Genomic DNA, 57671 nt, shown 5'->3' with positions numbered 1-57671 from the left:
GCTTACCTACCGGGTCAATCAGGACGCCACGCTCACCCTGATGGCAAACGAGCTGCACCAAGGCAATACGCAAGATCCGCTCGGGCTCACGCGTGCTCAGGTGAGCGCTGATCCGCGCCAGGCGGATACAAGTGCCACCACCTTCAATACTCGCAAGCGCATCGACAATACACAGGGCGGCCTCGTCTATACGCATAAATTTTCATCCGCGAACACGGTCAAGCTGATAGGTTATACGGGAACGCGGCGGATTGAGCAGTTTCTCGCTGTGCCGCGCGGCGCGCAGATTCCGGCCACGAGCTCGGGGGGCGTTGTCGATCTGGATCGCGAATTTGGCGGCCTCGGTTTGAGATGGATGCATCGCAGCAGCGGGGAGCGTCCTCTGACTGTCACTGCGAGCATCGATTACGAGATTTCTAAAGAAAGGCGCAAGGGATTCGAGAATTTCTCGGGAATGGCGTTGGGTGTGCGCGGAAACATGCGTCGCAACGAGGACGATACGGTCTCTAGCTTCAGCCAATATGTACAAGCCGAGTGGCAGTTTGCGTCAGCGTGGATACTTTCTGCCGGCGTGCGCCATACGGAAGTGAAATTCAGGTCGGAGGATTTTTTTATCCGTCCCGATAACGCCAATGACAGCGGCAATCTGACTTTCCGCAATGTTATTCCGATACTGGGACTGCTGTATAAGGCGACGCCCACGCTCAATCTCTACGTCAGCGGGGGGGAAGGTTTTGAGACCCCGACTTTTGCCGAACTTGCCTACAGGCCGGATGGTGCAACAGGTCTCAATTTCGCGCTTCGGCCGAGCAAGAGCCGGAATGTCGAAGCAGGGGTTAAATGGCTGGCCACGAGCAATACACGTATCAATCTGGCATTTTTTGAAACGCTGGTTAGCGGTGAGATACTGCCTGCGACGAATTCCGGAGGACGAACCACTTTTCAGAATGCAGCCGACACGAGGCGCCGCGGTGTGGAATTTTCAGCCGACTCCCGTTTTAGCACTGATCTCTCCGTGTATTTATCTTATACGTATCTCGATGCTGAATTCGAGGATTCGTATACCTACCTCCGAACCGGAGGGCTTTCCACAACCGTAGCCAACGGTAATTTTCTGCCTGGCGTACCTCGCAATACCGCTTATACGGAATTGGCATGGCGGCGCGGCTTGCCCGGTTTCTCGGCAGTGGTGGAAGCGATCTATCGTGACAAGGTTTTCGCAAACGATACCAATACCGAAGCCGCTAAACGATATGCCATTGCAAATATCCGCTTCTCTTATTCGCATCGGATCGGTGGCTGGAAGCTCAGCGAGTTCTTGCGGTTGGACAATATTACCGATACGCGATATGTGGGCTCGGTAATCGTAAACGAAGGGAACAGCCGCTTTTACGAACCTGCACCAGGGCGGAACGTAATAGTGGGCATGAGCGCAAGATACACGTTTTAACCAGCAGTCATTATGTCTTGTGCGCTACCGTACCGAAACGCGAGGCGGTACCCCTATAATAAAAAGTTGGAGAGATTATGGGGAGATAATATGGACGGGCTGCGTTTAAATTTCCGCATTATTTTATGTGCTGGCTTACTATCCGGCGCAATATCACTAGCCTCTGCAGCAGGCTCCTTCGCTCAGGTGGCGCAAGCAAGCTCGCCGCCTGATAGGACACCCGCCGGTGGGGAAAAAACAGCCAAAACACGAGCACTGGAGTTGGGCGCAAAACTTCTGCAGCGCAATTCTCCATTAAAGCCATTTGACATCTATCTTGTCGGCTTTCATCCGATGAAGGATTCTCCGGAAGACCAGATGGAGGCACATCATTACTGTCATCAGGTGAATGAGGATTTTGTACAATGCATATTATTCGATGACAATACCGAGGACGCGAACCTGAATGGTATCGAATACATTATTTCCGAAAAGCTTTTCGCTACCTTGCCTGAAGCCGAAAGAAAATACTGGCATCCTCACAATGGTGAAATTCTTACCGGACAGCTTGTTGCGCCAGGTATTCCGAAAGCTGCGGAAAAAGAGTTGATGAAGGGGAAGATGAACAGCTACGGCAAAACCTGGCACGTCTGGAATACCGGTTATGAAGGAAACCCGGGCGATAAGATGCCGTTGGGTAAGCCGATGCTGGGCTGGTCTTTCAATCGCGATGGCGAGGCGATACCGGAGCTGGTCGAAAAGCGAGATAAGAAACTGAAACTGAACACTGCGGAGACGCGCAGACAACGCAAGGACTTGGAACAGTTTGCCAAGCCCCAATCAGGCGTCGATGATCTCAAGGGGAAGTTCGCCCGGCCCACGAAAGATATCCCGGGTGTCATCGATCGGAAGAGCGCTGGCAAGGTTGACTAAAAAGCGGCTCCCAGCTTTACTATTTCCGCTACGTGATTTTTTCCAACCTGATTCCAGAGATGCTAATGCAAGCCAACTACTCCCGATCATCATATCTTTCAGGGCACGGGTTTCACTCGAGCCCTGCTCCGCACCGCCAGCATAATTGAAAATTGTGCGGGTTTTCCTCGGTGCATGCCCGGCAGAACACGACGCGTGTTTCAATCGGGGTTTTTTCGAAATCCCGGACAATTACCTGTCCTCTTGCAAGATCATTGTCGTGAACGACCCAGACCTCTGGATATGCATGGGTAAAAGGGATATCTCCCAGGCCGCCCTGCGCGTGTTCATTAAATAGTCTTGCGTCTATGTTGGCGTGCCCGAGGAGATCAAGCTTGATTTGCGCTTCCATGAGGTTGGCGGCAGTACAGAGTTTTTTCATATTCGAAATTTCCTGCACGGTTATTCGCCAAGCTTATCAAGAAATACCCTGCAATAATTCTCTTCAGGGTACATCGCGGATAGATTGACGCGCATGAGCGATCTGCTGATCAGCATAACATAGAAAAAATATCGCAGTTCATGGCGACAGAAACCGCCAGCGAGCAGGGAGAACGGCGAAAGCGGCAGTAAAGGATCGGCTCTCCATCCGGAAAACGCTTCAGCGGAACCAGGGGCTACTGGGCTGTAGATCAGCGCTAATACCCACTAATCAGTTGGGGTAGTAGCCAATACTCGTCCATGATATAACGGCTGCTGAGCTGTCAGCTCGGATAGGTTGTAATCGGGGTTTAACCTAAATCCGGTAGTTGGACGGGGTGAAGTGTACGGTTTTTGGGGTACAGGGCAAGGCGCAACGACGCGGAATGGTCGTTCCATTCCAAGAAGTTGCAACGCAGCCATGTGCCGCAAAAACTGTGCAATTCACCTCGTAGCGCCCTGACCCGGAAAGGTGAGCGTCAAATAATATGAAATATTGTTATTAATCATAATGTTGATCTATCAAATGAGCGATAACTACCGGATTTAGGTTTAAGTGTAATAACGAAATTATTTTATCGCCGTTGCGGGCTCAATGAGATGGGCAAATTGCGGCGGTCGTGACGTATCGGGAAGCTCGAACTTCCAAGATGAAATAGGTGTGATGGGGCATCGCCCGGAAGCTCTGGCTCGTGTGATCGATTTTCCTGCTCTTCTTCTTGCTGCCGATGTTCATGGACAAAAGCCGGAGGAATGAAACCATACCAAGGAGATCTGAATGATTGCATCGCGAGGAATGCGTATTTTTGGCATGATGGTAGCCTTGATGGGCTTATGCTGCGCTTCAGCAACCACTTGGGCTGACAACGACCTTCTTGTCGCTGCTAGAAGGGGTGATCTTTCCCAGGTCAAAACACTGCTTGGAACCAAAGCCGATGTAGATGCCAGGAGGGGAGATGGCGCCACGGCCTTGATGGCGGCATCGACTACAGGTCATCTGGCAGTAGTGCAGGCATTGCTTGCCGCGAAGGCCGATGTGAACGCCAGGATGACCAACGGCGCCACCGCACTGATGGCGGCTGCGGCAGTGGGCAACCGGCAGGTAGTGCGGGCGCTTCTCGATGCGCGAGCCGATGTGGACGCTAAGGCAAGCGATGGTTTGACGGCGCTGCTGATCGCGTCGGAGGGCGGTTTCCCCCGGATCGTACAAGCGCTGCTTGATGCCAAGGCCGATGTCAACGTCAGCACCGGCAATGGCGTGACCCCGCTAATGGCGGCGTCGCAAGAAGGATACCGGATAGTCGTGCAAGCGTTGCTCACGGCCGGGGCCGATGTAAATGCCAGGACAAGTGATGGCCTCACAGCGCTGCTGATCGCGTCGGAGAATGGTCACCAGCGGGTGGTCCAGGAACTGCTGGCCGCCGGAGCCAACGTCAACGCAGGCATGGACAATGGCACAACGCCCTTGATCATGGCATCACAGAATGGGCACCAGATGGTGGTGCAGACATTGCTCGCCGCGAAAGCTGAAGCAAACGCCAGGACGCAAGATGGCCTCACGGCTTTACTGATGGCATCGGAAATGAACCAGCCGGACGTGGTACAGATGCTGCTCGCCGCCAATGCCGATGTGAACGCCAGGACGAGCAATGATGTCGCCGCATTGATCGCGGCGGCGCAGGAAGGTCACCTGATGGTGGTGCATGAGCTGCTTGCCGCCAAGGCCGATGTGAATGCTCATGCAGACAACGGCGTGACCGCTTTGATACTGGCATCGGAGAGGGGCCATCATAAGGTGACACAAGCACTGCTCGCGGCTAAACCTGATATCAACGCCACGACAACTGACGGGGTTACCGCGCTGATGGCGGCGGCGAAGGAAGGCCATCAGTTGGTAGTGCACGAGTTGCTGGAAGCCGGGGCGGATGCGAACATCAAATCGAACGGCGGTATTACTGCCTTGATGGCGGCTGCGAAGGATGGCCGGTTGGAAGTGGTATATGTGCTGCTTGGCGCCGGCGCGGATGTAAACGCAAAATCAAAAGATGGCTTCACCGCGCTGATGATGGCGTCCCAGGATGGCCGCCAGGAGGTTACACGCGCGCTGCTCGACGCGGGCACCAGCTTGCATGCCAAGTCAAAGGATGGTGCCACGGCGCTAAAGATAGCAATGCAAAATGGTCACCAGGAAATAGTGCAGCTCCTCGAAAAGGCTGGCGCCAAAAAATGAAACCGGCGGATTCTTTAGCATAATCGGCTTGGTCACGGCTCGCTGAAACAGAGGGATTGCTTCTCAGAGGAATGACTTCTGACTTCTGTATGGCAATATCACAGCCTGAGGCGATTCGCTCCATTTGCGGGAGGTCGCGCTCGCCATCCCATTAATGGATCGTCTCAAAGCGCTGCCACGCGAGACCGGCAATTTGATATGCTCATCTCTCCCAATCCCAGCTCCAATCCCGGATAACGGCACCATCGTCAAGTGCATTGACTTCAACGCGTATAGGCCCTTTATCAGCGAGCGGAACCGTATGCGTAGATCATCACGTCAGTGTGCTTTATTTAAACCTGAATCCGGCAGTTGGACGGGATGGAGTGAGCTCTCCAAAAAGGTGAAGCTCACGGGGTACGAAAAATCCTTTTCGGTATGGCGCTGAACCGGAAAATGAGCGGTCAACTTTCGGATTCAGGTTAATTTATGGCGGAGTTTCAGGGTAAGCCAGTGGTACCGAGGCTTCAACTCCTATTGAGGAGATGACGTGCAAAACATCAGAACAATTCTTGTGGCAACCGATCTATCCGAGTTTTCCGACCGTGCCGGGACACGCGCCGCAATGCTATGCGCCAGCCTGAACTGGAACTCGGTCGAGCTGTTGAATGTCAAGGAAGGCGGTTTACCCGATGCGCTGGGGCTTGTCCTCAAGAAAACGCCCGCAGTGACCGAGGCCGCTTTGGTCGAGCGCGCCACGCGCGAGTTGCGGCATATCTGCAGTCTGTTGCAGGACAATCATGGCGTTCGCTGCGACGCTACCGTTAAATTCGGGCGCCCCGAGGCGGAAATCGTTGCCAGGGCAGATAAATTGGCTGTCGGGTTAACGGTTATAGGCGCACACGGCGGCAATTTCTTTACTGACCTTTTTCTCGGCAACACCGCCGATAAATTGGCCCGCATAAGTAAAACTCCCTTGTTACTGGTAAAGAACCAGACTACAGAGCCTTATCTCCGGGTATTGGTTCCAGTAGACTTTTCTGAAAATTCGAGGCGCGCGGCGCAAATGGCGCTGGAAATTGCGCCGGATGCGCATATAACTTTCCTGCATGTGTTTGATGTCGTGCTGGAAGAGCAAATGCATTACCTGAACGCTGCTCATGACACTATCCACGACTACCATGTCAAAGCCGCGGAAGAGGCGCGCCTCGATTTAAACAAGTTTATAGCGGGCCTTCAAGCGGGTCGCGAGGCTGATCATCGGTCCGGCCGCCACTCTTTTTTCCGGACAGTCGCTTTCGGTCATCCGGGGCACGTCATTTACGACCACGCCAAGTCTATAAAGGCGGATTTGATCGTGATGGGAAAGCATGGGCGGTCCCGCTTCGAGGAGTTGCTGCTGGGAAGCGTCTCACGCCATGTCATCGAGCAATGTTTTTGCGATGTGCTGATTGTGACGGGGCCGGTTCAACTGGCGTAGCGGAAAAGAAACTTGGCCAGGTCTTCCCGGCATTCCCCGAACTCAGCAACGCGCAGCGTTGCCCTTTTCCGTCTACAATAAAAATGAGCTGGAAAAATGGAGCAAGCATCTCAATTTCCGCGATATTGCAGTTGAGAGAACATTCGTTATTTACGTAGCTACAGGAAATAACATATGGTTCGTGCTCTTGATATAACCGGGCTCTCCCGGTTGGCGTTAACCATGATCTTCCTGGCGATGTCTGTGTCCGGATGCGCTAGTTTCAAGGAAATAAAAGCATTTGCGTCGCTTTCGTCGAGTGCCGCCACCCATGATGCGCTCACAAGGGACTACATCGGGGCGCTCGACAGGCGCAAGCAATATCAGCCGCAGAAATTCCATAGCGAGCTGGAAGCGCAGAAGATGCGCCGGGAAGCGCAGCGAGCCAGTCTCGATATGCTCCAGCAAACCGTGACGGATTACATGCAAGGCCTTGGCGGTTTGGCCGCCGGCGAAATCCGAACCTATGACAAGTCGCTTGACGATCTCAGCGACCGCCTCAATAAAGTGACGCTGCTCAGCGATGACGAGAAGGACGCCGTTGGCGCGCTATCGACCCTTCTTGCGCGCACGGTCACGGCCGCATACCGGGAGCACGAAATCAGGAAATTGATTCGCGATGGCAATCAACCGCTTCAGGATGTGATCAAGGCGACCCGCAAGATTGTCGTGAAGGGCATGGCCGCGGATTTGCAGGTCGAATCCGCTCTGGTAGGGAGGTATTACGATAATTTCATATTCGCGCCGAATAATCCCCAGGAACCCATTGCAATGGCACTGGCAGATGAGGCCAGGGTAGAAGCCCTCGGCCGTGTGGATAATCGGCTCCGCGCCGCCCGAAGTTATGACGTTATATTGGAGAAAATCGCACAAGGCCACCAGTATCTATTTGACCATCGGGATAGCCTTGGCGATGAAGCGCTGGAACGGCAATTCAAGCCGTACGTCGACGCGCTTCGGGCAGCGTATGCTGATTTACTTGATGTCTCACGATGAAAAGAGAACAAGGCCATGGACAAGCTTTCAGCGGATGAGGCTTTCGAGCTAGGCAACCAGTTTCGCGATGCTGCGATTATGCTTGGAGACTGGCGTTTCAAAAACCGGGCCAGCCTGAGCAAAGCCCAGTGGGATGAACTCGATGAACAGGAGATTACGCTTCTAAACGCCGCCTCAGGCATCTACGCCAGTGCGATAAGCCTCGTCCTGAAGGATAGCCGGGCTCCGGTTGCACGCCTGCAGTCCAGCGTAGAGAGCGCCAAGTCCGCGATTCAGCATATTGCAAGCTTCAAGCAGGTGCTCGACCTTGCCTCGGCGCTGATCCTGCTGGCCGGCGCAATTTCATCCGGCAACGCGGCGTCGATTCCCGCCGGGATAGTGGCGTTGGAAGATGCCGTCGAAGCTATTATCGGACCCCGTGATCCGGTTTGATGATAGCGCTGAATAGCGAACTGACGTCTTCAGCGCAACGAGGTCCTGGCTTCTTGTAGCTGGTATTGGCCTATATAGGTCGATCTGAATTTGAGCTCCGCGATGGATTAAACTGACCAATCACTCATGAAGAAAAGGCTTGTCCTGGTGGCTGTGCTTGTCATCATCGTCGCGGTAACGGCAGTTTGGTATTTCACCCGGCAGCAGAATGATGACGATACGCTGGTGCTCTTCGGCAATGTCGATATTCGCCAAGTCTCGCTAGCTTTCAACGGTAGCGAACGGGTCGCCGATATGCGCGTACAGGAAGGCGACCGGGTGGAGACCGGACAAGTCCTGGCTACGCTCGACACCCGCACCCTGAGGCTGCAAATCGCTCAGGCCGAAGCACAGATCAACGTACAGGATCAGGTCTTGTTACGGCTGAGGAACGGAACACGCCCCGAAGAGGTGGCTCAAGCCAAGGCTGAGGTCACTGCTGCTCGCGCCGACGCGGATCTCGCCGCACAGCTCCTCAAGCGTTTGCAAAATATCGAGCACGCTGCCGACCAGGCGGTCAGCCAGCAGGATCTGGACAGTGCCCGTTCACGCCAGCGTGTGGCCCAGGCACAGCTGGAAAACAACCAGAAGGCGCTGCAATTGGCTGTGATCGGTCCACGGAAGGAAGACATCGCCCAGGCCGAGGCACAATTGAACGTTTCCCAGGCTGAGCTAGCCTTGCTCAAGCATCAGCTCAGCCTATATGAATTGAAGTCGCCCATCAATGCCGTCGTGCGCTCGCGCTTGCTGGAACCGGGCGATATGGCTGCACCGCAACGTCCGGTATATGCGCTGGCGATTACCGACCCGAAATGGGTGCGTGCCTATGTATCGGAAGCGGATCTGGGCCGCATCAAACCCGGTATGAGTGCACGCGTGGTCACTGACAGCCATCCCGATCAATCGATTCCGGGCCGCGTCGGCTATATCTCCTCGGTCGCGGAGTTTACCCCCAAGATTGTGCAGACCGAAGAATTGCGCACCAGCCTGGTCTATGAAGTGCGTGTCTTTGTCGAAGATGTCGATGATCGCCTGCGTCTGGGCATGCCGGCCACAGTGCTCATCTCCTTGCAAGACGAGAAAAATCTCGCTGGAACGGGGCATCGATGAGCGACCCGCCAGTAGCGCTGATTGCAAATCGCATCCATAAACGCTTTCTGGTCAAGGAAACGGGGAAATCGACTCAAGCGGTCGCTGACGTTTCGCTTGCAGTGCAGATGGGTTCGCTTACGGCCCTGGTTGGTCCAGATGGTGCGGGCAAGACCACCTTGCTGCGGATGATAGCCGGACTGATGACGGCCGACGAAGGTCGGCTCGAGGTGCTGGGCATCGATGTGGCTGCCGACCCGCAGGCGGTTCAGGACCGCATCAGCTATATGCCGCAGCGCTTCGGCCTGTATGAAGACCTCAGCGTGCAGGAAAACCTCGACCTCTACGCTGATCTGCATGGCGTGCCGCAAGCAATTCGCCGGAAACGCTACGCAAGGCTCCTGGAAATGACCGATCTGGCGCGCTTCACCGCGCGTCCGGCGGGCAAGCTCTCTGGGGGCATGAAACAGAAACTGGGCCTGGCCTGCACCCTCGTGCGCTCACCCGAACTGTTGTTGCTCGATGAACCGACAGTGGGTGTCGATCCATTGTCGCGCCGGGAGCTCTGGGAAATTGTTCAGCAAATGATTGACGATGAGCAGTTGACGGTACTGGTTACCACTGCTTATCTGGATGAAGCCGAGCATTGCGCCCGTGTTTTCGTTCTTCAGGAAGGCAAGCTGCTGGCTGAAGGCACACCCGAAGAAATTCGCCAACATGCGCGCAACCTGTGTTTCGTCGTTACACCGCCGCAAGGCCAACCATCGCGTATTCTCCAGGCGCGCTTGCTGGATGACGCCGATTGCATCATCGATGCGGTTCCTTACGGCGGCGCTGTGCGCTTCATCCGCCGAGCCGAGGCGGACCGGCAGCGCCTGGACAGCTTGCTTGGCGGTATTCCGGCCACGGCGGTCGAAGCACGCGTGGAAGACGGTTTTATGGTGCTGCTGCGCGAACGCCACGATGTGGCCCCGCTGGATACGGCGGCCCTGAAGGCCGCCAGCGGGACGGAAAATGGCGTTATCGGTGAAGAAAACGCTAAAAGCGGCGAAGATGACGCTAAAGGCGAGCCGGATGAAGTCGTCATCGAGGTGCGTGACCTGGTGCGCAAGTTCGGTGATTTTACCGCGGTGGACCATGTTTCATTCTCGGTTCGGCGCGGCGAAATCTTCGGCCTGCTGGGTCCCAACGGCGCAGGCAAGACTACGACCTTTCGAATGCTTTGCGGCCTTCTGCCGGCTACGAGCGGTTTTCTTCAGGTTGCCGGCTTCAATCTTCTACGTGCTCGCGCGGTAGCACGTCGCAGGATAGGGTATATGTCGCAGAAATTCGCGCTTTACGGCGATCTTTCGGTAATGGAAAACCTGGCGTTTTTCGGTAGCGCATATGGCTTGTACGGCAAGCGCTTGCGCGAGCGCATCGATACCGTTATGCAGCAGTTCGACCTCGAGGGCAGGGAGAAGTCGCCGAGCGGGCAATTGCCCGGGGGATTCAAGCAACGCCTGGCGATGGCGGTCGGCCTGCTGCACGAGCCTGATATCCTGTTCCTTGACGAGCCTACCAGTGGCACCGATCCGCTCAAGCGCCGGGAATTCTGGCGGCGTATCACTGCGCTGTCGGAGGTGGGTACGACGATTATCATTACGACTCATTTCATGGAAGAGGCCGAGTACTGCGACCGTATTGTCATCCAGGATGCCGGCAGGCTGCTGGCACTCGGCACCCCGGAGGAGGTACGGAGGCAAGCGGGTGGAGAGGGCGCCCGATTGGATATGGAAGAGGCCTTCATCCGCATCGTCGAGCAGGAGCGGCAGAAAAACAGTGAAAGCCCCGCCAGGGAAGCCAACCCATGAGCAAAGCCGGAACAGAGGCAGGCAGCAAGGAACCTACCGCGTATAAATCGGGCAAAGCGGATAATGGGCATGAGAGACATAAAGGTATCAGGGGATTCCGGTCGCGCCTGATCTCCCTGACCCGCAAGGAAATTCGCCAGCTACTGCGTGACCGGAGCAACCTTGTCATTGGTATCGGCCTGCCTTTGGTATTGATCCTGATTTTCGGCTATGGGCTTTCACTTGATGTCAGGAATGCCACGGTGGCGGTGGTGCTGGAAGATCCTTCGCCCATGGCGGCTGATGTCATCGCAGGCCTGGAGCTCTCCGCATATATCTCGCCGGTAGTGGTTACCTCCATGCATGATGCGCAGCGCCTGATGCTGGCGCGCGAGGTGGATGCCATCGTGCAGGTGCAGAGCGATTTTTCGCGCCGCCTGACGGCTGGGAACGCGCAAGTGCAGTTACTGTTGCACGGTTCCGACGCCAGTCGTGCACTTATCATACGCAGCTATGTCAGCGGCGCCTTGGGCCAGTGGGCGCAACGTCAGAGCGATCAAGGAATGGTCGCAGGGGCAGGCGTGGACAGCACCGCCTCGGGTTCGGTTACGCTGATTCAGCGGATGTGGTTCAACGCCGCCAATACCAGCACCTGGTATCTCGTACCCGGGTTGATCGTACTGATCATGACGCTGGTCGGCGCCTTCCTCACTGCGATGGTAATGGCCCGGGAATGGGAGCGCGGCACACTGGAAGCATTGTTTGTCTCCCCGGTGCGGCCCAACGAGATACTGCTGGCGAAGATTATTCCGTACTTTATGGTCGGGATGCTTGGCCTGGGCATGTGCCTGCTCGCCGCGCGCTTCCTGTTCGAGGTGCCCATGTACGGTTCACTGCTGATAGTGCTTGGCAGTTCGATGCTTTACCTGCTGGTGGCATTGGGTTTGGGCCTGCTGATTTCTTCGGTGACCCGGAACCAGTTCCTGGCCAGCCAGCTTGCACTGATCACCAGCTTTATGCCGGCACTGATGCTATCCGGGTTTTTTTTCGATTTGCGTAATGTGCCGACTGCCATCCACCTTATCGGCAACGCGCTGCCGGCTACCTATTTCATGGAACTGATCAGGACGTTGTTCCTGGCGGGCGACATATGGCCGCTGATTTTCAAGAACTGCGCGATCCTGGCGGGCTATGCCGTGGTGCTGCTAGGGCTGGCACGGGTCGTCACCCGTAAGAAGCTGGATTGAAAATGCTGGATTTCCTGCATCGTATCGTTAGCCTGTGCCGGAAAGAATTACTGGCTATTTTCAAGGATCCCGCCAATCGCGTCATTCTCGTCGTTCCCTCATTGATAGAAAGTTTTCTTTTCGGTTATGCGGCCACCTATGATCTGACCAATGTGCCTTACGCCTTGCTGGATCAAAGCCATGGCTCCGCATCAACCGAATTGATCGCTCACCTGGACGGTACCGGGGTATTCCATCGCGTCGCAATGCTACGGACACAGAGCGATATCGCGGGGGTAATCGACAGCGGAGATGCGCTGATCGTGATCCAGATCGGGCCACGGTTCGAGCAACAACTGAATGCAGGCGAATCCGCGCCGGTGCAATTGATTCTGGACGCACGTAATTCGAATACGGCCGGCTCCGCCGCGATCTATGTTGGCGCAGTCATCGATTCGTTTAACGCGACGCTGCGCGGCGGGACCGGACCGCCGCTCACCGTCGAGTCACGTGCCTGGTACAACCCGAATCTGGAGACCCGCTGGAATCTGCTACCCGGCTTGATTGCCGCGCTGAGCATGATACAGACGCTAATGCTGTCTGCGTTGTCCGTTGCTCGGGAGCGCGAGAATGGCACTTTTGACCAATTGCTGGTGACTCCGTTTTCGCCAACGGAAGTCATGATCGGTAAGGCTATTCCAATCATCATGATTGGCTTGACGCAATCCACCATCGTACTGTTGGTGGCGCTGTTCTGGTTCAATATACCGATGGCAGGCTCACTGGTGACGCTCTACGCCGGGCTGGGCCTGTTCACCATTGCCAGCGTCGGCATGGGACTATCGATCTCGGCGGTTTCGGCAAACATGCAGCAAGCCATGCTTTACACTTTCATGCTGATCATGCCGCTGATACTGCTTTCCGGACTGACCACGCCGGTGCGTAACATGCCGCAATTCCTGCAAACCGCCACTTTGATCAACCCGTTGCGCTTCGCGATCGATCTGGCGCAGCGCGTCTACCTGGAGGGTGTCGGGTTGCTCACAGTCGTCCATGACTTGATTCCCCTGCTGGTCATATCTGCTATCACACTACCGCTGTCTGCCTGGTTGTTCCGTAACCGTCTTTTGTGAGGACTGTAAGAAACTGCGGCGGAAGGCTGTGCCTGTTCTGCTTCCGTAAATGAAAAATATACCTGCGGATACGCCCGGCTTTTTTTCGGCTGCCTCAAAATAACGGGAAGCTTATTCCTCGATCAAAGTCATGGACGCCGCAATCTCATTCTTGCCTTTTCTATTTTCTAAACTATAAAGAACATAGAAACCGGTCGGTGCACAGTACTGTCTGGCTCGCCTCCAACGTTCCTGGGAACTGATATGGAAAAAATTCTGGAAGTTACTGAAATCGCACTTGCCATTCTGGAAAGTTTCCCGCCCAAATTAAGTATCACGGCATCGGGTACTGTGCCCACCGGTGGCTGGTCCAATCCCAAGCTGGATCCTTACATCCATATCCAGGCGCCACCGGACGGTATTTACGATTTCAATTTTGTTGCAGATCCTCCCGAGGGAGTTGCGACGCAGGTAATTTCTCCCGTCGAAGCCGTTTATATCAGGGAAAATTTAACACCGGATGTAAAAGGGGTCCGGATACACGCTTCGCAAAATTCAAAAACGGCGATGCTGGATAATTCCGGTCAATCTGATCGGCATCCCAATCGCTTTACCCTGAGCGGTTGCGACGGCCATACGCACATCGTATTTTTCCCCCAGGCGCTCACTCCATTGGGAGCAAGCGAGCCTCCCGCGGGTGCGCAACTCCAATACGATGGTCCGGAAGGTCAGTTGATATTCCATGGAGAAGATATCACCCAGGAGCAAACTATTCTCGGGTCGCTTATCTCAGTCACTCTCAGACCTGATGCCGATGCGGGTGGTATCGATTTCGCGCTTGTCCTGCCCCCGGTTAATCTGGGAGGCGAAGCACGGCAGGATTTCAAAACGCTGGGGATCAAAGCACGCAGCAGAGGCCGGGTGATAAACCCGGCCGGCGCGGAATTATCTTACGATGTATTGAACCTTAAAGGCATTGCGGAAGATATTCCCATTCTTTGAGCGGGTCGCTCGGAACTTGTGAGAGAAGGGGCATACCTGAAGCCTTACTTCTCTTTCTTGCTGAATTTATGGAGGAATATCATGGAAGAAAAGAAAGGTCCAAGCGATGGAAGCTCGAGGGTAGGGAAGGAATCCAAGCCTGCCCGGAGCGAGTCGAAAAACTCGATCAGCAACCCGGACGTTTCCGTTCTAAAGAACTATTCGCCGACGGAAGGTGCGCAATCCCACCCGGATTGGGTGAAGACAAAGTTTCCGGGCTATATTGCATCTCACGACAAGCATGAAGCGACGAGCATCCGCGAGCTCACGCATAACGGGCATGCGGTCAGGATCATCACCACCTATCGGGTCGAGGTCGATGGAGCGCCTGCGGGAATGCATCTTTCCGTTGACGAAGATGGACAGGTTTATACGCACGCCACGCCATTCGTTACGTATGCTTCCGCAGTCGATCTGATGAAAGAAGTCATGGATGCCTACCCGGATGCTTTTTCTGATTCCGATGCTAATTCCGATGCCCATACCCATGCCGGTCATGATCATGATAATAACCAGGGTGGAGGTCAATCGTGATACGCCGAAATTTTCTCACCGACGCTGATGCGGCTCAGAAGTATATCGACGGGGTAAGAATGCTCAAGGATCCGGCACAGTTTCCGTGGCCGGGCCAGGATGGCCTATCGATATACGACTCATTCGTCTTCTGGCATCATCAGTCTATGATGCTGATGACTCCGCCCAGCCAGAACGACAGAAACGCCGCACATTCCGGCCCGGCGTTTCTGCCTTGGCACCGCTATTTCCTTGTCACGTTCGAAGGTTTTTTGCGTCGGGCGACAGGGGATACCGAGTTCAGGATTCCCTACTGGGACTGGACTGCCGACGCGGAATTATCCGACCCCTCCACATCGCCAATATGGAGCAATGCAAACCTGGGCCAATTTGCCCGCTCGGATTGGCGGGTTCGTCTGGAGATGGATCTGAGGACAGGAGATTTGCGGCGAACGGATCGGTCGTTGCAGCGTGCTCTCGGCGGTGGAAGACTTCTTACGCGAACCGGGGTGCGAGCAGTCGTTCGCGATCAGGCAGCTTATGATACATCGCCATTTAATTCTTCTTCCTCAGGCGGCTTGCGCAACCTTCTGGAAGGCTGGGTAGGAGAGGAGCGCATTCACAACAGCGTTCACGTCTGGACGGGCGGCGACATGTCGTTGTCATCGTCTCCGAATGATCCGGTATTTTTTCTGCACCACTGCAACGTGGATCGAATCTGGGCGGCTTGGCAGGAAAGACACCGGGGATCACCCTATCTGCCCGATATGAGCGCGCCGGAAACGCTCCAGTTTCACCGCATTGACGATGCACTTTACAGCATCTATGAAGATACCGTCACGCCGGGGAACATGGTTGATTACAAGCAGTATTACGAGTACGACACGATTTCCGATATTGCGGACCTGGAAGTTTGATTGGAGATTCTTTCCCCGCTATGTTCGATAGCATACTGAACGATATGGAATAGGGAATAAATAGGGAATATCTAGATAAATGCTATGCTCCCTACCGAACTAGTCAAGCTCACCGCGTTGATGGCACGCACCAGTGGCAACGTGGACATGAAAATCGGGCTCATCGATGGACCCATCTTCACCGACCATGCCGATCTGGCAAAAGATCGCTTGCGCGAGATTCCCGGGCAGAACGGTGCTGCCTGCACGCAGGCCAATAGCACAGCTTGCCTGCATGGCACCTTTATAGCGGGCATCCTGTCCGCAAAGCGGGGCTCTGCTGCCCCCGCGATCTGTCCCGACTGTACTGTTCTCATACGCCCGATTTTCAGCGAGAAAACTCTTGGGCGCGAACACATGCCCAGCGCAACGCCCCAGGAACTGGCAGCAGCAATTCTTGAGTGCATCAACGCGGGTGCGCGCGTCATAAACCTGAGCCTCGCCCTGGCACAGCCCTCCGTCAAAGGGGAACAGGTGCTGGAAGAGGCACTCAACCAGGCGCTCAGGCGTGGTGTACTCATCATTGCGGCGGCGGGCAACCAGGGCACGCTGGGCAGTTCCGCCATTACGCGTCATCCATGGGTCATCCCGGTGGTGGCCTGCGATTTGCGTGGTCGGCCGATAAACGAATCGAACCTGGGCGGTTCGATCGGCATGCGCGGCCTGAGCGCGCCTGGCGACAGTATTACCAGCCTTGGCGCCGGGGGACAAACGCTCACACTGGGGGGCACGAGCGTCGCTGTGCCGTTTGTAACCGGCACCATTGCCCTGCTGTGGTCGGAATTTTCCACCGCAACCGCGGCGCAAATCAAGCTTGCCGCCACCAGAGCCTCCGCACCGCGACGAGCTGCGGTCGTTCCGCCTCTGCTGGACGCCGCGGCGGCCTACCAAAGCCTGTTGACTGCAAATTGAAGGAGATAAACAGCATGACAAAAGTACCCGGCAAAAATGCGCCAGGCAGCAACCCAGGCGAAAGAGACGGCGCTTCCGATAAAGACCAAGCCCTGCCGCATCGGGTACGCCTGCCCGGATTTATCACTGATGAGGAGATTGGGCTTGGCGATGCGGTGAAGCGCGCGACTACTTATTTAGGAATAAAGCCCTGTGGCGGCTGTGAAAGCCGGGCAACTGCACTTAACCGCTGGCTGGTCTTCAGCCATCGCCGGTCGAGGTAGCGCAATTTCTTGAATGCAGATTTCTTGACATCATTTCTTGACATCCTTAGCAGCCTCACCCATACATAAATAAAGAACGGCGGTATAAATAGCAGGCTGAAGCAGTGAAACAGCCGATAGGCTGACCGGTTAAAGGGAGCGAGGAGGCGGTTTCCCAGCTTCTCCCGAGCCTGTACAAATGCCGGATATTGGAGCAGGGAATCTCTCGCAGATAGCGGGCGGAACCTGATCGGTAGCCTTAACTACCTGAAAGGAGAAATATCATGAGCATGGCGGGATTTACCGCGGAAACTTCGCTCTACCAGACAAGCAATTGTTACCAGTCCGCGGTTGGTGGGGTTTTTCTAAGTGATGGGAACACAGCTGTGATGCCTCAAGGATGTGGATGGATAAAAAAAATTACATGTGGAGGCGCGATAGCGGGATGTGTTGTTTTATGTACTAGTGCCTGCCTCGCTGGCCCCGTGGCTTGTGGTGCTTGCTGGGTCGGCTGCCTGGGAATAAGCCTATACGGTTTCTGCAGGGATTGTATTCCTGATATTGGCGGGGGCGGGGGTGGCGGTGGGGGTGGTGGTGGCTGTTGTCCACGGGGCAAGACGTGCTGCGGTAGTTGTGCAAGCGGGAGATGCGATGATGCATGCATAAGCCCCGGCCAGTCCTGCCCCTGAAAAAATAGGAACAGGCACGGTGCTATCTTTCTTTCAATGAGCTGCGAATGCGTTCGACCACACTCAACCGTTGACTGGTTTCATCCAGACGCCGAAGTAAGAGAATCTTTTGACTTGGATTTTCCGGATTTTTGAACATCATTAATACCCCTACTATTTAAGGAGTAACAATATGAGTGAACAAACTGAAACCAGGGAACAGCAAAAGGAACAACCAATGGATCAGCCGGTTAAGGTGAACGATGTACGGGACACCGCATTTTATCCTGAGACTCGCTCAACCATGGCAATCTTACCCCAGGGTGGGAGCGAGAGCTGTGGTTGTGGAGGAACTGGAGGCATGAGTTCAAATGGTACCGGAGTGGTCTCTTATGTCTATGCAATCGGCCGGGTCGAGGCCCGCTTCCCGAACCTTTCCGCGGAAAAGGAATTTTTCCAGGCGACCGGACGTACAGACACTGCCGGAAAGACGGATCAGCAAGCCTTCCATGCTGTTCTGTCCCGGCGCGAGAACCGGTACCTGGTGCGCCAACTGTGCTGGGTGCTGACAATACAGGGCCTGGAAACCTACCTGCTGCAGCCGCGGGACCCAGCGGATATCGATATGCTGGTGGATGCTATCCGTCCGGCGCCCGCGCCCAATGACATCGATGTCGTCATCGGTTTGCGCGGTCCCATTGCGCCACCGGAAATGTGTAACGGCTTGATGGTGCCGATAATCGTATTCGACCAGATCTATTCTTTCGGCCGTGATGCACTTATAAAAGCCATTCCCAAGCCGGAGAAAATGACTGATAAGCAATTTGGTCCGGCCGCCGAGGAATTGTTCGACCGGATCATGCAAATGACGGACAACGCCGGTGCAACCGACGAGCACCGGGTGCTGAACTACCTGGCGATGCGTTATCCGGCTATTTATACCAAAGCGGCAGAAAAATTTGGCGATGAGTATTCGCTGACAGGGATCGAAGTGATCCAATCATCATTAAGCAGCACCCGAAAGATTTTAAAAGTCGTGTTCTCTTACACCAATCGCAATACCGATTTCACCGAGAAGTTCTTCGTGCGCGTGGATGCCACCGAGGAATTTCCATTTCTCGTCACCAAGATGTCGCCGTACTACGATCGGTAACCGATATCAAACTGCCCATCAACTGAAAGGAGATAATCATGAACATGCCAGGGTTTACTGCGGAATCGTCAATCTACAAAAAGGCCGGGAATTATTTTGAGAATAAGCAGGATTTTTTTGCTGGTGGCTCCCCAGCGATAATCCCGCAAATAATACGAACGATAGATCTCAATCGGGGATGCACACTATTTTGTGATTGCAATCCTGCGTCAGGCGTTTGTAGCTGTGACGCCACCTTATGCCCCATTCCACCATGGGGGATGGTTCGTGCAACATTTTGAGGATGTTGCCGAGCCTTCACGGCTGGCTCGGCAGTACTTCACTACCCTTCTCACTAGTCCGGAGGCGACAAATGAGCATAATGAACATCCCAGGGTTTACAGCTGAGGCTTCGTTACACAAGGCAATCAACTCCTACCACGTGATCGGCATGCTCCACCAAGCCGATGGCGTTATAAATCCTGCACAGATCGATTCCGATCCGTCTTGTTTTCCCGAATGCTTCCGCGAATGCATTCAGGAAGGTATTCCACCATTTCAGTGCGGCCCTGCATGCCGCCGACAATGTACTCCGCCAGCGCCGACTTGTGGTCCTTGTGTCGGTTTCCGGCAGTGTTCCGATGGGAGCCAGAGGTCTTGCTCCACGCCTTGATTAAAGGAGCTTGATCATCAAGACTTCGAGACTCGTCAACTTGTCAGCGGGAGATGAAATGAACATGCCACAATTTAACGCCGAAGTCTCGCTTGACCCAACCAGGGGGATTTATCGGGGAAATGCTATCTCCACGAGCTCAGTTTCAGCTCAAGTTTTCCCTAGCCAGAACCTGGGCTTTGGATTCAATCTGTTTCCACAGATGAGATGCTGCGGTTTTGTGCCGTCCCTCGGAAGGTTCGTATGCACGTCCCGCCAAACTCACCCTCTGGAAAATTGTGAATGCAGAAGGAGCTTCCTGGGCTATTCCGTCATCATTTGCCGTGATGCAGTTAATGCCTTGGCATGATCTAATGATCTTGCCGTATACCCTCGACGATCAATCGCTTTAACGGAAATTATCAGGCATCAATAAGGAGAGCTTCATGCCGAAATGTGATGGGTGCGGGAATGACTACGACAAATCTTTTCAAATTATCGCTTCCAGCAAAACCTATACTTTTGATAGCTTCGAGTGTGCAATACAGATGCTCGCTCCCACCTGCGCGCATTGCGGTGTGCGAATCATAGGTCATGGTCTGGAAAAGAACGGGGTAATATTCTGCTGTAACCATTGTGCGGGGAGAGAGGGTGTGACGGAACTGCGTGACCGCTTATAACGCATCCGCGCATTGCGTTTGCTGTACGGTTGCATCGATCCAGTGTCCTTTCGGTACCCGCTGCCCCTGTCGGCGCCTGTTCATGAGTTCGCGCGGAGAGTATGAATCAGATCGGTGAATGACAGTGGCCGCTTTGGCAAGCCACTGTCTAGCAGCCTGCGGACTTAAAGGAAATCGGCTGCAAAAGCGTCTGGGCGGTTCATATTTCGCCGCTTTTTCGGCCAATAGAATAACTATTGGCCTTCAAAATCCGCAAAATCTGCCCTCACCCAGTCACTTTTTCGCTGCGATTCTTCAAGTCCGACAGGCTGCTAGCGTTACGCTTTATCCCTTATCGTGATGCTCATGTCCGTCATGCCCGCCATGCCCACCGTGCTTGTGCTTCGAGTGCATCTGTTTCATCTGTTCCCGTTGCGTATCAGTCAAAATCTGCTGAATATCACTGCGTATTTTGCTGCGCTCAATGACCAGGTTTGCCACTAGGTCACCCCGCTCTCGCGCTAATGCTTGTACCCGGCCATCATCGCTGCCGCCATCTCGTCCAAGTTCTCTTAACGCCTTGCGATTTGTCCGCATCTTTTCTTTTATCGCTGTCATTTGCGGCTTCGACTTTTCCAAAACGGCTTTAACTGATGAACGCTGTTCCGTCGTAAGTTGGAGGCAATCCGCCATCCTGTCCAGGAAACGCCCTTCGCCTTTCGTGCCGTGTCCCATCATCCCTGCATGTGCGCCGTGATGACATCCCCGCGCGCCATCTTTAGAATCCGCATCGGGTTGCGGCGTTGCCAAAGCGATACTGCTTATTAATAAACCACCTATCAGCGAAATTTTCATGATTGTTTTCATTTGCCAAGTCCTCTTGATTGCGTTGTTAACGAATGTCGCCATGAACCTTCACGGCTTGAACAAAGAATAAGGCCAGGCAATGTCAAGTAGGGTTAAGGAAGCGTAAATTTGTGTAAAGAAGCCAGAGGCCGCTATATTTGTTCGCCCTGATTTGGCAATATTCAAAACAGAATGAATTATTTGCATTTGCAGCAGCTTGACTTGGGAAAACGGATGGCGAGCATACTACTGGCGGATGACGATATCGAACTAAGCAGCATGCTGGTCGATTACCTTTCGGAAGAAGGATTCAGCGTCGACGTGGCTTATGATGGCGACATGGCCTTGAGCAAGGCGCTGGCTAACGAGCATGATCTATTGATACTGGATGTGATGATGCCGAAGCGGAATGGTTTCGATGTATTGCGTGAACTGCGAGTGCGGTCCTTGCTGCCCGTGTTGATGTTGACCGCGCGCGGAGATGACGTCGATAGTATCGTCGGGCTTGAGCTCGGGGCGGACGACTATCTAGCCAAACCATCCAATCCCCGCGTCCTGGTGGCGCGGATTCGCGCAATCCTGAGAAGAGCGGAGGCGCAAGGTGAGTTGCATAATGGAAACGAACACCCTGATCAGATTGCGCTGGATGACCTTGTCATGCATTTTGGCTCACGTACCGTAACGTGCGGCGGTAATCCCGTAGCCATGACCAGTACGGAATTCAGCCTGTTGAGCGTACTGTTGCGCGAAGCCGGCAATGTGGTGTCGAAGGCGGATCTTTCCGAACGTGCGCTCGGGCGTAAATTGAGCCGTTATGATCGCAGTCTTGATATGCATGTAAGCAATCTGCGTAAAAAGCTGGGTCCGCTATCCGATGACCAGGAGCGGATCAAGACGGTCCGCGGCGTCGGCTACATTTATTCACGGAACTGACGGTGCACAGACTTTTCTGGAAAATATTTCTGTCGTTCTGGCTTACGCTGATTATCTTTTCTGCATTGGTTATGTTTGCTGCTTCGAGTTATCTCGAACATACACGAACACAACAAGATATCGGCAGCATGCGCGTACGCCTGTCGGAATACTTCAATCAAGGCCAGGCAGCCGCAAAACAGAAAGGTATCGAAGGCCTCAAGGAATGGCTGGAAAATCTGGATCGCAGCGAAGCAATACCCATTTTTCTCATAGATGAAACAGGGCAGGATGTGCTTGAGCGAGAGATTCCCGCTTATATCATTGCAAGACTGGATCGAAGGCGGGAACACGCTGAACGCATGGAACGAAAAGGATCGCGCCACCTGCAGTCCATACGGTTGGTGGATGGAAGCGCCTACCGCATGGTTCCCGACTTCCAGAGTATTACCTTGCGTAGAGTCTTGCAGCGCCCAAGAGTTATTGCACTTCCCGTGGCGGTGGCAGCTTTGGTAAGTGCACTGATTTGCCTGTTGCTCAGCCGTTACCTGACCTTTCCGCTCGAGCGGCTGCGCCGCGCTACCCAGCATATTGCAGCCGGTGATCTTACCCAGCGTGTTGCCCCATCCATGGGTAACCGCCGCGATGAAATTGCGGATCTGGCGGGCGCATTCGACAGAATGGCTGAACGGCTCGAAAAGGTATTTGGCGCGCAACGGCAGTTACTGAGCGATGCCTCCCATGAGTTGCGTTCTCCACTCGCGCGTTTGCAGGTCGCGTTGGGCCTTGCCCGGCAGCGATCAAACGGTCAGGCGGAAAAAGAGCTTGACCGTATCGAAACCGAGATAGAACGGCTGAATGAATTGATCGGGCAACTTCTTGAACTCTCTCGCCTGGAAGCAGGGGTGGATGCTGCGCATATCGAGAAGGTCGATATACGTGAACTGCTTGAAGGACTTATCGATGATGCACAATTCGAAGCGGAATCAAGGGACTGTGAAGTCAAGCTGAAGAACGCTTTTCCGGCCAGCGTCAAGGCAAATACCAGATTGCTTCGCAGCGCCATTGAAAACGTCGTGCGCAATGCCATCAAGTACACCAAACCGGATACGGCAGTAGAAATAAGCATGCTGGCCGATGCAGGTAATCCGAATGGCATCGTTATTCAGGTTCGGGACCACGGACCCGGCGTACCCGAAAAAATGTTACCCCATCTTTTTGAGCCGTTCGTGAGGGTAGAAGAAGCCAGAGATAGTCTAAGCGGCGGACATGGGCTCGGGCTGGCCATTGCTGATCGTGCCATTCGGCTGTATGGTGGAGAAATTGTGGCAAAAAATGAACCGGATGGAGGGTTGAGTATTCTCATCCGCCTGCAGCTTGCCGCGAGTTGATTGGATAAGTGATTTGCCGACAGAAGGGAAGGGGACCAGAGGCCCTTTTCTGCCAGAAGATTCAGGATGGCACCGGATTAATATATTGTCGACATGCTGTGGCAGTCCGGCCGCGGATTATGCTCTATTGATAGCTTTCTGTGATGCCAATCGGGCATGCACTTGCGCGACGGCCGCGGCGCCTTCGCCCACGGCGGCGGCAACACGCTTGGTTGAGCTGGCACGCGCGTCGCCGATCGCGAATACCCCCGGTACCGACGTTTCAAGCGGCAGGGGATGGTGACCGTCCGTCGAATACGCCGACCGCGCATAATCGGCGGGTAACAGATCGAGGCCGGTGCAAACGAATCCTTTATCATTTACTTTCACGCCGCAATTATCGAGCCAACCGGTGTTTGGATCGGCCCCCACGAACAGGAATATGCGCCGGGTAGACTTCATCTGCATGCTGCCGTCTTTGCGATGGCGCCAGTGAACGCCGCTCACGCCTTCCTCGCAGCCTTCGATTGCAACAATATCTGATTCCGGGTGCAGCGTAACATTCGCGAGTGCCCCAATGCGGTCAATGAGGTATTTCGACATGCTTTTTGCAAGGTCGGGGCCGCGAATCAGGTGATGCACATGCGCCGCGTGGTTCGCCAGGAATACTATTGCCTGCCCGGCCGCATTGCCGCCGCCAACCAGTATGACTTCTTCCTGTCCACATAGCGCGGCCTCGATCGGCGACACCCAGTAATAGACGCCGCGGCCTTCATATTTCTCGAGTTCGGGTATGGCGGGACGCCGATATTTTGCGCCCGTCGCGATCACTACGGTTTTGGCCGAAATCCGTGTGCCGCAATCCAGCTTGATTGCGTGGGGAACAGAGGTGCAATCCAGCGATGTCACTTCGACGGGCACTACCATTTCAGCACCGAATTTCTGCGCCTGAACATAAGCGCGTCCGGCGAGCGCCTGGCCGGAGATACCGGTCGGGAAACCGAGGTAATTTTCGATCCTGGCGCTGGCGCCCGCCTGGCCGCCGAATGCGAGGGTGTCGAGCACCAGCACGGAAAGCCCTTCCGATGCCGCATATACTGCGCACGCAAGGCCGGCGGGCCCGGCGCCGACGATCGCAACGTCGTAGATGCGGTCAGCGCTCAGCTCGATATACAAGCCGAGGCGGTGCGCCAGTTCCCTTTCGGTGGGACACTTGAGGACCGTTCCATCGGGGCAGACAACCAACGGTAATTCATTCGGACGCGGTTCGTGGAGCTTCATCACGTCTTTCGCGATGCTATTCAGTTTTGGATCCAGCGCCAGATGAGGATGACCGTTCCTTGAAAGAAATCCCCGCAATCGCACCATGCCTGCACCGTCGGCGGGGCCGATCAATATCGGGCCGCCTGCGCCGGTTTCGATCAATCCCATACGCCGCAGGATCAGGGCTCTCATGATTCGTTCCCCGAGCTCGGCTTCGGCCACGACCACGGCGCGCAACGAAGGTGAATTTATCACCAAGGCTTCGACCACGTCGAGCGCGTGTCCATAGACAAGAGAAGGGCGTCCCGAAAGCTGGCCGATTTCGGCCATGAAGTCGCCCGGTCCGTTTTCAACGATGGGAACCTCGATTCCAAGGCAATTTTTGCGCGTAACCAGGACGTGCCCGTCCAGCAAAACGAACATGCCGGGCCCGGTCTTGCTTGCCTCGAATAATAATTCGCCCGGCTGCCAGGTATGTACCTCACCAAAACGCCGTAACCGATCAATTTCTGCCGGGGCCAGCTTGGGGAACATCTGATCGCGGCGCGATGCCAGACTTGGAGGCAGCGACATATCCACCGCGTTGGGGGAAACGTCGTCCACCTGACCAGGCGTCGACGAGAGCAAGCTACCGGAAACTTCGTTCATCATGGCTCGCAGCCGATTTGGCCATACTGGCGCACACGGGAAGATGTACCCATGAATCTCCGGTCTTCAGATGATCTCCACAGCCATTTGCCGCGGGTATGGTCTTGCGAAGATTGTCGAAATTCGTACAAACCATGCACTCTCTAGAGCTCAATGTTTCATGTGATCCGGACCTTGCCATTCATTCCTGCCGGGAGCGTGTCCATCTAGGACATCCGCCCGAATCATCCCCCTTCTTAGTAGTACGGAATTCTGATCGGGCGCGTTTCGTACATTCACCGATCTTCGCCATTGCTCAAATCACGTACTATTCAATTCAATCGTATCCAGGCGCCTTACTTCTGTTTTATCAGATATCGCGCTTGCCGAACTCTCCATGGTCGCCAGTTTTTCGATGTAACGCGAAACATTATGCGCCCATCTCCAATTACCTTGTCAAGGCCAAGATGCCCGGGAAAGCTGCTCCACTTTCTCCGCGGACCCGAGTACTGCGTATCTTGGCGCTCCAGTCGGACGTGAACCATGCACCGCTAATACATTTGATCATACACTCTCAACCCCCTATACCTGCCGGACGGGTTCATGAATGAGGGGCGTGTTGGCCTTACTTCTTCCCGACACCGCTCAGCGTCAGCGTGCTGGAGCCAGTCTTGGCAGAAGTGGCCCCAAGAATTTGAACAAATCCATAAGTGGAAAATCTGCTACCTTTTGATGGTCCCTGTGGGGCCTTGATATGGAGCAGAGAAATGGCAAAAAGAGCAAGACGGACGCACTCAGCGGCGTTCAAAGCCAAAGTGGCACTGGCAGCGCTGGCTGGTGACAAGACGCTGGCCGAACTGGCACAGCGGTTTGAAGTTCATCCCAACCAGATTACCGAGTGGAAACGGCAACTGAGCGAACGGGCGGTCGACGTGTTTGGCGGAGGCGGCACTGCGGCGGAGCCACCGGTTGATTTGAAGGTGTTGCACGCCAAGATTGGGCAGTTGACACTGGAGAATGATTTTTTAGAAGGTGCGCTCACAAAGGTGGGATTGCTGAGCGCAAAGCGATGATAGACGTCCACCACGCACTTCCGATCAGCCGTCAGGCCCGGTTGGCCGGCATCAGCCGAGGCAGCGTGTATTATCTGCCCAAACCAGTCAGTGCCACGGATCTGGCGCTCATGCGCCGCATTGACGAATTGCACCTGGAACATCCGTTCATGGGGCGCGCGCATGCTGCGCGACCAACTCAATCGGGAAGGGCTCGATGTTGGACGCAAGCATGTTGGCACATTGATGAAGCGTATGGGCATTGAGGCGCTTTACAGAAAACCGGGTATCAGCAAGAAACACCCCGGCCATGAAATTTACCCTTACCTGTTGCGCAGCCTCGCCATCAACCGGGCCAACCAGGTCTGGGCGCTCGATTCGACCTATATTCCAATGGCCAAAGGCTTCATCTACCTTACCGCCGTCGTGGATTGGGCCTCGCGCCGGGTATTAGCCGCAAAGGTAGCGATCACGCTGGAAGCCTGCCATGCCGTCGATGTGCTGCAAGAGGCGTTCCATCGCCATGGCAAGCCGGAGATCGTGAATACCGATCAGGGCAGCCAGTTCACCGCGCAGGAGTTCGTGCAAGCCGTCAGGGAACAGGGCTGCAACCTCAGCATGGACGGGCGCGGCGCCTGGAGGGACAATGTGTTCGTCGAGCGCCTGTGGAAATCGGTGAAATACGAGCGGGTGTACTTGCATGCCTATGACTCGATCGCTGAAGCCAGAGCATCAATTATGCAATACATGGATTGGTACAACCGATCCAGGCCACATTCGAGCCTGGGCAAGAAAACGCCTGATGAGGCTTATGCCGTGATGCTGCCGACAGTCGAACTGGCAGCGTGAGAATCAGCAGAGATTCCACTTAAAATATTCAAGGTGTTGTTCAAACAAACGGAACCACTTCTCCATGCCTCAGAGTAATACTCCAATAGGTATCAAGGTGCCCGGAATTACTGTTACAAATCCAACAACAATTGGTGGCCCAAAGCTGCTAGGACCAGGACCGCAAAAACTCTATTCGATCGTCAATATGAAAGGAACTGCCCAATTTTTTGAGTTTTAGCATGATAAACGGTTCTCTGATTCAGAGTATGCGATGCAGCAAGCGTATTTAAATTCCTTTAATCAAGTCTTCCCGCCTAGCGAATGCTTCTTGGCTCACTACCTGGCATCGCTCTCTTGAGTACTGTGCGATAAACCGTGGCAATATCGCTTCGCTGGATTCTCGGGACGACCGGTATAGAGGTCATAGGAGCTTGTTCAACTCAGAAAATTGAGGTGTCAGAAGACAGGGGGAAAGGGAGCCGGCAGGAATAGGGATATAGCTCCAAAATCAGTGCAAGAGTTGGGAGCATTACGTTTGGGAAGAACTGACGAGGAATGTCAAAGCGTGTACCGGCAGCTATTCAAGCACACAATTTCTGAAAAGAACATTAACGCAATCAGAGAGGCAACAAAGCCGGGAAGAGTTAAGTCATCAAAAACGAAAAGCCACAAAGGGACGTTTACCCTCTGTGGCACAGGATCACTGCCTAAGCGGTCTTATGGCGACGCACAATAAAGCCCATCAAGCCAAGGCCAGCCAAAAACATTGCGTAGGTTTCAGGTTCCGGAACCACTCCGACCGTCGGTGTTTGTATCACTGAAAAAGTGTAGGCATTGCCGGCACCAGGATCGAAAGTGCTCAGGTTGAAGTATCCAGACTCTGCTGTTGCCCCTGCTGCTAGCGTCCCTGTGAAATTCAGATTGTGCGAGCCAGTCGGCTGGAAAGGTGCGGGTTGGCTCTGAGATGGCAAATCGAGCGTAAAGTCGGAAGTGAAGTCTGGCCCCAGATCCTCATCGGATGCGTCAAAACTGGTAAATACAATACTGTTCGCGGGGACATTTCCAGGTTCGATTATTCGCAGATGGAGCCCTGTAAACGGTGTAGAGGTCCCATTTATTATATCCTCCACCACATCGTAGGAGGAGAAACCGGTTTCGGAGTGGCCTACCGTAAAGGTGTATCTTATCGGGTCCGCACTGGCAAATGTCGATGAAAAATCAATTAATCCAAAGCCTTCTCCTTTGCTGTTCAGAGAAAATGATCCTAAGCCTGGCCCGCTTGCCGTGATATCGAGAATGGTGGGAGCAGCGGTTGCGGTAGCAACCGATCCTCCAAAAAACATAGCAACTAGTAGAGATTTGGTTCTTACGTTCATATTTTTCTCCTAATGTTTAAATTTTCCCTCTTGTTTTTATTTGCGCCGTTTGTTTATTGCTAAAGCTAACGTTCGGCGTCTTATATGAAAATACAGCCCTTGTCCGTAAAAAGCTATCCGGTGAAAACGGAACTGCTAAAGTTGACGCGAATGTAGTTAAGAGTATCCGTGCGAGCGATTAGCTTGAGCCCATCCAAGCTGGTAGAGAGCGTCATTTATTGCCCCATTCATCCCAGCGACTCCACTGCACCGGCACGGTGCGAACATGAGGCAGCCCCTCAAGGTACGGCGGCCACTCGATCGCTTTATATTGATGAGTTGCGCCTGCTCTATCTTTTTGGATATCCCCTGGCCCCTGACGATATCGGATCGTCCTGTGAATTACGGAAGATTACGAAAGTATTCTTATGGGAACGATTGTGCATTTCACTCCGGGCAATTTCTAAAGATTGCGGAGTGAGATTTGCTCTCCCCTTTAAGTTTTTCCCCTCGTCAGCCAGATGAGATTGGCTCGTCTCTCGAATCTGAGGTATCTCTGATGAGGTTTTAATAAACTCAGGTTGACGACGAATCCAGCGTATAGATCAAAATGTTGTTATTCGGCGTCCCAGCGTTCCCAGTATGATAACCGACTCATGGAAAACGAGCGGACCTCTATTATCGCTGCGCCGTGCGCCGAAGGGTAGCTGTAATCATGGCGCTGCTAACAGGCGAAGAATTAATTGCCAGTTCTCCACCAATCGCTGCCAGTATTCTTTCAAGAGCGCCTATTCCACCGCTTGATCCGCTGCTGATATGCGCCACGTCAAAACCCTTCCCTTCAGTGCAAATAGTCAGGGTGATCCATGAAGCATTGAGTTCGGTCAGGTGAATAGAAACCTTGCGTGCAGAAGCGTGTTGCCTGATATTTCTAAAGGCTTCCTCAACGGTACGGGATAAGGCCCTATTGGTCGCATTATTGAACTCTCCTATTCTGTCAGGGAATTTAATCTCCACGGTTATTTCGTCAGCAGATTCAACCGCCATGCTGGTCTGTTCCTTGATCCGTTCCTTGATCTGTTTCTTGAATTCATCCGTGAGCTTGGTCAATTCTTCAGACAATTTCTGATCCGGAGGAGTACCATAAATGTCCATGCATTTTTTAGCAAAGAGGGTCAGTTTTCCCGGAGTATTGATTCTGTATTTTTGCCTGATATTGCGGCGGTGAGTAGATACTGTAGCTTCCAGCATCGCAAGCTCAATCCCGATTTGGTCAGATTGCATTCCTATCGCGAGATATTTCAATACCTCCATCTCGGTTGGAGTTGGCTTAGGTAGAGGATCAAGATCAAAATCATCAATAATCAGTGGCCAGAATTCTCCCCCCTTCGCTACTTCACGGATCCCACAAAAAATATATTCAGGTGAGTCATTTTTAAACACATAACCACTCGCCCCCACCTCTTTGGCCCTCTGGATATAAGCAGCATCTTCGTTGACACTACATACCAATACTTTTACCTTTATTTTTGGGAATTCTGCTTTGATTTGGTTGATCTGCTTGGTCAACTCTAGCCCATTGAGATGTGGGTAATGTTCGAAACGAATATCCATCAATATCACGTCAAGCTCAGAATGAGCATGGCAAAAACTTATCACTTTTTCTGGGTTTTCTATCGTGGCAACCACGTGAAGATCGGGTTCGGTTGCTATGAGGCTTTTCAAACCATCGCTCACTAGTCTATGGTCTTCGGCGAGAAGCAGATTTATTTTCTTTTGCATGGGAATAAATTAATTAAAAAAGTATTACGAGGTTTGCGGGGTACTCTAGCCATCACAGTGGTGCCTTGCGGTGAAGAACGGAGAGTTAGCTTTCCATCAACCCCTTCATCCTCCAGCCTTCGCCTCATGTTGCGCAACCCCATGCCACGGCTTGAGTCGCTAGTGCACTTGCTCACGTCAAAGCCGATACCATCATCTATGATGGCCAGCGTAACATAACGCTCATCTCCTTCCAGCCGCAGCATTATTCGATTAGCAACTGCATACTTCCTGGTATTTTCAAATGACTCTTGAGCCATTCGATACAGCGCCAGATTGGCAGGGTCCGATAATCCATTCACGTCGCCGGTAGAAAAAAAATCGATTGGGGTGGTGAGATAATCGTGAGTGAGCTGTCGAAGCGCTGATTCAAGGCCAAGGTCTGTCAGAATTTCCGGGTAAAGTCCGCGTGCGATGCCACGTACTTCATCATTAACCTCATACAATCTTCCTGTCGTTTCTTCCAGTATGTCTAACGTTATGGACATATCCTGAGGTGGTCCCGCTAGTTTTTTTATAAGTGCCTCGATATGCAATTTGATGGCTCCAAGCTTTTGGCAGACGCCATCATGCAACTCCCCCGCGAACCGCATACGTTCTTTTTCCAGCGTATCCCGCTGATCCCAGATATTCAGAGCCAAACCGACAAGAATGACCATTAGTAAACTCAATAGCATAATTGCCAATATCCATAGCATGGTGTTGGTGATATTGTTCGATGCTTTTTGGTCGACCTCCGCCAACGCGTCGTCAATGTCGTCCAGATAAACTCCCGTTCCCAGCATCCAGCCCCATGCAGGAAGCTCGATGGCATAGCTGCGTTTAGGCTTGGGATCATTACTGTTTGCGGAAGGTTTTGGCCAGACATAGTCGTAAAAACCACCCCCGGCTCGGGCTATATGGATCAGATCCTGGATAATCATCTTCCCGTTGGGATCCGCAAGATTCCACATGTTTTTGCCGACCGATTCTTTTAGCCTGGGATGCATCAGCATCGTTCCTTTCAGGTCAAAAAGAAAGAAATATCCATCCTCACTATATTCCAGCTTTGCCAGAATAGCCCTGGCTGCGTCTTTGGTAGCCGCATCTGTTTTGCCTGACTCATACAGGTGAGAGATGGCTTGCGTTGCCAATGCCACGTAATTCTTCAGCTCGCTTTCCTTGGTGGCAAGGTAGGCGGGTTTGATAACCGCCCGCTCTTGCTGAACCAAAGATGTCGCCTGATGGTAAACGGTCAGCGAAATGGCGGAGAGCGCCAGAACAAGTGGCGCAACCGCAAATAAAATAATCTTCTGTCTTAGCCTCATATTGTCATTGTATCAAGACCTCTCGGCCTACATCTGTACCCAATATTAGGTACATGTAAATCTGTACGTAATATTAAGTACGCATAAGCACCTTCTATTTCCTTCGGTTTTATTCAGGCAAGATTTCCACATATTCATTCATGACGTCGTTGCAAAGCGTATCGCATGAGTGCTGCCGCCAACACTTAATTTTGCTGTGCTGCCGTTTACCTCTGGCAACAGCCTTGGGTGGAAGGCAATTTCTAGGTCGATAACCGAGAAGCCTTAGGAGAAAGACAATGAACAGATTAGTTAGTAAGGCCGGATGGTTCGTAATTACTGGTCTGGGCACCGGGGCGTTCGCTGTCATCGCCCTTCAGCACAATGAGCCAATCGGTGCCATCTGGATTGTAATCGCCGCCGTCTGTCTCTATACCATCGCCTATCGCTTCTACAGCCAATTCATCGCTCGCCGGGTATTGCAACTGGATGCCACCCGCATGACTCCGGCGCACAAACACTGCAACGGGCAGGACTACGTACCCACCAACCGCTATGTTCTGTTCGGGCATCACTTTGCCGCCATCGCCGGTGCCGGTCCGCTGGTAGGTCCGATTCTGGCCACCCAGATGGGCTACATGCCCGGCATGCTGTGGTTGCTGATCGGTGTGGTGTTTGCAGGCGCAGTGCAGGATTTCATGGTGCTTTTCATCTCCACGCGACGGCATGGCTGGTCGCTGGGCGAACTGATCAAGCTGGAGCTGGGCAAGGTCCCGGGCATGATCGCCCTGTTCGGCACATTCTTTATCATGCTCATCCTGTTGGCGGTGCTGGCGCTGATCGTGGTCAAGGCGCTGGCGGAATCGCCCTGGGGTACCTTTACCGTTGCGGCCACCATTCCCATTGCCTTGCTCATGGGGGTTTACAGCCGTTTCATCCGCCCCGGCGCCATCGGCGAAGTTTCAATGATCGGCTTTGTCCTGCTCATGCTGTCGATAGTAGCAGGGCAATATCTGCCGGAATTCCCCGCCCTGGCGGAATTCTTTACCCTGACGGGCGAGCAGTTGGCCTGGCTGCTGATCGGCTACGGTTTCGTTGCCTCCGTGCTGCCGGTCTGGCTGCTCCTGGTGCCGCGCGACTATTTATCCACCTTCCTCAAGATCGGCACCATCGTTGGTCTGGCAATTGGCGTCATCTTCATTTCGCCCGAACTCAGGATGCCGGCTTTCACCCAGTTCGTGGACGGGTCCGGCCCGGTCTGGTCGGGAAGCCTGTTTCCCTTCCTGTTCATTACTATCGCCTGCGGCGCGATATCGGGCTTCCATTCTCTCATCGCTTCCGGGACCACGCCCAGGATGATAAGCAATGAGCGCGATATCCGCTTCGTTGGCTATGGCGCCATGCTGATGGAGTCGTTCGTCGCCATCATGGCCCTCATCGCCGCCTCCACCATCGAGCCCGGGGTGTATTTCGCCATGAACAGCCCGGTCGCGATCATCGGTACTACAGCGGAGTCCGCGGCGCAGGCGATCTCGCAATGGGGCTTTTATATCACCCCCGAGATGCTTGCGCAGACGGCACGAGATGTGGGCGAGCACACCATCATTTCCCGTGCCGGCGGCGCCCCCACTCTGGCGGTGGGGATGGCACAAATCCTCTCCGAGGTAATCGGAGGGCAAACCATGATGGCGTTCTGGTATCACTTCGCCATCCTGTTCGAAGCCCTTTTCATCCTCACGGCGGTCGACGCCGGCACGCGGGCCGGACGCTTCATGTTGCAGGGTTTGCTCGGCGAATTTATCCCGTTGATGAAGCACGATTCAGTGGTTGTCAGCCTGATCGCAACTGCGCTTTGTGTCGCCGGCTGGGGTTACTTCCTATATCAAGGAGTAGTGGATCCCCTGGGTGGCATCAATACCTTGTGGCCGCTGTTCGGCATCGCTAATCAGATGCTGGCCGGCATCGCGCTGATACTTTGTACGTGTGTCTTGTTCAAGATGAAGCACGACCACTTCGCGTGGGTCACCATCGTTCCCGCAACCTGGGTGCTGGTCTGCACACTGACCGCCGCCTGGCAAAAGATATTCGACATGAATCCGCGCATCGGGTTTCTGGCACATGCCGACCAATACAAGGAGGCATCCGCATGTGGGATGTTTCTTGCGCCGGCCAAATCGATGGAGCAGATGCGACAGGTGATCTTTAACGACTATGTCAATGCGTCGCTGACAGGCCTCTTCATGCTGGTGCTGATCAGCTTGCTGGCATTCGGTATTCAAACGGTGATACGCGCGCGCGGTACGAACGCACCAACCGTCAAGGAAGCGCCATTCGAACTATTATCCGCGCCCGCCGCCACTCACCGGCCTTCCCACCTTACCCGAAAGATAAGGAACAGAAACCATGCTGAATAAGATCGACAGTCGAAAAATTAGCGCACTTGCCGGATTACTGAGAATGACAGGTTATGTCGGGCAAAGCCTGCGTTTGATGGTAGGCGTGCCTGAATACAGTACCTACGTTGCGCATATGCGCAGCAAACATCCCGATAAACCACCTATGTCCTATCAGGAATTCTTTCGGGAATGCCAGGCGACACGATATGACGGACGGGTGGGAAGGTGTTGCTAGGATCGAGATGGATCACTGGTAAAACCCGCGATACGTATTTTTACGTAGCTTTTAGACGTAATTATGCGGATTCGGATGAAGGTGGACATAGCTACAGTTCAACTGAGCAGGAAATGAAGCCGATGCAAAACCGGTTAACCGGTTTTTTTTTGAACCCCAACCTAAGGAGATTTTCATGATACATCAGAAACGGAATCAGACGTTGCGCATCGTGCACGCGGCGCTACACGGCGGGCTGCTGGCAAGTTGTCTGTCATTGGGAACCGCGGCATATGCAGGCATCACCTTCCAGTTTCAATATAGCGATCCCGCGGGAACCGGATTCCTTGATCCCATCTACGGAGCGAGCCGGCAAGCTGCCCTAAGCACGGCAGCCAACAATTTCTCCAGCATGTTCGGCAGCCATTTCAGCAATTCGGCCATGATCGTGCTGACCGCGAAGGCGCAAAATGATCCTGACAGCATGACATTGGCGTCGGCAAGCAGTTACTTTACCAATCCGGGCAGTGCGGGATTCAATCTTGGAGAGGTTGTCCAGACCAAGCTTCAGACTGGAATCGATCTGAACGGCAATGATGCGGATGGCGTGGTAAACGTCAATTTTGGTGCAAATTGGGAACCTGATTTCAATACGCAGCCCGCTTGGGGATGGGGATGGTATCCAGGCACATACGACTTCTACGGTACGTTGTATCACGAATTTACCCATACGCTCGGTTTCAGCCCGGTAATGACGCAATCCGGGGCGAGCATATTAGGCACAAAAGATGGAAGCTGGAGCACGTTTGCCAGCTTCATTGTCGACAAGAACGACAATCCGATCATCGATCCGGATACTTTTGCGCTGAATCAGGCGGCGTGGGATACCGGCAGTGTCGGCAATTGGGGCGGAGGCGGCACCGAGGGTCTGTTCTTTAATGGGACTAACGCCGTGGCCGCTAATGGCGGTTTTTTGGTCACTCTCTATACAGAGAAAGAGTGGAAACCAGGCAGCAGTGTTTCTCATCTGGACGACCGGATGCCGGGCATCGAAGGAACGCTGATGTCACCCGCCACCTACACAGGCCCGCAGATGCGCGACTACAGCGCAGTCGAAGTCGGCATTCTCAAGGATCTCGGCTATGTAGCGGTCGTGCCGGAACCCGAAACTTACGCCATGCTGCTTGCGGGTCTGGCTGTTCTGGGAGCGATTGTACGTCGCCGTGCATCCGGTATAACGATGGGCTAAACAACTCGGGACCCGAAAGCGGGTCCCGAATTTCTTGCCGGTTAAAACTGCCGGCAGCAATTTTCCAGCGGAGTGAGTCAAATGATAGCCAAAGCCGACAAAGTCGATACGGACCAATGGGTTAATTCAAAATGCGAGCTTGGGAATGCGCCATTCCTCGCCGGGTTCAAGCTCAAGCAAGGCTTTTCCATTCGTACGTCGAACAAATTCCTTGCCGGCACTCTGCTGATCGTTATCGCGTGCCTTGGGGTGCCTGCGGCCATGGCTGCGGAACGTAATCCTGAATCGGGCGCCCCGCCATTGACCTATCGTATCGACGACGTCCACATCCGTCTGACCCGTCATCCCGGCAACGCCGCCTTTCCGGTTCAACGGGTCAGCTTGTCCGGTTCCGGTAGCGCAACGCTGGAGCGGGACGGAAAAATCATGCCATTCACCTACCAGGTGACGAAGCTGTTGGCCCTGATGAATGAGTTCTACAGGATTCATTTCTTCGACATGCCAGATGATTATACCAACCGATATTCTGTGTTCCTGAAGGATGGGGGAACTGTCGAAACGGCTGCGCTCCACCTTCTGGACGCTGGCGGCATGCGGATCTGCTTTACCGCGGCCAGCTATGAAAAATGCGTCAACTATGGCGATGAGGGACCTTCCGAACTGGAGGATATCGCTAGGCGGATTTTTTCCGAGGCCGATGTATTGGTGAAGAAATAGAGTTCAGAAGCTGTTCCTGCCATCGGGAAAATGTGCTTCCAACTTGAATATACCGCTTCGTTGTTATAGCCACTTTTAAACACAATTACATGAATTATCGTAACACGAGTGGCGCTCCTCTTTCAAAGGAAAGCCCGGATTCATACACATTCGTCATTAACTCTCGAGAACATTAAAATCATGACACATAAGCTATTGGCAGTATTTCTTCTCGCGCCTGTATTGATCTTCAACTCTGGATGCTCGGTTTTAATGGCGGCGAAGCAACCCGACAAGAAGAATGTGGATTTGTTCAGGTCAGGCACTTCAAGAAATATGCTTCTGGGTGAGTTTGGTCCTCCTGCCGTATCGGAGACGAGGGATGGCAGGAAATATGAGGTTTTCAAGTTCATCCAGGGTTACAGCACCGGGGTAAAAGCCGGCAGGGCGTCGTTTCATGGCGCTGCCGATGTAGCAACGCTGGGTTTGTGGGAGGTTGTCGGCACACCTGCGGAAGCGGTTTTCAACGGTGATGAGATGGCTTACCAGGTTTCATACGATAAGGACGACAGGGTCGATCAAGTTACGGTGTTGAAGAAATAAATGCACCGGCTGATGAACACGAATATTTTAACTTAAAAAAGGAAATATCAATAAAATGTACTATTCAATCAAGATATTGCGGGCTGGTCTCCTGGCAGCGATAGGTGCCGGATTATTGCTTTCCGGGTGCGCGACAACATCCCCTAATGCGGCATTCAGGCAAGCATTGCCGAAGGACCAGCGCCTGGATACGAACGACACCGCCGATGTGAAAATAGAAGCGGCAGAGGGTATTTTTATCGACGAATATGAGAAACAGCGGCTAGCCCGAAACATCCTGGGAAAGATCGACATCCAAAAATTGCAGAATCCCGATTCCTCGGGCAAGCGTGAGTATGAGATTGCGGTATTGTTGACACGATATGAAAAAGGCAATGCTTTCGCCAGATTCATGCTTGTCGGCCTTGGGCAAATCCATATTGATGCCAAAGCATCCGTATTCCTGCTGCCCGAGCGCACGAAAGTTTCCGAATTCGATATCGACAAGACGTTCGCATGGGGTGGAGTCTATGGCGGCCTCACATCGATTGAAGACGTGGAGCATGGATTTGCGGAAGGCGTGGCACAGGCGGTGACGAGCACGAAAGAATAAAAAGGTCGCCCCGTTTTTTTATCGAACGCGCAGAAGGCAGCATGTGGAAGCGGAAGACTCCACGATACGTATGCTTTCTGCGCCGGGGTTCTCAATGTCAAGCATTGCGAACAATAAAAAGCGCACGACACAGATATCCGCAGTCGTGTTTGTACCCAAAGATATAAACCATGCTGTTGGTCGCTAATCGACGATCGAGGCTATCCGTTAGTGTGCGCCGTAATAATTTACGAGAGTGTCTCAATTCTAACCGATGCGTTCGATAGCCTACTCAATGCCGAGTCAGCTATTGAACAGCCAAGCAGCGAAAGGGCAATGGTGATATCAAAGACGAGGCGTGCACTCGCCAAAATAATTAGCGAGAGGATCTATCCTTCATTTTCGCATCAATGATGATGGGGAAGGGACAGCGATCTCTATACCTTGTGGCAATATTTATTAGAACCGTTGGATTCTCGCTGTCTTCTTCCGACAAATATTCTTTTAATTTATCCCAGATATTGGAGCGATGCTTTTCCACGGTGCGCTTAGTTATACTGGTTTCATGGAGCTTGGCAGCAATATATGCATTGGACTTCCCATCGCCAAGAAGCCATAGGACTTGTCGTTCGGTCGGAGTCAGATGCTCTTCGGGTTTCAGCACCAGAGGAAAGACTTTGTGGCCTTTAACGATCCTATGGATTGCTTCGATGACAGGATCTACTGCCGTATCCTCGTCTTTCATTACATAACCCCACGCACCCGCTTGGATTGCTTGAAGTATGTACGCTTCTTCATCGTGCATGGTATATACCAGAACGCGTAAAGCGGGAAAGTCGGCGAGCAGCTTTTTGGTCAATTGGATACCGTTGATAGTTCCGCGACGCATCGTCAGATCGGTCACCACCAGGTGTATTGCCTCCTTACCGTTTGCCTTGTGTAATTCGTTTACCTTATGCAGGGCTTCCTCCCCGCCAGCTGCCTCCGCAACCACTCGAAAAGCCATCTGTGTTTCCAGCAGGCCTCGTAACCCGTTTAATATCATCTTGTGATCATCGACCAGCATGATGTTGATGGGTTGACCGTATATCATGGCTTTGGAAAGAAATAATTGAACAAGTAGCGTAATAAAGATATAGGAGCGGTGGCGGTTATCGTTGTGCCGCTGGTTGTAGAATTGATATCCAGGTGCCCGCCGATCTTTTCCATCCGCTTTTCCATATTACGCAAACTCATGCCGAATTCTGGTTCGGTGTCGAGCCGGCTTGTATCAAAGCCGGTGCCATTATCACGGATGGTGAGCACCACCCGGCGCTTGCCGCCTTCCAGCCGCATCCATGCCTGGTTGGCAGCGGCATGTTCCATGACATTTCTCAGTGCTCCCTGGGCAGTCCGGAACAAGACTTCATTAACCGAAGCGGATAGATCCTCTGTATTGCCCACTGCGGTGAAGTCGATAGAGGTCGAGCCAGTTTGCATATCACGAGCCAACTGACGGAGCGACGGCATCAAGCCGGTTGTGTCCGAATAAAGTCCAAGGCCCAGGTTGCGAGTGTCCCTGAGGATTTTATTCAGTTCGGCCGCCGCGCGCTCGAACATGTGCTGCGCCTGCATGAACTGCTCAGGTATTCCCAACTGGATAATACCTGTTTTGGTTAGCAATGTGGCTGATACCAGCCTTTGGCAGATGTCGTCGTGCAATTCGCCCGCCAATCTGATCTGTTCCTCCACTCGCGCAGCGTGGCGCTCGCGGATACTCAGCACCAGGCCGGAAACAACCACCAGGACCACCCCCAGAAATGCAATGACGCCAATCCAGCGCATGGTATCGAAATTATTGCTCGACACCTGGGTATCAACTGTGGCTAATGCGTTCTCGACATCATCGAGATAAATCCCCGTCCCCATCGCCCATCCCCACTCCGGCAGGGGAATTACATAGGTGAGCTTGATGGCGGGTAATTTAGTGGTTGGTTTTTCCGTTGCGTACTGTACATAACCGCCCCCCTCATTCGCGCGGCTGATCAGGCTCTGGATGGTCGGATAGCCGTTAACATCCTTGTAATCCAGGCGATTGCGACCGATCAGCTCCGGCCTGCGTGAATGAACAAGTAGTGTGCCTTTGAGGTCGTATACAAAAAAATAACCATCATCCGAGTAATCCAGCCGCGTCAGGATGGCTTTGGCCTCCTCCATCGCCGCAGTATCGGTGCGCCCCGATTCATAAAGATGGGCGATCGAATGCCTGGCCAGCGTCACGTAGCTCTTCAATTCCGCCTGCTTGCTGGCACGAAAAGCCGGTTGAATGACCTCTTGCTGAGCTTTGCTTAATTCCGTTGCATGGTGATAGACAGTGAACGCAATGATGCAAAGTGCCAGAACAAGCGGCACAGTGGCAAATACAATGATTTTTTGTCTTAGCTTCATAAACTCCATTTTATGGTTTGTGCGTCATGCGTGAATACGTAGAACTACGTATTCACGCTACGTGTTTGTGCGCTTGCTCATGAAAGCAGATTGTTGCCAAATGTTAATTGCATGAAAGCAATAAGCATTGATGAGTTACAGATCTGGCTGAATCGGTCTTCCACGAACGAGAACGCATCGGACATGGCGCATCCTGTTTAGTGGGAAAAGCTCTAACTCAGCCAGAATAGGTGGGGCATAATATCAGCCGCGTTTTTCCCGATCAATCACTTGTATGGGCATCGACCGGGATGTAGAGGGCTCATTTTGCTGTTTATGAGCAATTATGGTAAATGCATAGTCATTTATATTCTTTCTTGCCTTTCCACGGCACGAATTCGCCAGCAGATGACTGTTGTGTTTGGGTGATATGTCGGCTCTGGATTCAAGATAAGCGGTTGTTCATTATTACCTGAGAAAATTGAGCAGCACGGATTTCCTTCTGGAACTGGCCATCATTCTTGCCTGTCTGGTTTACGGCACGCGAAAAGGGGGCGTTGCGCTGGGCTTGCTAAGCGGCATTGGCCTCGTCATATTGGTATTCGTTTTCCGGTTATCGCCGGGAAAACCGCCAGTGGATGTGATACTTACCATCATCGCGGTCGTGGCTGCCTCGGCAACGCTGCAGGCCTCGGGAGGATTGGAGGTGGTGTTGCGGGGAGTAGAGAAACTCTTGCGGCGCAATCCGAAATTCATATCGGTGCTGGCACCTTTTACGACCTGCGGATTGACGATGGTATGCGGCACAGGCCATGTCGTTTATACGATGCTGCCCATCATCTATGACGTCGCGATCAGGAACGGCATCCGCCCGGAGCGCCCGATGGCTGCTTCCGCTGTTGCCAGCCAGATGGGCATCGTTGCGAGTCCGGTATCGGTGGCAATGGTTTCGCTGGCGACATTTCTTGCCGCCATACCTGTGGAAGGCGCGGCAATCGATTTCATTACCGTGTTGTCAATTACGATCCCCTCAACGTTGGTCGGCGTATTGATAGTCAGTATTTTCAGCGGGTTCCGCAGCAAGGAGCTCGATGACGATAAACGGTTCCAGGCATATATTGCCGACCCCGATAACTGGAAGCGCGTGTACGGCGAGACCGCTCCATTGGAAAAGAAGCAGTTGCTGCCCGGCCAATGGATCGCAATGGGCATATTTATCGGCGCGATAATGGTGGTGTCCATGCTCGGCGCAATCGAATCGCTGAGACCCGTTGTCGATGGTAAACCATTATCGATGGTGATCACCATTCAGATATTCATGCTGTTGGCCGGGGCCCTCATTATTTTATTTACGGAAACGGATCCCGCAGCCATAGCCCGAAACGATGTTTTCCGTGCCGGCATGGTTGCTGTCGTTGCGGTATTTGGTGTTGCCTGGATGGCTAACACCGTATTCGAAGCGAATCTGGAAGATGTGAAGATCGCGTTGTCGGGGTTGGTAGAGGCCCAGCCCTGGACTTATGCGATTGCGTTGCTGATGGTTTCCAGGCTGGTAAATTCCCAGGCAGCCGCCATCACCGCAATGGTACCGCTGGCTCTGTCGATCGGCGTGGCGCCCGGATACGTCATCGCTTTTGCGGCTGCGAGCTATGGCTATTTTATCCTGCCCACTTATCCAAGCGATCTGGCAGCCATCCAGTTCGATCTCTCCGGCACCGCATACCGGCAAATACCTGCTAGATAGCAGCTTCATCCTGCCCGGACTGATTGGCGTATCCACTTCGTGCGTGTTCGGATATTTGTTTGCCGCGACACGCGGACTCGTCTAGCGCAGAAGCAATCTGTCATCCCGACCTTGATCTATCGAGCGGTACGTCCGCTTTGATCGGCATTCAGGGTTTTTCATACGATCATCATGATGGGCCCAGCAGATAACAATTGCCGGTTGTCCATGGATGAAGCCGGCTAACCGTCCGGAACCGGTTTATACCATCCCCGATCCGGTGCGCGACTTACTGGATGATCTCCAGGCTTTTTAAAAAACTGCTGGACGCCTTTATACAGCTCAGGTTGGAAGCGAGACATCTGCAGGCAACTCCACATGCATTTTTTTCACGCTTTCCCGACGCATCCATCGCGTGTGCGTCACGACATCCATATAGGCCATCAACTGCTTCAGGTGCGTTCACATACTCCAATTTATTTATGGTTTTATTCAAGCGCTTGTGGCAACTACGTATCTGTTCTCCGTATTAATACGCTTACCCAGGGAAATGAAATATCGTCGAATATCGATTGTGGGTTACGGGACGAAACAATGGGCACGTCGGTGACATACCGGGAGGGTCATGAACGTGAGCGAATATTGCCAATGAAAGCAATAATTCCACTTGGAGCTCTTTCTTAAAAGAAGGAAGAACCACACCCCCGGATTTTTGGACCGATCTTCTTTTATGGAGTAGTTATCGGTATGTATGGAATGTTTAAATGGGTGGCGGAAGCAAGCGATATCCTGCTTTTTTTTCTTTATTTGAGCTTCCTTCTATTTTTTTCGTTGTTTCAGGCGAAAAGACCTCGAAAAAGAAGACCCCGAAAAAGTGCGCAAAACGGGTATCGTTCCGCATTTATTAATGAGTTCGCGTTCCCCGATTCAATAAAGGAACAAGTCAGGAATCATTATCCTCATCTATCCGACGAGCATCTGCGCCTCGTCATGCAAGGGCTAAGCCAGTATTTTCAATTTTGCCATATGAGCGGGAGGGAAGAAGTTTCGATGCCCTCCCGCGTGGTGGATTGCGCCTGGCATGAGTTCATTCTGATCACACGATCTTACGAGCGTTTCTGCTGGAGTACCATGGGTCGTTTTCTCCATCATGTCCCTGCAAGCGAGGCGAGTTCGCCGACTTCCTTTGCCGAGGGCATAAGCAGAGCATGGCGATTGGCCTGTGATTGGGAGGGAATAAATCAGTATTCGCCTGAGCGGCTCCCACTTCTGTTCGCGATTGATAGCGCGCTGAAGATACCTGCCGGATTCAACCATGTCCTGGACAATGACTACGCCATCAGTGGCGAGCAGCATGATGATGCTTCAGAAGGTGGCTGCGGGGGTGATGGGGATGGTTGCTCAGGTGATGGAGGTGGTTGTGGAGGGGGGTGCGGAGGTGGTGGTTAAACAGAAACCGAGCCATCTCTGCATAGCTCCGAGTTCACGTTGTAGAAGGCGTTACGAGCCCCTGTAAGGCTGAAATAAAACTTATTGCAAGTATTGAGGTAAATCCCATTGTCAAGGGGTGAAGCGGCCAGTGAGGGAATCGCAGCAGGGCAAGACCCCGGCCCTTGGCGATGCGCAGGCGCGCGCTATTGCATGCGCCCTGATTCGGAGACACTCAAGGGCAAGCGCGACCTGGTCACTCTCTCCACTTTGCTCTACCATGGCATCCGGCGCGCGGAGCTTGGCAAAACTGAAAGTGTAGGGGATGGCGCATCTGCGGATCAGGGCCGCAAGACGCGCTTCATGCCCCACCTATCTCAGCACGCTTACGAGGATCTATGATCCACCGCAAGCCCTGTCGGAAGGTAGTTCGACATTTAAGGTGAGTTACTGAAACTACCTTTAATATTGTCTCGACTTAAAATCTACCGATAGCTCGCTTGAAGTTCTTGGCTCTGAGCCTCTGACGTCGCATGGTTTTCGTCGAGTTTTGAAGCCATTTGACGATGCAAAGCGGCTTCTTGTATATCTGCTGCGATAGTGCGCTCGTAATTCCGAATTAACGCTTCAGTATGGGATTGCAAGTCTTGCGCCCGCCGACCATAGAGATAGCTTTTATTCTGATACTGTTCCAGCAACTCCTTTTGTTCATTTACTTTTGCCTGCATCTGCGAAGCCGCGTCTTCATAATGTATTGCTATGGCCTCATGATCGCTCCGGGTGGTGGCATTCTGAATCGCCGCACGGATTTCAGGGGTGTCGGCAGAATTATCAACTGCAGTAGCGGGGGCGCTTAGCGAAGCCAACAGCCCTATCATCGATATCGCGGCAAGGAACTTTCCAGATTTTGTTTTCATAATAGTAATGAACCCAAATAGATTAGTTGACCCTATCCTAGCTCGATTAGTACTATGAGTATATTGGGGAAACTCTGGTTTTATGCTAAGAGAAACTCTTAGGGGTCTCTTGACGCGACAATTGCCTGCGCCAACTCGGGCAGTGGATAAGCCTGTAAGGTCGCAACCATACTAAAACCGTTTACGAAGCTGAATACCCGGCCGGTTATGAGTCACTGGTCACGACGGCCTTATTATTCGTGGCAAAAAACGCCTCCACCTCAGCCAATTCTCGCGTGCGCTTCATCGGCGGCAGGCTTTGCCAAATCTTCTTGCCGTAGGATTTGGTGATGAGGCGCGGGTCGCAAATCATCAGTACGCCGCGATCGGTTTCATCGCGGATCAATCTACCCGCGCCTTGCTTGAGGTTGATGACCGCGCGCGGCAGTTGATATTCCATGAAGGCATTGCGCCCTTCCTTGTTGATTTTGTCTATGCGCGCTGCGAGCACCGGGTCGTCTGGCGGGGCGAAGGGCAGCTTGTCGATTATCACGACCGACAACGCTTCACCGCGTACATCCACACCTTCCCAGAAGGATTGACTGCCGATAAGTATGGCATTGCCCATTTTACGGAAGCGTTCCAGCATATGGGAGCGCGAGCCCTGGCCTTGCAGCAGTATGGGATAGTCGAGTTTCTCCCGCTCGAATGCCTCCAGCAGCAGCTCGTGCGCGCGTTTCATTGCGCGCAGGCTGGTGCACAGGAAAAAAGCACGGCCACGGCTGGCTTTCAATACCGGCAGTGCGGCTTTTATCACTTCTTCGGTGTATTCCCGGCTGTTGGGTTCGGGCATGCCGGTGGGTACATAAAGCAGGGATTGGTTGGCAAAGTCGAATGGGCTCTCCCAGCAGGCTGACTGTGCGGGATTCAATTCCGTATCCAGGCCCATTTCGTTTTTGTAGTGCGAGAAATCGCCTTTTACCGAAAGCGTGGCGGAAGTGAATACCCATGCGCGGGGAGACCCGCTCAACTGTTTGTTGAAAATTTCTGCGATGGAAAGCGGCGTGGCGTTGAGTTGCAGTGCGTGACTGAACACTTCCACCCAACGCACAAACCCTTCGGCTTCTGCCTGGTCACGCCAGCGTTTTATGTTGCTGGAAATCTCTCGCGCACGTTGCCAGCAGTTCTCAAGTCCTTCCGAGCGCTCTGCCTGGCTTTCCAGCATATCTACCAGCGCATCGAGTTTTTTCAGCAGTTCATCCAGCGCACTGCCGAATTTGGCATTCTTCATCGTAGCGGCCAGCGGCAGGCGCGTATTCTCGCCCTCGATAGTCAGCCGAAAGTCGCGTGCCGCTTTTTCCATTGCCGCTATGGCTGGGGGCAGGGCGGTAAAATCTTTTGCGCCCCGCACCGCTTCCGCTTCGGTGTCGCGAGCAAGCTCCAGCAATTGACTGGTGCTTACCGATTCTCCAAAAAACAGGCTGGCGGTTTCCGGCAACTGGTGGGCTTCGTCGAATATTACTGTGTTGCAGGCGGGGAGCAGTTCCGCCAGGCCTTCATCGCGCAACATGACGTCTGCGAAGAACAGATGATGGTTGACTACGACCACATCCGCTGCAAGCGCCTGCTTGCGGGCTTCCATGACAAAGCAATTCTTGTGATGCGGGCATTCCGAACCGAGGCAATTGTCGCGTGTGGAAGTCACCTGCTGCCAGACCGTGGCGTTTTCCGGCACTTCGCTCAATCCGCTTTTGTCACCGCTTTTGGTGATGGCGGCGTAGCGTTCAATCAGCTTCAGATATTTCACCTCTTCACGGCTGGCAAGGATGGCACGACCCTCCTGCACCGTGCGCTCCAGATGGTAATGACAGACGTAGTTGGCTCGTCCTTTCAATAACGCCACGGTGACTGGGGCCTTGAGTGCCGTCCGCACGGTAGGAATATCGCGGTTGAAGAGCTGATCTTGCAGGGTCTTGGTGCCGGTGGAGATAATCACCTTGCCGCCAGCCAGCAACGCCGGGACCAGGTAGGCAAAGGTTTTGCCTGTGCCTGTACCTGCCTCGGCAACGAGGAGAGAATTTGCGGCGATGGTTTCCGCTATTGCCTGCGCCATTTCAAGTTGCTGCGCGCGCATGCTGTATCCCGGCACAGTACGGGCAAGCGCGCCGACAGCGGAAAAGAAGGTTTCGAGATCAGGCATGGAGGAGAGGTAAGTGAACTGCCGCCATGATAACGCAGTGCTTTGTATAAGGCACCGCTAAACCCTGATCGGTTGCTGGCTTAATTCCTGTCGTCGGTCTGATTGTTCCGCAAAGATTGCATACTTCCGGTTGCGAACTTCCTCATCCGCTCCTGTAAGTAGCCGAGGCATCAGTATTTTGGTCGCCAGATGATATAACGTTGGTCTAAACGCTTTTTCTGCCTTTAACCGTCTTGATCTTTTCCGGTAGCGTGCTTTCGTGAGGCAAATCGTGGCCGGCATGATAGGTTTTTTTCCATAATGCCTCGGTGCACAACGGGTCGCTGAAAAAATCCCTCTTCTGGGCGATATTTCTCGCCAACCCGTTCAACGCAGCGATACTGATCACGGTAAAGATAACAAGAATTACGAGCGGGAGGCACCTCTTTATCAATGACAGCAACGATGCTTCCCTGCATATTAGCCAGATTGATTTCATATTCATCGTTTAACGGCCACCTTCCAATAGCCCTGATTCGGCTGCTATCGGTGACCTTGAATTACGGGTCTCCAAATATGGCAAAAACAGTCGCCTCTATACGCTTACCTCAATTGTTTTCAGTAGTTTTAGGATTATTGACGGGTGTTATCTGTTTGCCGGATAAAAGTACCATAATCATCCTGCTTGAGTTTTGCCGCCATTTGCCGATGTGCCGCTGCTTTACTGAGGCTTGTCTTTGCCGCTTGTTCATACCGATGCATTAAAGCCCAGGTATGCGATTTCCGGTCCTGCGCTTCTCTTCCGTAGAGATAGCTTTTTTCCTGATAATGCTCAAGTAATCTTTTCTGTTCCTCTGCTTTCATGCGCATTTCCTTGGCGAGATTTTCAAAACGCTTCGCTAAAGCGTTGTGGTCGCCATATGTTCTGGCATTCTGAACAGCTTTAAGGATCGCGGGACTTTTAACCGCTTCATAACGGCTCATCGGTGCACAGGCAATCAATAAACCGAAAGTAGATATCATTGCCAGAGACCTGTTTATCATCATGCGAAAGCTGCGAAGAGTCTGAATTAACGCCGCGACATTCGCTGTATGCAAACCCGGCCACCAAGAGATAGAGTACTAACTGCATGGCACTTTGTCAATTTTATTATGTTTAAAGTATCTCAGCTATCGCCTAGAATATTTATTGGTGTAGCATATTCAGCGGTTTGCGAAAAGCGTAAGGAAGAATAGGCCACCGCGTGAACGGGAACGCGGAAAACAGTAGTTATTTCCAGTTCACCGCGCCTGCGACGCAGTGGGAAATGGGTGATGGCGGCGAAATTACCGGCTGTGCCGACATATTCATGGTGTTGCCGATGACATTGCGGATTAGCGCTGGCAAGCTCCAGAGTGCTGAGACGGTACTGCCAATTTGAGCTTGGTTTTCGTTACGAAGCCAGCAGGCCTTTCTCGATGGATGAGATCGCAAATGGGGTAACGATCTGCGGATCCGAAAGAATCAGCCGCTCGTCCTTGTCTGCGTAATCCAGCCGGCTGAGTATATCCTTGATGACGTTGAGCCGCGTCAGCGGTTTGTCGTCGGCATGCACAATTATCCATGGCGATATGAAACTGTGCGTATTGGCCAGCATTTTGTCGCGCGCAAGGCTGTATTGGTCCCACTTCTTCAGCGCATGCTTGTCTAGCCCGCTGATTTTCCATTGAGCGAGCGGGTCCTTCTTGCGCTCATCCAGCCGTTTTGCCTGTTCAGGTTTGCTGATGTCGAGGTAATACTTGAGGAGCTTGATACCGGAACGGATCAGCATATGCTCGAAATCCAGCACCGAGTTCATGAATTCTTCATACTCGGCTTCAGTACAGAAACCCATTACCTTTTCCACACCCGCCCGGTTGTACCAGCTGCGGTTAAACAGCACGAGCTCTCGCGCTGCGGGCAGATATGGAACATAACGTTGAAAATACCAGGAACTCCGATCCCGATCCGAGGGGATACCGAGGGCGACCACGCGTGTCTCGCGCGGACTCAGATGCTCGGTGATACGCTTGATCGTGCCATCCTTTCCGGCCGCATCCCGGCCCTCGAAGATGACCAGAATCTTGTCGTCACACTTGATGAAGTGCCGCTGCAGCTTGACGAGTTCAATCTGCAGTTTGTATAGCGTGTCCTCATAGGTTTTTTTGGATATATCGGACACGGACTTGTCCGTTTCTTTTTCTTTTTTGTCGGCTTTTTTGCTCATGGCTGGGTATTTTCAGTTGAAATTCAATCTTATGAATGATGCTTCCATATGGCATTCAACATGAAAGTTGAGGCGCCATCTTGCATTTATCCGCCACTGTACTACGATAACTTATATTCGTCGGAAGGCTTGGTTCATGAAACTATTGAACTTGCTCTACGTAGAAGAAATAAGCATACTAGAAAACATGATGTTGCGTACACGCGCGTTTATACTGATTCTAATCATGTCGGCACTGCCGCTGCAAGGTGCGCTCGCGGCGATTATGCCGTTGTGTGCGCAAGCCAGAAATATGTCGGCGGGGCTCGATGCTCACATAATTCCACTCTCTTCCGTCGTCCCATCCGCCATTCCCCCGGTTGCCTGCGGCCAGCATGACAGCAATAGCCATGAGCAATTCCATAGCGGCCTTGGTGCCGATGGCGCCACAGATGAGGCGGGCTTCGCTCTTTCCTGCGATGGGGTCGTTTGCCACATCAGTGGTAACGGCCCGCCTTCCGTAACCACTTCGCTGAATTTCGCCGGTGGATTTTCATATCCCGTCTCTTTTAATATCCACTTTTACTCGTTCGTCCTGCAGCAACCGCAACGTCCTCCTCTCGCCTAGTTCTTCGATAGAAGAAATCCGCCTATTGTATCGGCGATCATATACCTGATTCATATTCAAGATTTTTTGCGGTAGTACCTCCTGGCGGCTGCAGTTGCCGGAGTGCTAATGGCAACTGCTAGCCGATGTACCAGTTAATCGGCCGCTCTGCCATCACATGTTAAGGAAACCAGGATGAATCTCTCATTCCCTGTTGCATTGCACCGGCCCGGTGTTCGAAACTCCCGGGCGCTTCCAAAGGAAATGCTGCCCGCAGCTATTCAGATTCCAGTTACTCATGCTCAGCGGTTCTTTCCCGCGAGAGACCTGTGGAAAAACCCAAATAACACTGGAAGCGCCAGATCAATAGATGCCGGAAAACCGGCCGGAATGATTCAAAGTGCGGCAACCGCCGCATTTTTTGCCATGGCTATATTTTCAGCGAATGTAAAAGCAGAAGCCCCCATTAGCGCCGTTGTGCCAGAAAGTACCTCGACTACTTTTGGATCCGCCATGGAAGCCTCTGCAACAAATGGCGCTACCGCATTGGCTGCGCTGATCGCGGAAGCAATGGAAAGCAATCCGGAAATCCGGTCTGCTTTGCGGGAGCACGAGGCCGCCAGCCAGAGAATAGCTCCGGCCGAAGCGCTCGACGACCCCATTCTCGAAGCAGGGGTGATCAATGCGCCGCTGGTATCATCAACTTTCAATCGCGATGACATGACCATGAAAATGATAGGTCTGTCCCAGCGCGTGCCGTTCCCCGGTAAGCGCGGTTTGCGCAAGGATGTCGCAATGCAGGACGCGCAAAGTGTCGGCCATGGTTATCAGGAAACCGTGAACCGTGTAGCACGCGATATCAAGGCTGCTTATTTCGAGCTGGGGCTCATCCTTGAAAAGACTCGGCTGGTCGAGAAAAACAAGCTGATCCTGGAAGATATGCGCCACATCGCCGAGCAACACTACGGGGTAGGCATGGGAAGTCAGGCCGATGCACTGAAGGCACAGACGCAGGTATCCAAAATGCTGGACGAACTGCTCAAGCTCGCGCGTGAACGACCGACAGTCGAGGCCGAGCTCATTCGCGCGTTAGGCCGCAACGCAATCCTTGCATCGCCTGTACCTGAGCCGCCGCAATTGCGCGAAGAAACCTTGAGTCTGGAATCGTTGCGCGAAACCGCTCTTTCGCAGCGACCGCAATTGCTGGCGCTGCAAAGTATTGTGGCACGTAACGAAAAAGCGCTGGATCTGGCGCGCAAAAATTATTATCCCGACTTCGATGTGCGTCTGGCGTACGGTCAGCGCGACAACATGCTGGACGGCAGCAGGCGCCCCGACATGGTAACCCTGACTGTAGCGGTCAATCTGCCGGTGTGGCGCGAAAACAAGCTCGCGCCACGCGTTGCAGAAGCCCTGGCGAAGCGCGATCAGGCCCAGAGCATGTACGAAGCGCAACGCAATGAGGTAGCCGCCAGCCTGCGCCAGCAGATGGCGCTGGCCGAACAAAACCTGCAATCGGCGCGGCTCTACCAGACTGCCATCCTGCCGCAGGCCCGGCTTACGGTTGAATCGGCGATGTCCGCATACCAGGTCAACCGTGTCGACTTTCTTACGCTGCTCGATAGCCAGATGACGGTATTCAACTATGAGATCAGTCTGGCGACAGCCATGGCAGGCTATAACAAGGCGCTGGCGGAAATTGATTTACTCACCGGCAAACCGCCGTCACCAGTCCGCCTGCCCATCCCGGCGGAGCCTCTGTGAAAATCATAGCCAGATTGATAGCGGTTATCGCCTTGATCGCGGCGGCCCTGGCTGTGGGATATTGGTGGGGCAGCGCTAAATCCGCAACTTCTACGTCTACGGTTGAGCCGCAAAAGTCCGAGGCGTCGACACACAAGCCGAAGATTCTTTATTACCGCAATCCGATGGGACACCCCGACACATCGCCGGTGCCGAAGAAAGACTCAATGGGCATGGACTATCTCCCGGTTTACGAGGGCGAAGAATCCCCATCTGGTAGCTCCGTGGTGAAGATCAGTACCGAAAAAATACAAAAGCTGGGCGTGAGAACCGAGATTGTCGCGCTGCGCGAACTCACCCGTACCGTGAGGGCAGTGGCAACGGTACAGGCGGACGAGCGGCGGCTATATACCGTGGCGCCCAAGTTCGAGGGCTGGATCCAGCGGCTTTATGTGAATACCACCGGCCAGGCGGTGAAAAAAGGCGAGGCGTTGATGGATGTGTACAGTCCTGAACTGATCACGGCACAACATGAATACCTTATTGCCAGGAAAGGGATGCGGTCGGTCGAGGGGAGCGGGCCAGAGGTTCGGGCGGGCATGCAGCGGCTGTCAGAGAATGCCTTGCAGAGACTGCGCAACTGGGACATATCGGATTTCGACCTGCAAGCCCTGCAGGAAGAAGGCCGGATCAAACGGTATGTCACCCTGCGTTCCCCAGCCAGCGGCGCAGTGATCGAAAAACCCGCAATCCAGGGAAAGCGCTTCATGGCTGGAGAAGCACTGTATCAGATTACCGATCTCTCCAAGGTATGGGTGCTGGCGGATGTGTTCGAACAGGATCTGGGCATAGTGCAGCGGGGCCAGAGCGCCGCCATCAGGATGGATGCGTATCCGGATAAAGTGTTCAACGGCGAGGTCACGTTCATCTATCCCACGGTGATGCCCGAAACCCGTACCGCAAAGGTACGTATCGAACTTCCCAACGTTCAGGGATTGCTCAAGCCCGCCATGTACGGCAGGGTGGAGTTCGCCTCGACTCACAGTAAAAACAAGGTGCTTACCGTGCCTGATTCGGCTGTGCTCGACAGCGGCATACGGCGACTGGTGCTGGTTGATTTGGGCGAAGGCCGGTTTGAGCCGCGCACGGTAAAACTGGGCATCCATGCCGATGGCTATGCTGAAGTGCTTGAGGGATTGGAAGCGGGAGAAACGGTTGTGGTCAGCGCGAACTTTCTGATCGATGCAGAGAGTAACCTCAAGGCGGCGCTAGGCGGCTTCGGCCACCATCAGGGTTCTGCACCGGGCGAGGACGGACAGGTCACGCCCGCCACATCCATGACCACGCCGGAGGTCGCACCTGTGCCGGTGAGTCATCATGGCGTAGGCAATGTTAAAGAAGTGGATTGGGTGCATGCGACGGTAACGATTGCACATGATCCGATCGTCAGCCTCAATTGGCCAGCAATGACCATGGATTTCCGTGCCGGGGACCCGGCATTGCTGCGGTCGCTGAAGCCCGGCCAGAAGGTTGATTTCGAGATAGCCGAGGAGTCGGCTGGTGAATATGTCATCGTTCGCATCCAGCCGCTATATGTCAGCCCAACTGCCAGTCCAACTCCAAATCCCGCTGCCAACGATCAGCGGGGGCACTGACATGCTGGGCCGAATTATCGAATGGTCCGCACGCAACGTGTTCCTGGTATTGCTGGGGACCGCGTTCGTGATCGGCCTGGGCATCTACGCCGTGATCCGCATGCCCCTGGACGCGATTCCGGATCTCTCGGACGTACAGGTCATCATCTATACGGAATACCCTGGGCAGGCGCCGCAGGTGGTCGAAGACCAGGTTACCTATCCCTTGAGCACGGCCATGCTGGCGGTGCCCAAATCCAAGGTGGTGCGTGGCTTGTCGGTGTTCGGCGCATCCTTTATCTACGTCATTTTCGAGGATCACACCGACATCTACTGGGCGCGCACACGAGTACTCGAATACCTTAATTTTGCATCGGGGCGCATGCCGCGCGGTGTCACCCCGACCCTGGGGCCGGACGCCACCGGCGTCGGTTGGGTATACCAATATGTTGTGGTTGCTGCCCAGCATACGCTTGCGGAACTGCGCACCATACAAGACTGGTTCGTGCGTTATCAACTCACCAAAGCCCAAGGTGTGGCCGAGGTGGCGAGCGTGGGCGGATTCGTCAAAACCTATCAGGTTACTGTGGAGCCGCGCAAGCTGCAGGCCTATGGGATTCCTCTCAACCAGGTCGCAGCGGTGATCCGAGCGAGCAACCGCGATGTGGGCGGGCGGGTGATCGAGATGGCTGAGACCGAATATGTGGTGCGAGGCCGAGGATACCTGCGCGGCATTTCCGACATCGAAAATCTCGTGGTCAAGGCTGCGGAAGGCACACCGGTGCTGATCCGCGACGTGGCGCGGGTCGAGTTGGCACCGGATGAGCGGCGCGGCATCGCCGAGCTGAACGGTGAGGGCGAAGTGGTTTCCGGCATCGCTGTCGCGCGTTACGGCCAGAATGCGCTTGACGTCATCGACAACCTGAAAAGCAAGATCAAGGAAATTTCCAGCGGTTTGCCGGAAGGTGTGTCGCTACAGGCTGTTTATGACCGTTCAGACCTGATCCACCGCGCTATCGACAATCTGAAACGGGTCCTGATCGAGGAAAGTATCATTGTGGGGGTGGTCTGCATTGTATTTCTCATGCACGCCAGGAGTGCGCTTGTCGCCATCGTCATGCTGCCCATCGGCGTGCTCATCGCGCTCACCGCCATGCACATGCTGGGGCTCAATTCCAACATCATGAGCCTGGGTGGTATCGCCATTGCCATCGGCGCCATGGTGGATGCGGCCATCGTCATGATCGAGAATGCCCACAAGCATCTCGAGCGCGCGCCGCCCGGTGCGCCACGCCTTCAGATAGTGATTGACGCCTGTCGGGAAGTTGGACCTGCATTGTTCTTCAGCCTGCTCATCATCACCGTTTCCTTCCTGCCGGTATTTACGCTGGAAGCGCAGGAAGGACGGATGTTCGCGCCGCTCGCCTACACCAAAACTTTTGCGATGGCGGGCGCGGCGCTATTGTCCATCACGCTGGTGCCGGTGCTGATGTTTCTGTTCATTCGCGGCAAGATCATGCCCGAGCAGAAAAATCCAATTAACCGCTTTCTGATATGGATCTACCGCCCCGTCATCGCCTGGGTCATGCGCTGGAAGAAACTCACCATCGTCATGGCGGTTATTACGCTCGCACTTTCGGTATTTCCGGCCATGAAATTGGGCAGTGAGTTCATGCCGACGCTGAACGAGGGAAGCTTGTTGTTTATGCCGATCACCTTGCCGGCATTGTCGGTCACCAAATCCGCCGAGCTGTTGCAGACTCAGGACAAGATCATCAAGACTTTCCCCGAGGTCGAGTCGGTGTTCGGCAAGGCGGGGCGCGCCAATACCGCCACCGACCCGGCCCCGCTGGAGATGGCGGAGACGGTCATCAACCTGAAACCGGAAAATGAGTGGCGTGCCGGTCTGACCATAGACAGTCTGATAGCGGAACTGGATCAGGCATTGCAAATACCGGGGGTCAGCAATGCCTGGACCATGCCGATCAAGAACAGGATCGACATGCTCGCCACCGGCATCCGCACGCCGATCGGCATCAAGGTGTTCGGCAAGGACCTGGGCGAAATGGAGGAGCTCGCCAGGCAGATCGAGACTGTCGTCAAAATGGTGCCCGGAACGACTAGTGCCTACGCGGAACGCACGACCGGCGGGTACTACCTCGATATCGAACCCGACCGTATCGAGCTTGCGCGATACGGGTTATCGGTCGGCGACCTGCTGGAAGTGATTTCGGTGGCGCTTGGCGGCGAGATGCTGACGACCACAGTCGAGGGCCGCGAGCGTTTCGGTGTTACCGTACGCTATCCACGCGAACTGCGGCAAGATCCCCTAAGCATCGCCACTCAGGTTCTGGTGCCTCTCCCGAACGGCGGCATGATCCCGTTGGGGCAGGTGGCAAGCGTCAAGACAATCAAGGGGCCACCCAGCATTCGTACCGAAAACGCACTGCTGTCGGCGTACATCTTTGTCGATATTCGCAACCGCGATATCGGCGGTTATGTGGCCGAGGCACAAAAGGCGGTGCGTGAGCAGGTGAAATTCCCGCCCGGCTACTACGCAACCTGGAGCGGACAGTTCGAATACATGGAACGCGCCAAGCAGAAGCTGAAGGTGGTCGTGCCGCTTACCTTGGCGATCATTTTTCTGCTTCTCTACCTTAATTTCCGACGGTTCACCGAAACCCTCATCGTCATGCTGTCGGTGCCCTTTTCATTGGTGGGAGGCGTCTGGCTGATATGGCTGCTTGGCTACAATCTCAGCGTTGCGGTAGCAGTGGGCTTCATCGCGCTCGCGGGTGTTGCCGCAGAGACGGGTGTCGTGATGCTGATCTATCTCGACCACGCCTGGGATGCAATAAACGCGAAACGCGCATCCACGGGCGACAAGCCGACGGTGACCGATCTCTATGCAGCAGTAATGGAAGGTGCGGTGGAGCGTGTGCGGCCAAAGATCATGACTGTGGTGGCGATCATGGCGGGTCTGTTGCCGATCATGTGGGGCACCGGTACCGGTTCGGAAGTGATGCGGCGCATTGCCGCGCCTATGGTCGGGGGCATGGTGTCATCCACGCTGCTCACCTTGATCGTAATTCCCGCCATTTATGCAATTGTCAAGGAATGGGGCTTGCGTAAACAAATGGATATATGACGTATAACTAATTCTGCTTTCACCGGGCACAAATTGACCTGCTTACTGTGGTATTTCACTTGCCGCGCTTGCGCAGGAACATCAGGAGAGAAGAGTTGTTCAGTCTCCGGGCGATGTGGCGAACACCAATACAAATATCAAATTGACGGAAAGAAGGTATGACGCGATAAAATCGTATTACTGAACAATTGAACACGTGGTTATTATGCTGAGGTGCAGATCGTCGACCAAGAACGGGTGCTCCAAACCGGCGTTGTTAGAACGGGTAGGGCTGACTACAGGCCTCATAATCTTCTTTATCACTGGCTATTTCAGTGTGGGTTTATCGAGAGACCCGGCGGACGCTCGCGAATTGGCGGTGTCCCTTGACGCGCAAATTCCGTTCGTGGCGCAATCGATCTGGGTCTACCTGTCGCTGTTTCCGGCCGCGCTGATACCTTTGTTCGTGGTCCGCTGCCCCCGGTTGCTCCGTCGTACCGCGCTTGCATATGCAGCTGTAATTGCCACGTCTCTCGTATGTTTCATGGTATTTCCTGTAACATCGGCGAAATTACGGGTACCGCCAACCATACTGGACGTCACACGTCCTTCTGATTGGGCGGTTTCCCTTTTGTACTCCGTCGACCCCCCTTACAATCTCTTCCCATCCCTCCATCTTTCCATTGCTGTACTCGCGGCATTCTCCGCATGGAAGGCGGCTAAGTTATACGGTGCAGTAATGTTCATAGGCGTGAGCGTCGTCGCGGTGTCGGTATGCGTTATCAAGCAGCACTTCCTGCTTGACGCGCTGTCAGGAATCGTACTCGCGGCAGTCCTAGGCACGCTACTTCTACTACCTTATCAGCCAGAAAGCGGTGTCACGCCGGGCTATTCCTGGCGCGGGCCCGTGACCTATATCGCTTTTCTGATTTTCGTCTACGCAGGGCTTTACATCTCCTATCTCAGTACCTTATGAAATCTTCGACCGGATGATCAGTCTCCAACGTCCGCGTTCCCGCCGCTCCTTTAATTATCCCTTCCCGCAGCATGTATGTCATGAGATAGGATACTGTATCCTTCAGCTTCGGATCGTAACCATTGCCGGATAATGCCCTGGCTTCCCGATACCGTTCATTATTGTAGCGTTTGTGCTGCATCGCAGTAATCTTCAGGTGTGACCTGTTAAAGAAGTCCAGCAGGGGATAGAGTGGGTCGTTTTTCGTGCAGCGGCGCTGCATCTCTGCTACGAAACCGGGAGGATCGTAGTAAACAAAAGAGTAGCCGTATTCTTGAGTTATCAGGCGAGTGATATCCATCATATTGTAGTAATCGTCAACCGTCACGTGCAAGGTAGTACACGCCATTTGCCGCTGCTTGAATATAGCTGCAATGTTATCCGCAGCGATATCGGCGGGAAGAAAGCTGATCTGGTTGCGCGAGTTAACGGCGATGCCATGATTGACCATGAACGCCAATAACCGGATAGCGATATCGTCCGCACTCGCGATGCCACAGGTTGACGCCGAAATAAATGCGGGGCGGTAAACGCGTACCTTAAGCCCCTGTTTCTGGGCAGCGAACACGAGTTGTTCGCAGACCCATTTGCTCTGGGCATAACCAAAATCGAGATTCAACATATTTTCGTTGTTGTCAATTTCCAGAAGCTCGTTTTTCGTCGTCCAGCCGAAGATGATCGTGCTAGAGATAAGGTGGAACTCTTTCTGAACACCAGTGCGAGCAAATCGCAGCAATTCCCGGGTTCCCTCGACGTTGTGCGGTCTTAGCGCTTCATAGCTCAAAACGTAATTCACCAATGCGGCGTTGTGGATGATCGCCTGGACACGCGTAGCGAGGGAATTCCACTGCTCCGCCTGCATTCCCAGGTTATGCTGTGCAACGTCTCCACACACGACGCGGACCCGCTTTTCCAGTTCTTCATTGAGGGCTGGCGTCCAGACGCATGCGTGGCGGAGGGAGGCACGGATACGGTCCATTCCGCTAACCGGGTCAGTGGCGCGGGTCAATACATGGTAAGTATAAGTGGTCTGTAACAGCAGGCTATTCAGCAGGAACGGCCCAAAGAAACCAGTAGGGCCGGTCAGGAGTATGCTGGTCAGCGGCCCGGCGTTCTCCGAAACCTCTACGCAGTCAATAAGTTTCACTTCTGCATGGCGCCGCATGCGGTACCGTTGATGGTCGTCATGCTCTTGCTTGAGTTGCTTGATGACACGCTGCAACGATCCTTCTGGCTCATCCGACATTTTTTTGAATTGATCGAGCAGGGAAAAGAACTCGGCGACCGTGAGCTGCTGGAGAAATTGCCCGTCAACCTCATCCATTAGTTTAGGCGTCCCGTACTCTTCAAGCAGGCGTTCGATCTCGTCGAGAAGCATGACTAGTGAGAGGGAATCAATTCCGATTTCGGCCAGAGTGTGTTCCTCTTTACCAGTGAGTTGGTATTGTTCAAGAATATGTTGAAACCGGTCTTTTGTTTCCAGTGAGGGAAGCCTCGCAGGTTCTTTGTCTTTAACAATGACATGGGTGGCAATCGCAGGAAGTTC

At 53.5% G+C, this 57671-nt stretch carries 47 protein-coding genes and 1 pseudogene (2 of these 48 cut by a window edge); 34 read left to right on the top strand and 14 right to left on the bottom strand.

All coding sequences use genetic code 11. From position 1 onward, the window contains the following. Positions 1-1450: the 3' portion of a TonB-dependent receptor family protein gene (locus BLP78_RS05710; protein ID WP_256330102.1), read on the top strand. 794 nt of this gene lie to the left of the window's left edge; 1450 of the gene's 2244 nt are visible here — the last part of the coding sequence; its start codon lies beyond the left edge, outside the window; it ends in the stop codon at positions 1448-1450. 90 nt (positions 1451-1540) lie between these two features. After that, a complete protein-coding gene (locus BLP78_RS05705; protein ID WP_090457398.1) occupies positions 1541-2362 on the top strand; it encodes an OBAP family protein in 822 nt (273 codons plus the stop codon). A gap of 112 nt (positions 2363-2474) precedes the next feature. On the opposite strand, the gene BLP78_RS05700 is transcribed toward BLP78_RS05705, so the two are convergent. Beyond that, entirely contained in the window at positions 2475-2783 is a 309-nt protein-coding gene (locus tag BLP78_RS05700; protein ID WP_090457396.1) for a putative signal transducing protein, read from the bottom strand. Positions 2784-3599: 816 nt separating this feature from the next. Between BLP78_RS05700 and BLP78_RS05695 the strand changes: the two genes are divergently transcribed. From BLP78_RS05695 to BLP78_RS05630, 14 genes are all read left to right on the top strand, one after another. Beyond that, complete coding sequence (locus BLP78_RS05695; protein ID WP_090457394.1) at positions 3600-5051, top strand: ankyrin repeat domain-containing protein; 1452 nt, start codon at positions 3600-3602, stop codon at positions 5049-5051. Between the two features lie 529 nt (positions 5052-5580). After that, positions 5581-6510 carry a universal stress protein gene (locus tag BLP78_RS05690; RefSeq protein ID WP_090457392.1) on the top strand — a complete coding sequence of 310 codons (930 nt, stop codon included), beginning with the start codon at positions 5581-5583 and terminating at the stop codon, positions 6508-6510. Between the two features lie 174 nt (positions 6511-6684). Further along, a complete protein-coding gene (locus BLP78_RS05685) occupies positions 6685-7545 on the top strand; it encodes a hypothetical protein (RefSeq protein WP_090457390.1) in 861 nt (286 codons plus the stop codon). A 15-nt stretch (positions 7546-7560) separates the two neighbouring features. Continuing rightward, positions 7561-7977, top strand: a complete 417-nt coding sequence (locus BLP78_RS05680; RefSeq protein WP_090457388.1) for a hypothetical protein — start codon at positions 7561-7563, stop codon at positions 7975-7977. Positions 7978-8103: 126 nt separating this feature from the next. Beyond that, the gene (locus BLP78_RS05675; protein WP_090457386.1) at positions 8104-9126 is read left to right on the top strand and encodes an HlyD family secretion protein; all 1023 of its coding nucleotides are present in this window, start codon (positions 8104-8106) and stop codon (positions 9124-9126) included. After that, a complete protein-coding gene (locus tag BLP78_RS05670; protein ID WP_090457383.1) occupies positions 9123-10958 on the top strand; it encodes an ATP-binding cassette domain-containing protein in 1836 nt (611 codons plus the stop codon). The genes BLP78_RS05675 and BLP78_RS05670 overlap by 4 nt, the downstream gene beginning before the upstream one ends. Continuing rightward, entirely contained in the window at positions 10955-12184 is a 1230-nt protein-coding gene (locus BLP78_RS05665; protein ID WP_090457381.1) for an ABC transporter permease, read from the top strand. Before BLP78_RS05670 ends, BLP78_RS05665 begins: the two co-directional genes overlap by 4 nt. A 2-nt stretch (positions 12185-12186) precedes the next feature. After that, positions 12187-13296: an ABC transporter permease gene (locus tag BLP78_RS05660; protein WP_090457376.1), complete on the top strand. Its 1110-nt coding sequence runs from the start codon at positions 12187-12189 to the stop codon at positions 13294-13296. 243 nt (positions 13297-13539) lie between these two features. Beyond that, positions 13540-14277: a hypothetical protein gene (locus BLP78_RS05655; RefSeq protein ID WP_090457374.1), complete on the top strand. Its 738-nt coding sequence runs from the start codon at positions 13540-13542 to the stop codon at positions 14275-14277. Positions 14278-14358: 81 nt separating this feature from the next. Continuing rightward, the gene (locus tag BLP78_RS05650; protein ID WP_090457372.1) at positions 14359-14850 is read left to right on the top strand and encodes a hypothetical protein; all 492 of its coding nucleotides are present in this window, start codon (positions 14359-14361) and stop codon (positions 14848-14850) included. Continuing rightward, positions 14847-15746: a tyrosinase family protein gene (locus tag BLP78_RS05645; RefSeq protein ID WP_090457370.1), complete on the top strand. Its 900-nt coding sequence runs from the start codon at positions 14847-14849 to the stop codon at positions 15744-15746. Before BLP78_RS05650 ends, BLP78_RS05645 begins: the two co-directional genes overlap by 4 nt. An 84-nt stretch (positions 15747-15830) precedes the next feature. Beyond that, positions 15831-16697 carry a S8 family serine peptidase gene (locus BLP78_RS05640; RefSeq protein ID WP_090457366.1) on the top strand — a complete coding sequence of 289 codons (867 nt, stop codon included), beginning with the start codon at positions 15831-15833 and terminating at the stop codon, positions 16695-16697. 14 nt (positions 16698-16711) lie between these two features. Continuing rightward, positions 16712-16960 carry a hypothetical protein gene (locus BLP78_RS05635; protein ID WP_090457364.1) on the top strand — a complete coding sequence of 83 codons (249 nt, stop codon included), beginning with the start codon at positions 16712-16714 and terminating at the stop codon, positions 16958-16960. A gap of 840 nt (positions 16961-17800) precedes the next feature. Next, a complete protein-coding gene (locus BLP78_RS05630; RefSeq protein WP_090457361.1) occupies positions 17801-18760 on the top strand; it encodes a cyanobactin maturation protease PatG family protein in 960 nt (319 codons plus the stop codon). A 1635-nt stretch (positions 18761-20395) separates the two neighbouring features. Here BLP78_RS05630 and BLP78_RS05620 read toward each other — a convergent pair. Beyond that, positions 20396-20917: a Spy/CpxP family protein refolding chaperone gene (locus BLP78_RS05620; protein WP_176752790.1), complete on the bottom strand. Its 522-nt coding sequence runs from the start codon at positions 20915-20917 to the stop codon at positions 20396-20398. Between the two features lie 213 nt (positions 20918-21130). Here BLP78_RS05620 and BLP78_RS05615 point away from each other — a divergent pair, with 213 nt between their 5' ends. Both BLP78_RS05615 and BLP78_RS05610 read left to right on the top strand, forming a co-directional pair. Beyond that, positions 21131-21829 (top strand): response regulator transcription factor, encoded by a 699-nt coding sequence (locus BLP78_RS05615; protein WP_090457520.1) that lies wholly within the window; start codon positions 21131-21133, stop codon positions 21827-21829. A gap of 2 nt (positions 21830-21831) precedes the next feature. After that, entirely contained in the window at positions 21832-23199 is a 1368-nt protein-coding gene (locus BLP78_RS05610; protein WP_090457354.1) for an ATP-binding protein, read from the top strand. 117 nt (positions 23200-23316) lie between these two features. On the opposite strand, the gene BLP78_RS05605 is transcribed toward BLP78_RS05610, so the two are convergent. Beyond that, entirely contained in the window at positions 23317-25092 is a 1776-nt protein-coding gene (locus BLP78_RS05605) for an FAD-dependent oxidoreductase (protein WP_256330100.1), read from the bottom strand. 743 nt (positions 25093-25835) lie between these two features. On the opposite strand from BLP78_RS05605, the pseudogene BLP78_RS05600 reads away from it, so the two are divergent. After that, positions 25836-26969, top strand: a pseudogene (locus tag BLP78_RS05600) (IS3 family transposase). A gap of 689 nt (positions 26970-27658) precedes the next feature. Here BLP78_RS05600 and BLP78_RS05595 read toward each other — a convergent pair. The 3 genes from BLP78_RS05595 to BLP78_RS05585 form a co-directional block, all read right to left on the bottom strand. Then, on the bottom strand, positions 27659-28327 hold the full coding sequence (locus BLP78_RS05595) for a PEP-CTERM sorting domain-containing protein (protein WP_090457350.1): 669 nt from the start codon (positions 28325-28327) through the stop codon (positions 27659-27661). Positions 28328-28984: 657 nt separating this feature from the next. Next, positions 28985-30088 carry a response regulator gene (locus tag BLP78_RS05590; RefSeq protein ID WP_090457348.1) on the bottom strand — a complete coding sequence of 368 codons (1104 nt, stop codon included), beginning with the start codon at positions 30086-30088 and terminating at the stop codon, positions 28985-28987. Continuing rightward, the gene (locus BLP78_RS05585; RefSeq protein ID WP_090457345.1) at positions 30073-31434 is read right to left on the bottom strand and encodes a cache domain-containing protein; all 1362 of its coding nucleotides are present in this window, start codon (positions 31432-31434) and stop codon (positions 30073-30075) included. Before BLP78_RS05585 ends, BLP78_RS05590 begins: the two co-directional genes overlap by 16 nt. 278 nt (positions 31435-31712) lie before the next feature. Here BLP78_RS05585 and BLP78_RS05580 point away from each other — a divergent pair, with 278 nt between their 5' ends. The 6 genes from BLP78_RS05580 to BLP78_RS05555 all read left to right on the top strand — a co-directional run bounded on the left by BLP78_RS05580 (position 31713) and on the right by BLP78_RS05555 (position 37163). After that, on the top strand, positions 31713-33827 hold the full coding sequence (locus BLP78_RS05580) for a carbon starvation CstA family protein (RefSeq protein ID WP_090457343.1): 2115 nt from the start codon (positions 31713-31715) through the stop codon (positions 33825-33827). 43 nt (positions 33828-33870) lie between these two features. Next, a complete protein-coding gene (locus BLP78_RS05575; protein ID WP_090457518.1) occupies positions 33871-34044 on the top strand; it encodes a YbdD/YjiX family protein in 174 nt (57 codons plus the stop codon). Between the two features lie 175 nt (positions 34045-34219). Then, complete coding sequence (locus BLP78_RS05570) at positions 34220-35272, top strand: PEP-CTERM sorting domain-containing protein (protein ID WP_090457341.1); 1053 nt, start codon at positions 34220-34222, stop codon at positions 35270-35272. 81 nt (positions 35273-35353) lie between these two features. Further along, entirely contained in the window at positions 35354-35989 is a 636-nt protein-coding gene (locus BLP78_RS05565; RefSeq protein ID WP_090457337.1) for a hypothetical protein, read from the top strand. Between the two features lie 180 nt (positions 35990-36169). Then, positions 36170-36571, top strand: coding sequence for a hypothetical protein (locus tag BLP78_RS05560; protein WP_090457335.1), 402 nt, complete (start codon positions 36170-36172; stop codon positions 36569-36571). A gap of 55 nt (positions 36572-36626) precedes the next feature. Then, on the top strand, positions 36627-37163 hold the full coding sequence (locus tag BLP78_RS05555; protein WP_090457333.1) for a hypothetical protein: 537 nt from the start codon (positions 36627-36629) through the stop codon (positions 37161-37163). Positions 37164-37518: 355 nt separating this feature from the next. On the opposite strand, the gene BLP78_RS05550 is transcribed toward BLP78_RS05555, so the two are convergent. Both BLP78_RS05550 and BLP78_RS05545 read right to left on the bottom strand, forming a co-directional pair. Continuing rightward, positions 37519-38235, bottom strand: a complete 717-nt coding sequence (locus tag BLP78_RS05550) for a response regulator transcription factor (protein WP_090457331.1) — start codon at positions 38233-38235, stop codon at positions 37519-37521. Then, on the bottom strand, positions 38232-39569 hold the full coding sequence (locus BLP78_RS05545) for a cache domain-containing protein (protein ID WP_090457329.1): 1338 nt from the start codon (positions 39567-39569) through the stop codon (positions 38232-38234). Before BLP78_RS05545 ends, BLP78_RS05550 begins: the two co-directional genes overlap by 4 nt. 460 nt (positions 39570-40029) lie before the next feature. Here BLP78_RS05545 and BLP78_RS05540 point away from each other — a divergent pair, with 460 nt between their 5' ends. The 3 genes from BLP78_RS05540 (at position 40030) to BLP78_RS05530 (ending at position 43101) form a co-directional block, all read left to right on the top strand. Next, entirely contained in the window at positions 40030-41292 is a 1263-nt protein-coding gene (locus BLP78_RS05540) for an anaerobic C4-dicarboxylate transporter (protein ID WP_305367055.1), read from the top strand. A 726-nt stretch (positions 41293-42018) separates the two neighbouring features. Beyond that, positions 42019-42720: a glycine-rich domain-containing protein gene (locus tag BLP78_RS05535; RefSeq protein ID WP_090457326.1), complete on the top strand. Its 702-nt coding sequence runs from the start codon at positions 42019-42021 to the stop codon at positions 42718-42720. Positions 42721-42912: 192 nt separating this feature from the next. Then, positions 42913-43101: a hypothetical protein gene (locus BLP78_RS05530; protein ID WP_090457324.1), complete on the top strand. Its 189-nt coding sequence runs from the start codon at positions 42913-42915 to the stop codon at positions 43099-43101. A gap of 83 nt (positions 43102-43184) precedes the next feature. Here the strand turns inward: BLP78_RS05530 and BLP78_RS05525 are convergent, their stop codons facing one another. The 4 genes from BLP78_RS05525 to BLP78_RS05510 all read right to left on the bottom strand — a co-directional run bounded on the left by BLP78_RS05525 (position 43185) and on the right by BLP78_RS05510 (position 46821). Next, a complete protein-coding gene (locus BLP78_RS05525) occupies positions 43185-43616 on the bottom strand; it encodes a hypothetical protein (RefSeq protein ID WP_090457322.1) in 432 nt (143 codons plus the stop codon). A 205-nt stretch (positions 43617-43821) separates the two neighbouring features. Further along, positions 43822-45795 carry a DNA repair helicase YoaA gene (locus BLP78_RS05520; RefSeq protein ID WP_090457320.1) on the bottom strand — a complete coding sequence of 658 codons (1974 nt, stop codon included), beginning with the start codon at positions 45793-45795 and terminating at the stop codon, positions 43822-43824. Positions 45796-46000: 205 nt separating this feature from the next. Further along, positions 46001-46237: a hypothetical protein gene (locus tag BLP78_RS05515; RefSeq protein ID WP_143002895.1), complete on the bottom strand. Its 237-nt coding sequence runs from the start codon at positions 46235-46237 to the stop codon at positions 46001-46003. Between the two features lie 170 nt (positions 46238-46407). After that, positions 46408-46821, bottom strand: coding sequence for a hypothetical protein (locus BLP78_RS05510; RefSeq protein WP_371128859.1), 414 nt, complete (start codon positions 46819-46821; stop codon positions 46408-46410). Positions 46822-47018: 197 nt separating this feature from the next. Here BLP78_RS05510 and BLP78_RS15520 point away from each other — a divergent pair, with 197 nt between their 5' ends. Continuing rightward, entirely contained in the window at positions 47019-47195 is a 177-nt protein-coding gene (locus tag BLP78_RS15520; protein ID WP_176752788.1) for a hypothetical protein, read from the top strand. A gap of 12 nt (positions 47196-47207) precedes the next feature. On the opposite strand, the gene ppk2 is transcribed toward BLP78_RS15520, so the two are convergent. Then, a complete protein-coding gene (ppk2, locus tag BLP78_RS05505) occupies positions 47208-48020 on the bottom strand; it encodes a polyphosphate kinase 2 (protein WP_090457316.1) in 813 nt (270 codons plus the stop codon). Positions 48021-48156: 136 nt separating this feature from the next. Here ppk2 and BLP78_RS05500 point away from each other — a divergent pair, with 136 nt between their 5' ends. The 5 genes from BLP78_RS05500 (at position 48157) to BLP78_RS05480 (ending at position 56086) form a co-directional block, all read left to right on the top strand. Next, entirely contained in the window at positions 48157-48627 is a 471-nt protein-coding gene (locus BLP78_RS05500; RefSeq protein ID WP_090457314.1) for a hypothetical protein, read from the top strand. 174 nt (positions 48628-48801) lie between these two features. Further along, the gene (locus BLP78_RS05495) at positions 48802-50370 is read left to right on the top strand and encodes a TolC family protein (protein ID WP_256330098.1); all 1569 of its coding nucleotides are present in this window, start codon (positions 48802-48804) and stop codon (positions 50368-50370) included. Beyond that, positions 50367-52004: an efflux RND transporter periplasmic adaptor subunit gene (locus BLP78_RS05490; protein ID WP_090457312.1), complete on the top strand. Its 1638-nt coding sequence runs from the start codon at positions 50367-50369 to the stop codon at positions 52002-52004. The genes BLP78_RS05495 and BLP78_RS05490 overlap by 4 nt, the downstream gene beginning before the upstream one ends. 1 nt (position 52005) lies before the next feature. Further along, positions 52006-55131 carry an efflux RND transporter permease subunit gene (locus BLP78_RS05485; protein ID WP_090457310.1) on the top strand — a complete coding sequence of 1042 codons (3126 nt, stop codon included), beginning with the start codon at positions 52006-52008 and terminating at the stop codon, positions 55129-55131. A gap of 253 nt (positions 55132-55384) precedes the next feature. Continuing rightward, positions 55385-56086, top strand: a complete 702-nt coding sequence (locus BLP78_RS05480) for a phosphatase PAP2 family protein (RefSeq protein ID WP_176752787.1) — start codon at positions 55385-55387, stop codon at positions 56084-56086. Here BLP78_RS05480 and BLP78_RS05475 read toward each other — a convergent pair. After that, positions 56073-57671 carry the 3' portion of a thioester reductase domain-containing protein gene (locus BLP78_RS05475; RefSeq protein WP_218118917.1) on the bottom strand. The gene runs 1773 nt beyond the window's last position, so only the last 1599 of its 3372 coding nucleotides appear in the window; the start codon falls outside the window, past its right edge; the stop codon is at positions 56073-56075. The two genes, BLP78_RS05480 and BLP78_RS05475, sit on opposite strands and share 14 nt — an antisense overlap.

The organism is Nitrosospira sp. Nsp1 (genome assembly GCF_900100985.1).
Taxonomy (GTDB): Bacteria; Pseudomonadota; Gammaproteobacteria; order Burkholderiales; family Nitrosomonadaceae; genus Nitrosospira.
Note: the sequence above shows the minus strand (reverse complement) of the source record. Positions and strands in the feature narration are given on the sequence as shown.

What these genes read in the sequence shown, in the direction of transcription:
- BLP78_RS05705 (WP_090457398.1), top strand. Translation starts at nt 1,541, where the DNA reads ATGGACGGGCTGCGTTTAAATTTCCGCATTATTTTATGTGCTGGCTTA.
- BLP78_RS05700 (WP_090457396.1), bottom strand. Translation starts at nt 2,783, where the DNA reads ATGAAAAAACTCTGTACTGCCGCCAACCTCATGGAAGCGCAAATCAAG.
- BLP78_RS05695 (WP_090457394.1), top strand. Translation starts at nt 3,600, where the DNA reads ATGATTGCATCGCGAGGAATGCGTATTTTTGGCATGATGGTAGCCTTG.
- BLP78_RS05685 (WP_090457390.1), top strand. Translation starts at nt 6,685, where the DNA reads ATGGTTCGTGCTCTTGATATAACCGGGCTCTCCCGGTTGGCGTTAACC.
- BLP78_RS05680 (WP_090457388.1), top strand. Translation starts at nt 7,561, where the DNA reads ATGGACAAGCTTTCAGCGGATGAGGCTTTCGAGCTAGGCAACCAGTTT.
- BLP78_RS05675 (WP_090457386.1), top strand. Translation starts at nt 8,104, where the DNA reads ATGAAGAAAAGGCTTGTCCTGGTGGCTGTGCTTGTCATCATCGTCGCG.
- BLP78_RS05670 (WP_090457383.1), top strand. Translation starts at nt 9,123, where the DNA reads ATGAGCGACCCGCCAGTAGCGCTGATTGCAAATCGCATCCATAAACGC.
- BLP78_RS05665 (WP_090457381.1), top strand. Translation starts at nt 10,955, where the DNA reads ATGAGCAAAGCCGGAACAGAGGCAGGCAGCAAGGAACCTACCGCGTAT.
- BLP78_RS05660 (WP_090457376.1), top strand. Translation starts at nt 12,187, where the DNA reads ATGCTGGATTTCCTGCATCGTATCGTTAGCCTGTGCCGGAAAGAATTA.
- BLP78_RS05655 (WP_090457374.1), top strand. Translation starts at nt 13,540, where the DNA reads ATGGAAAAAATTCTGGAAGTTACTGAAATCGCACTTGCCATTCTGGAA.
- BLP78_RS05650 (WP_090457372.1), top strand. Translation starts at nt 14,359, where the DNA reads ATGGAAGAAAAGAAAGGTCCAAGCGATGGAAGCTCGAGGGTAGGGAAG.
- BLP78_RS05640 (WP_090457366.1), top strand. Translation starts at nt 15,831, where the DNA reads ATGCTCCCTACCGAACTAGTCAAGCTCACCGCGTTGATGGCACGCACC.
- BLP78_RS05635 (WP_090457364.1), top strand. Translation starts at nt 16,712, where the DNA reads ATGACAAAAGTACCCGGCAAAAATGCGCCAGGCAGCAACCCAGGCGAA.
- BLP78_RS05630 (WP_090457361.1), top strand. Translation starts at nt 17,801, where the DNA reads ATGAGTGAACAAACTGAAACCAGGGAACAGCAAAAGGAACAACCAATG.
- BLP78_RS05620 (WP_176752790.1), bottom strand. Translation starts at nt 20,917, where the DNA reads ATGAAAACAATCATGAAAATTTCGCTGATAGGTGGTTTATTAATAAGC.
- BLP78_RS05615 (WP_090457520.1), top strand. Translation starts at nt 21,131, where the DNA reads ATGGCGAGCATACTACTGGCGGATGACGATATCGAACTAAGCAGCATG.
- BLP78_RS05605 (WP_256330100.1), bottom strand. Translation starts at nt 25,092, where the DNA reads ATGATGAACGAAGTTTCCGGTAGCTTGCTCTCGTCGACGCCTGGTCAG.
- BLP78_RS05595 (WP_090457350.1), bottom strand. Translation starts at nt 28,327, where the DNA reads ATGAACGTAAGAACCAAATCTCTACTAGTTGCTATGTTTTTTGGAGGA.
- BLP78_RS05590 (WP_090457348.1), bottom strand. Translation starts at nt 30,088, where the DNA reads ATGCAAAAGAAAATAAATCTGCTTCTCGCCGAAGACCATAGACTAGTG.
- BLP78_RS05585 (WP_090457345.1), bottom strand. Translation starts at nt 31,434, where the DNA reads ATGAGGCTAAGACAGAAGATTATTTTATTTGCGGTTGCGCCACTTGTT.
- BLP78_RS05580 (WP_090457343.1), top strand. Translation starts at nt 31,713, where the DNA reads ATGAACAGATTAGTTAGTAAGGCCGGATGGTTCGTAATTACTGGTCTG.
- BLP78_RS05575 (WP_090457518.1), top strand. Translation starts at nt 33,871, where the DNA reads ATGACAGGTTATGTCGGGCAAAGCCTGCGTTTGATGGTAGGCGTGCCT.
- BLP78_RS05570 (WP_090457341.1), top strand. Translation starts at nt 34,220, where the DNA reads ATGATACATCAGAAACGGAATCAGACGTTGCGCATCGTGCACGCGGCG.
- BLP78_RS05565 (WP_090457337.1), top strand. Translation starts at nt 35,354, where the DNA reads ATGATAGCCAAAGCCGACAAAGTCGATACGGACCAATGGGTTAATTCA.
- BLP78_RS05560 (WP_090457335.1), top strand. Translation starts at nt 36,170, where the DNA reads ATGACACATAAGCTATTGGCAGTATTTCTTCTCGCGCCTGTATTGATC.
- BLP78_RS05555 (WP_090457333.1), top strand. Translation starts at nt 36,627, where the DNA reads ATGTACTATTCAATCAAGATATTGCGGGCTGGTCTCCTGGCAGCGATA.
- BLP78_RS05550 (WP_090457331.1), bottom strand. Translation starts at nt 38,235, where the DNA reads ATGATATACGGTCAACCCATCAACATCATGCTGGTCGATGATCACAAG.
- BLP78_RS05545 (WP_090457329.1), bottom strand. Translation starts at nt 39,569, where the DNA reads ATGAAGCTAAGACAAAAAATCATTGTATTTGCCACTGTGCCGCTTGTT.
- BLP78_RS05535 (WP_090457326.1), top strand. Translation starts at nt 42,019, where the DNA reads ATGTATGGAATGTTTAAATGGGTGGCGGAAGCAAGCGATATCCTGCTT.
- BLP78_RS05530 (WP_090457324.1), top strand. Translation starts at nt 42,913, where the DNA reads ATGCGCCCTGATTCGGAGACACTCAAGGGCAAGCGCGACCTGGTCACT.
- BLP78_RS05525 (WP_090457322.1), bottom strand. Translation starts at nt 43,616, where the DNA reads ATGAAAACAAAATCTGGAAAGTTCCTTGCCGCGATATCGATGATAGGG.
- BLP78_RS05520 (WP_090457320.1), bottom strand. Translation starts at nt 45,795, where the DNA reads ATGCCTGATCTCGAAACCTTCTTTTCCGCTGTCGGCGCGCTTGCCCGT.
- BLP78_RS05510 (WP_371128859.1), bottom strand. Translation starts at nt 46,821, where the DNA reads ATGATGATAAACAGGTCTCTGGCAATGATATCTACTTTCGGTTTATTG.
- ppk2 (WP_090457316.1), bottom strand. Translation starts at nt 48,020, where the DNA reads ATGAGCAAAAAAGCCGACAAAAAAGAAAAAGAAACGGACAAGTCCGTG.
- BLP78_RS05500 (WP_090457314.1), top strand. Translation starts at nt 48,157, where the DNA reads ATGAAACTATTGAACTTGCTCTACGTAGAAGAAATAAGCATACTAGAA.
- BLP78_RS05495 (WP_256330098.1), top strand. Translation starts at nt 48,802, where the DNA reads ATGAATCTCTCATTCCCTGTTGCATTGCACCGGCCCGGTGTTCGAAAC.
- BLP78_RS05485 (WP_090457310.1), top strand. Translation starts at nt 52,006, where the DNA reads ATGCTGGGCCGAATTATCGAATGGTCCGCACGCAACGTGTTCCTGGTA.